The sequence below is a fragment of the Streptomyces sp. NPDC047085 genome, from assembly GCF_040643735.1.
Classification (GTDB): domain Bacteria; phylum Actinomycetota; class Actinomycetes; order Streptomycetales; family Streptomycetaceae; genus Streptomyces.
Genome location: NZ_JBEYUW010000001.1, coordinates 1,234,698 through 1,290,743, shown reverse-complemented (window position 1 = coordinate 1,290,743; position 56,046 = coordinate 1,234,698). Strand labels below are relative to the sequence as shown.

At 72.4% G+C, this 56,046-nt stretch carries 52 protein-coding genes, 1 pseudogene and 1 riboswitch (1 of these 54 cut by a window edge); of the genes and pseudogenes, 28 read left to right on the top strand and 25 right to left on the bottom strand.

The window, feature by feature from the left end; translation table 11 throughout:
* The first annotated feature begins 176 nt into the window (after nt 1-176).
* The gene (locus ABZ865_RS05635; RefSeq protein ID WP_361224209.1) at nt 177-2,015 is read left to right on the top strand and encodes a streptophobe family protein; all 1,839 of its coding nucleotides are present in this window, start codon (nt 177-179) and stop codon (nt 2,013-2,015) included.
* Nucleotides 2,016-2,321: 306 nt separating this feature from the next.
* Nucleotides 2,322-3,530 carry a phosphoserine phosphatase SerB gene (gene serB, locus ABZ865_RS05630; protein WP_361224206.1) on the top strand — a complete coding sequence of 403 codons (1,209 nt, stop codon included), beginning with the start codon at nt 2,322-2,324 and terminating at the stop codon, nt 3,528-3,530.
* Between the two features lie 78 nt (nt 3,531-3,608).
* Here serB and ABZ865_RS05625 read toward each other — a convergent pair whose 3' ends face one another.
* The 3 genes from ABZ865_RS05625 to ABZ865_RS05615 all read right to left on the bottom strand — a co-directional run bounded on the left by ABZ865_RS05625 (nt 3,609) and on the right by ABZ865_RS05615 (nt 6,170).
* Nucleotides 3,609-4,127 (bottom strand): histidine phosphatase family protein, encoded by a 519-nt coding sequence (locus ABZ865_RS05625; protein WP_361224203.1) that lies wholly within the window; start codon nt 4,125-4,127, stop codon nt 3,609-3,611.
* A gap of 79 nt (nt 4,128-4,206) precedes the next feature.
* On the bottom strand, nt 4,207-4,413 hold the full coding sequence (locus tag ABZ865_RS05620; protein WP_361224200.1) for a hypothetical protein: 207 nt from the start codon (nt 4,411-4,413) through the stop codon (nt 4,207-4,209).
* Between the two features lie 233 nt (nt 4,414-4,646).
* Complete coding sequence (locus ABZ865_RS05615) at nt 4,647-6,170, bottom strand: CynX/NimT family MFS transporter (protein ID WP_361224197.1); 1,524 nt, start codon at nt 6,168-6,170, stop codon at nt 4,647-4,649.
* Between the two features lie 70 nt (nt 6,171-6,240).
* On the opposite strand from ABZ865_RS05615, the gene ABZ865_RS05610 reads away from it, so the two are divergent.
* Entirely contained in the window at nt 6,241-6,933 is a 693-nt protein-coding gene (locus ABZ865_RS05610) for a FadR/GntR family transcriptional regulator (RefSeq protein WP_361224194.1), read from the top strand.
* Here ABZ865_RS05610 and ABZ865_RS05605 read toward each other — a convergent pair.
* From ABZ865_RS05605 to fabG, 3 genes are all read right to left on the bottom strand, one after another.
* Nucleotides 6,911-7,261: a hypothetical protein gene (locus tag ABZ865_RS05605; RefSeq protein WP_361224191.1), complete on the bottom strand. Its 351-nt coding sequence runs from the start codon at nt 7,259-7,261 to the stop codon at nt 6,911-6,913. The genes ABZ865_RS05610 and ABZ865_RS05605 overlap by 23 nt on opposite strands.
* Before the next feature lie 190 nt (nt 7,262-7,451).
* Complete coding sequence (gene fabI, locus ABZ865_RS05600; protein ID WP_361224188.1) at nt 7,452-8,219, bottom strand: enoyl-ACP reductase FabI; 768 nt, start codon at nt 8,217-8,219, stop codon at nt 7,452-7,454.
* A gap of 5 nt (nt 8,220-8,224) precedes the next feature.
* Nucleotides 8,225-8,929 carry a 3-oxoacyl-[acyl-carrier-protein] reductase gene (gene fabG / locus ABZ865_RS05595; protein WP_361224185.1) on the bottom strand — a complete coding sequence of 235 codons (705 nt, stop codon included), beginning with the start codon at nt 8,927-8,929 and terminating at the stop codon, nt 8,225-8,227.
* Between the two features lie 248 nt (nt 8,930-9,177).
* Here fabG and ABZ865_RS05590 point away from each other — a divergent pair, with 248 nt between their 5' ends.
* The 3 genes from ABZ865_RS05590 to tyrS are packed head-to-tail and all read left to right on the top strand — an operon-like array spanning nt 9,178 to nt 13,417.
* A complete protein-coding gene (locus ABZ865_RS05590) occupies nt 9,178-10,701 on the top strand; it encodes a TldD/PmbA family protein (RefSeq protein WP_361224182.1) in 1,524 nt (507 codons plus the stop codon).
* The gene (locus tag ABZ865_RS05585; protein WP_361224179.1) at nt 10,698-12,092 is read left to right on the top strand and encodes a metallopeptidase TldD-related protein; all 1,395 of its coding nucleotides are present in this window, start codon (nt 10,698-10,700) and stop codon (nt 12,090-12,092) included. Before ABZ865_RS05590 ends, ABZ865_RS05585 begins: the two co-directional genes overlap by 4 nt.
* 56 nt (nt 12,093-12,148) lie before the next feature.
* Nucleotides 12,149-13,417: a tyrosine--tRNA ligase gene (gene tyrS / locus ABZ865_RS05580; protein ID WP_361224176.1), complete on the top strand. Its 1,269-nt coding sequence runs from the start codon at nt 12,149-12,151 to the stop codon at nt 13,415-13,417.
* Between the two features lie 54 nt (nt 13,418-13,471).
* On the opposite strand, the gene ABZ865_RS05575 is transcribed toward tyrS, so the two are convergent.
* On the bottom strand, nt 13,472-13,750 hold the full coding sequence (locus ABZ865_RS05575; protein ID WP_361224173.1) for a GlsB/YeaQ/YmgE family stress response membrane protein: 279 nt from the start codon (nt 13,748-13,750) through the stop codon (nt 13,472-13,474).
* A gap of 244 nt (nt 13,751-13,994) precedes the next feature.
* On the opposite strand from ABZ865_RS05575, the gene ABZ865_RS05570 reads away from it, so the two are divergent.
* Together ABZ865_RS05570 and ABZ865_RS05565 are read left to right on the top strand one after the other, a co-directional pair.
* The gene (locus tag ABZ865_RS05570; RefSeq protein WP_361224170.1) at nt 13,995-14,354 is read left to right on the top strand and encodes a DUF3099 domain-containing protein; all 360 of its coding nucleotides are present in this window, start codon (nt 13,995-13,997) and stop codon (nt 14,352-14,354) included.
* A 226-nt stretch (nt 14,355-14,580) separates the two neighbouring features.
* Nucleotides 14,581-14,796, top strand: coding sequence for a hypothetical protein (locus tag ABZ865_RS05565; RefSeq protein WP_361224167.1), 216 nt, complete (start codon nt 14,581-14,583; stop codon nt 14,794-14,796).
* Between the two features lie 45 nt (nt 14,797-14,841).
* Here the strand turns inward: ABZ865_RS05565 and moaA are convergent, their stop codons facing one another.
* The 3 genes from moaA to ABZ865_RS05550 all read right to left on the bottom strand — a co-directional run bounded on the left by moaA (nt 14,842) and on the right by ABZ865_RS05550 (nt 17,972).
* Nucleotides 14,842-15,831 (bottom strand): GTP 3',8-cyclase MoaA, encoded by a 990-nt coding sequence (gene moaA / locus ABZ865_RS05560; protein WP_361224165.1) that lies wholly within the window; start codon nt 15,829-15,831, stop codon nt 14,842-14,844.
* A gap of 162 nt (nt 15,832-15,993) precedes the next feature.
* On the bottom strand, nt 15,994-17,619 hold the full coding sequence (locus ABZ865_RS05555) for a cation acetate symporter (RefSeq protein ID WP_361224162.1): 1,626 nt from the start codon (nt 17,617-17,619) through the stop codon (nt 15,994-15,996).
* Nucleotides 17,616-17,972, bottom strand: coding sequence for a DUF485 domain-containing protein (locus ABZ865_RS05550; RefSeq protein WP_361224159.1), 357 nt, complete (start codon nt 17,970-17,972; stop codon nt 17,616-17,618). The genes ABZ865_RS05555 and ABZ865_RS05550 overlap by 4 nt, the downstream gene beginning before the upstream one ends.
* Nucleotides 17,973-18,256: 284 nt before the next feature.
* Between ABZ865_RS05550 and ABZ865_RS05545 the strand changes: the two genes are divergently transcribed.
* The 3 genes from ABZ865_RS05545 to ABZ865_RS05535 all read left to right on the top strand — a co-directional run bounded on the left by ABZ865_RS05545 (nt 18,257) and on the right by ABZ865_RS05535 (nt 22,844).
* Entirely contained in the window at nt 18,257-19,780 is a 1,524-nt protein-coding gene (locus tag ABZ865_RS05545) for a S8 family serine peptidase (protein ID WP_361224156.1), read from the top strand.
* 100 nt (nt 19,781-19,880) lie between these two features.
* The gene (locus tag ABZ865_RS05540; protein WP_361224154.1) at nt 19,881-21,419 is read left to right on the top strand and encodes a S8 family serine peptidase; all 1,539 of its coding nucleotides are present in this window, start codon (nt 19,881-19,883) and stop codon (nt 21,417-21,419) included.
* A 48-nt stretch (nt 21,420-21,467) separates the two neighbouring features.
* Nucleotides 21,468-22,844 (top strand): CoA transferase, encoded by a 1,377-nt coding sequence (locus ABZ865_RS05535; protein ID WP_361224151.1) that lies wholly within the window; start codon nt 21,468-21,470, stop codon nt 22,842-22,844.
* A gap of 4 nt (nt 22,845-22,848) precedes the next feature.
* Here the strand turns inward: ABZ865_RS05535 and ABZ865_RS05530 are convergent, their stop codons facing one another.
* From ABZ865_RS05530 to ABZ865_RS05520, 3 genes are all read right to left on the bottom strand, one after another.
* The gene (locus ABZ865_RS05530; protein WP_361224148.1) at nt 22,849-23,895 is read right to left on the bottom strand and encodes a zinc-dependent alcohol dehydrogenase family protein; all 1,047 of its coding nucleotides are present in this window, start codon (nt 23,893-23,895) and stop codon (nt 22,849-22,851) included.
* A 39-nt stretch (nt 23,896-23,934) separates the two neighbouring features.
* Nucleotides 23,935-24,834, bottom strand: a complete 900-nt coding sequence (locus tag ABZ865_RS05525; RefSeq protein WP_361224145.1) for a sterol desaturase family protein — start codon at nt 24,832-24,834, stop codon at nt 23,935-23,937.
* A 94-nt stretch (nt 24,835-24,928) separates the two neighbouring features.
* Nucleotides 24,929-25,639 carry a VIT family protein gene (locus ABZ865_RS05520; RefSeq protein ID WP_361224142.1) on the bottom strand — a complete coding sequence of 237 codons (711 nt, stop codon included), beginning with the start codon at nt 25,637-25,639 and terminating at the stop codon, nt 24,929-24,931.
* A 407-nt stretch (nt 25,640-26,046) separates the two neighbouring features.
* Between ABZ865_RS05520 and ABZ865_RS05515 the strand changes: the two genes are divergently transcribed.
* From ABZ865_RS05515 to ABZ865_RS05495, 5 genes are all read left to right on the top strand, one after another.
* Complete coding sequence (locus tag ABZ865_RS05515; protein WP_361224139.1) at nt 26,047-27,033, top strand: DEDDh family exonuclease; 987 nt, start codon at nt 26,047-26,049, stop codon at nt 27,031-27,033.
* Nucleotides 27,034-27,135: 102 nt separating this feature from the next.
* Complete coding sequence (locus tag ABZ865_RS05510; RefSeq protein WP_361224136.1) at nt 27,136-27,369, top strand: hypothetical protein; 234 nt, start codon at nt 27,136-27,138, stop codon at nt 27,367-27,369.
* 49 nt (nt 27,370-27,418) lie between these two features.
* Nucleotides 27,419-28,216 (top strand): SURF1 family protein, encoded by a 798-nt coding sequence (locus tag ABZ865_RS05505; protein ID WP_361224133.1) that lies wholly within the window; start codon nt 27,419-27,421, stop codon nt 28,214-28,216.
* Between the two features lie 110 nt (nt 28,217-28,326).
* Entirely contained in the window at nt 28,327-30,123 is a 1,797-nt protein-coding gene (locus ABZ865_RS05500; RefSeq protein ID WP_361224131.1) for a glycoside hydrolase family 15 protein, read from the top strand.
* Between the two features lie 5 nt (nt 30,124-30,128).
* The gene (locus ABZ865_RS05495) at nt 30,129-30,884 is read left to right on the top strand and encodes an SDR family oxidoreductase (RefSeq protein ID WP_361224128.1); all 756 of its coding nucleotides are present in this window, start codon (nt 30,129-30,131) and stop codon (nt 30,882-30,884) included.
* 42 nt (nt 30,885-30,926) lie between these two features.
* Here ABZ865_RS05495 and amaP read toward each other — a convergent pair whose 3' ends face one another.
* The 5 genes from amaP to ABZ865_RS05470 form a co-directional block, all read right to left on the bottom strand.
* The gene (gene amaP, locus ABZ865_RS05490) at nt 30,927-31,508 is read right to left on the bottom strand and encodes an alkaline shock response membrane anchor protein AmaP (protein ID WP_361224125.1); all 582 of its coding nucleotides are present in this window, start codon (nt 31,506-31,508) and stop codon (nt 30,927-30,929) included.
* Nucleotides 31,509-31,513: 5 nt separating this feature from the next.
* Nucleotides 31,514-32,152: a DUF6286 domain-containing protein gene (locus tag ABZ865_RS05485; RefSeq protein WP_361224122.1), complete on the bottom strand. Its 639-nt coding sequence runs from the start codon at nt 32,150-32,152 to the stop codon at nt 31,514-31,516.
* The gene (locus ABZ865_RS05480) at nt 32,149-32,523 is read right to left on the bottom strand and encodes a hypothetical protein (protein ID WP_361224119.1); all 375 of its coding nucleotides are present in this window, start codon (nt 32,521-32,523) and stop codon (nt 32,149-32,151) included. The genes ABZ865_RS05485 and ABZ865_RS05480 overlap by 4 nt, the downstream gene beginning before the upstream one ends.
* A gap of 5 nt (nt 32,524-32,528) precedes the next feature.
* Nucleotides 32,529-32,723, bottom strand: a complete 195-nt coding sequence (locus tag ABZ865_RS05475; RefSeq protein ID WP_361224116.1) for a hypothetical protein — start codon at nt 32,721-32,723, stop codon at nt 32,529-32,531.
* 68 nt (nt 32,724-32,791) lie between these two features.
* Nucleotides 32,792-33,265: an Asp23/Gls24 family envelope stress response protein gene (locus tag ABZ865_RS05470; protein ID WP_361224113.1), complete on the bottom strand. Its 474-nt coding sequence runs from the start codon at nt 33,263-33,265 to the stop codon at nt 32,792-32,794.
* Between the two features lie 86 nt (nt 33,266-33,351).
* Here ABZ865_RS05470 and ABZ865_RS05465 point away from each other — a divergent pair, with 86 nt between their 5' ends.
* Nucleotides 33,352-34,110: a nucleopolyhedrovirus P10 family protein gene (locus tag ABZ865_RS05465; protein ID WP_361224110.1), complete on the top strand. Its 759-nt coding sequence runs from the start codon at nt 33,352-33,354 to the stop codon at nt 34,108-34,110.
* Between the two features lie 78 nt (nt 34,111-34,188).
* Here the strand turns inward: ABZ865_RS05465 and ABZ865_RS05460 are convergent, their stop codons facing one another.
* The 4 genes from ABZ865_RS05460 to ABZ865_RS05445 all read right to left on the bottom strand — a co-directional run bounded on the left by ABZ865_RS05460 (nt 34,189) and on the right by ABZ865_RS05445 (nt 37,826).
* On the bottom strand, nt 34,189-34,992 hold the full coding sequence (locus ABZ865_RS05460; protein WP_361224107.1) for an enoyl-CoA hydratase/isomerase family protein: 804 nt from the start codon (nt 34,990-34,992) through the stop codon (nt 34,189-34,191).
* Between the two features lie 137 nt (nt 34,993-35,129).
* Entirely contained in the window at nt 35,130-35,351 is a 222-nt protein-coding gene (locus tag ABZ865_RS05455) for a helix-turn-helix domain-containing protein (protein WP_004002281.1), read from the bottom strand.
* A gap of 335 nt (nt 35,352-35,686) precedes the next feature.
* On the bottom strand, nt 35,687-37,285 hold the full coding sequence (locus tag ABZ865_RS05450; RefSeq protein ID WP_361224105.1) for an ABC-F family ATP-binding cassette domain-containing protein: 1,599 nt from the start codon (nt 37,283-37,285) through the stop codon (nt 35,687-35,689).
* A 91-nt stretch (nt 37,286-37,376) separates the two neighbouring features.
* Nucleotides 37,377-37,826 carry a hypothetical protein gene (locus tag ABZ865_RS05445; RefSeq protein WP_361224102.1) on the bottom strand — a complete coding sequence of 150 codons (450 nt, stop codon included), beginning with the start codon at nt 37,824-37,826 and terminating at the stop codon, nt 37,377-37,379.
* A gap of 995 nt (nt 37,827-38,821) precedes the next feature.
* Between ABZ865_RS05445 and ABZ865_RS05440 the strand changes: the two are divergent.
* Both ABZ865_RS05440 and ABZ865_RS05435 read left to right on the top strand, forming a co-directional pair.
* Nucleotides 38,822-39,593, top strand: a pseudogene (locus ABZ865_RS05440) (neutral zinc metallopeptidase).
* 89 nt (nt 39,594-39,682) lie between these two features.
* Nucleotides 39,683-40,093, top strand: coding sequence for a VOC family protein (locus ABZ865_RS05435; RefSeq protein WP_361224099.1), 411 nt, complete (start codon nt 39,683-39,685; stop codon nt 40,091-40,093).
* A gap of 25 nt (nt 40,094-40,118) precedes the next feature.
* On the opposite strand, the gene ABZ865_RS05430 is transcribed toward ABZ865_RS05435, so the two are convergent.
* The 3 genes from ABZ865_RS05430 to ABZ865_RS05420 all read right to left on the bottom strand — a co-directional run bounded on the left by ABZ865_RS05430 (nt 40,119) and on the right by ABZ865_RS05420 (nt 44,027).
* Entirely contained in the window at nt 40,119-41,546 is a 1,428-nt protein-coding gene (locus tag ABZ865_RS05430; RefSeq protein WP_361224096.1) for a hypothetical protein, read from the bottom strand.
* Nucleotides 41,547-41,742: 196 nt separating this feature from the next.
* The gene (locus ABZ865_RS05425) at nt 41,743-42,870 is read right to left on the bottom strand and encodes an alpha/beta fold hydrolase (RefSeq protein WP_361224093.1); all 1,128 of its coding nucleotides are present in this window, start codon (nt 42,868-42,870) and stop codon (nt 41,743-41,745) included.
* 488 nt (nt 42,871-43,358) lie between these two features.
* Complete coding sequence (locus ABZ865_RS05420; protein ID WP_361224090.1) at nt 43,359-44,027, bottom strand: class II aldolase/adducin family protein; 669 nt, start codon at nt 44,025-44,027, stop codon at nt 43,359-43,361.
* A 176-nt stretch (nt 44,028-44,203) separates the two neighbouring features.
* On the opposite strand from ABZ865_RS05420, the gene ABZ865_RS05415 reads away from it, so the two are divergent.
* From ABZ865_RS05415 to ABZ865_RS05375, 9 genes are all read left to right on the top strand, one after another.
* A complete protein-coding gene (locus ABZ865_RS05415) occupies nt 44,204-44,962 on the top strand; it encodes a lysozyme (RefSeq protein WP_361224087.1) in 759 nt (252 codons plus the stop codon).
* Nucleotides 44,963-45,106: 144 nt separating this feature from the next.
* On the top strand, nt 45,107-46,366 hold the full coding sequence (locus ABZ865_RS05410; RefSeq protein WP_361224085.1) for an inorganic phosphate transporter: 1,260 nt from the start codon (nt 45,107-45,109) through the stop codon (nt 46,364-46,366).
* Nucleotides 46,367-46,400: 34 nt separating this feature from the next.
* Nucleotides 46,401-46,628 carry a hypothetical protein gene (locus ABZ865_RS05405; RefSeq protein ID WP_361224082.1) on the top strand — a complete coding sequence of 76 codons (228 nt, stop codon included), beginning with the start codon at nt 46,401-46,403 and terminating at the stop codon, nt 46,626-46,628.
* Between the two features lie 135 nt (nt 46,629-46,763).
* A riboswitch (cobalamin riboswitch) is annotated at nt 46,764-46,905 on the top strand.
* 99 nt (nt 46,906-47,004) lie between these two features.
* The gene (locus ABZ865_RS05400; protein ID WP_361224079.1) at nt 47,005-47,967 is read left to right on the top strand and encodes a cobalamin biosynthesis protein; all 963 of its coding nucleotides are present in this window, start codon (nt 47,005-47,007) and stop codon (nt 47,965-47,967) included.
* Nucleotides 47,964-49,472, top strand: a complete 1,509-nt coding sequence (locus tag ABZ865_RS05395) for a cobyric acid synthase (protein WP_361224076.1) — start codon at nt 47,964-47,966, stop codon at nt 49,470-49,472. Before ABZ865_RS05400 ends, ABZ865_RS05395 begins: the two co-directional genes overlap by 4 nt.
* Nucleotides 49,469-53,119 carry a cobaltochelatase subunit CobN gene (cobN, locus tag ABZ865_RS05390; protein ID WP_361224072.1) on the top strand — a complete coding sequence of 1,217 codons (3,651 nt, stop codon included), beginning with the start codon at nt 49,469-49,471 and terminating at the stop codon, nt 53,117-53,119. The genes ABZ865_RS05395 and cobN overlap by 4 nt, the downstream gene beginning before the upstream one ends.
* Nucleotides 53,116-55,113, top strand: coding sequence for a putative cobaltochelatase (locus tag ABZ865_RS05385; protein ID WP_361224069.1), 1,998 nt, complete (start codon nt 53,116-53,118; stop codon nt 55,111-55,113). The genes cobN and ABZ865_RS05385 overlap by 4 nt, the downstream gene beginning before the upstream one ends.
* On the top strand, nt 55,113-55,712 hold the full coding sequence (cobO, locus tag ABZ865_RS05380) for a cob(I)yrinic acid a,c-diamide adenosyltransferase (RefSeq protein WP_361224065.1): 600 nt from the start codon (nt 55,113-55,115) through the stop codon (nt 55,710-55,712). The genes ABZ865_RS05385 and cobO overlap by 1 nt, the downstream gene beginning before the upstream one ends.
* Nucleotides 55,706-56,046, top strand: the beginning of a protein-coding gene (locus tag ABZ865_RS05375) for a cobyrinate a,c-diamide synthase (RefSeq protein WP_361224061.1). 1,009 nt of this gene lie beyond the right edge of the window; the window shows 341 of its 1,350 coding nt (coding positions 1-341); the start codon lies at nt 55,706-55,708; the stop codon falls past the right edge of the window. Before cobO ends, ABZ865_RS05375 begins: the two co-directional genes overlap by 7 nt.

Here is a 56,046-nt window from a genome sequence, read left to right as displayed (position 1 = left end):
ATCGTGGGGAACTATTTCAGGCTCGGCCCCGTGACCGAAAGTCGGGCCTTGTGAGGAGCGCCCGCGCGCGCTTCAACTCGCCCCGTTGACGGGGTTGAAACCGGGCCGGAGAGTGGTAATCCCCCGCGAGGGGGACGACAGCGGCCCGGTGCCGCGGCGCGGATCGGGGGGCGGCCATGAGATCTGCCACGGGTGTCGAGAGCACACGGCACGGCACATCGCTGCCGTGGGGGGACGTTTTGTTGTCGGCGGTCGCCGCCGTCAGTTGGGCGCTGATCGGGATGGCGGGCACGGCCGCGCTCGGTCTGCATCTGCTGGGGGCGGACGCGGCGGGCTCACTGGGCCCCATGACAGCGGCTGTTGTGGCTCTCGGGGCGGGTGGTTCGGTCTCGCCCTCGGGGGATGTGTCCGCCTTCGGGCTGAAGGGTGCCGAGGCGCACACCGCCATCGAGATCACGCCACTGGGCGTGAGCCTGGTCGGCGCCCTGCTGTTGTCGTGGTTCTTCCTACGGTCCTTGCGCGCGGCCGGAGTTGAGATCGCGCCCGCCGAACTCCTCGCGCGCGCGGGCTCGGTGGTCGTGCTGTTCGTGGCGATGCTGGGCGGACTGGCGTGGGCCGGGCACGACGTCATCACGATCGACGGCGGCTCGCTCGGCCTGGACAAGCTGCCCGGCGGGGGCGGCAAGGGCGGTGGCGGCCTCAAGATCCCCGGCATCGGCGACCTCGGGGACATCGGTGGCATCGGCGGGCTGCTGCCGGACCGGATCGGCGATCTGATCGACGCCAAGGCGGCGGTCGGCTTCACCGTGGACACCGCGTCCACCCTCCTCGGCGGCCTCGGCTGGTCCGCCGGAGTCCTGCTGATCGCGCTGCTCGCCTCCCGCCGCACCCCCCTGCCGCGCGGCTGGGACGCCGTGCACCGGGTGGTGCGGCCGGCCGTCTCGGCGCTGGTCACCGTCTTCCTGGTGACCGTCGCGGCCGGGCTCGCGGCGGCGGCGTACGCGGCGATCGGCGACGACCATCCCGGACGGGTCGCCGGTGCGGCCCTGCTCGGCACGCCGAACGGGGTGTGGCTCGGCATCCCGCTCGGCCTGTTCGTCCCCTGGGACGGCAAGGCCACCGGCGCGCTCGGCGCCCTGCTGCCCGACCCGCTCGACCGGTTCCTCGGCACCGGCTCCGGCCGGCCGGTCACCCTGACCCGGCTGGCCGACCTGGACGGGCGGGTGTGGCTGCTGGCGGTGGCGGCGGCGCTGACGATGCTGCTGGCCGGGGTGCTCACGGCGGTACGGACACCGGTCACCGGATCCGCCGGCGCCCTGGGCTTCGCCGGCCGCTGCGCCCTGCGGCTCGGTGTCGCGACGGCACTGGCGCTGCCCTTACTCGCCTGGCTGACGGACGTCTCGGTGGACGCCTCGCTGTCCGTGCTGGGCTTCGACGCCTTCGGCGCGGGCATCGAGCTGCACGGCCACCTCGGCATGGCCCTGCTGCTGGGGGCCGTGTGGGGCGCGGCCGCCGGGGCGGCGGGCGCGCTGCTCGCCCGGGCGACCGGGGCCGCGGGATCCCGGGTGGTGGGGCCGGGACGGGGCGCGGTGCCGGTGGGGGCGGCGGCGCGGGAGGGCGCGGGCGAGTCGTCCGGGTACTGGGACGAGGCCGGCCGTTCCGGGCAGGGCCATGGAGGTGCACGCGGTGGTGGGGATGGGCGCGGCGATGGGGGTGGGCCGTACGTGCCGAGCAGGCCGTACCGGCCGCCGAACCCCGACACGAACCCCTATCTCCGGGTGCCGGACGAGCTGCGCGAGGACCAGGAACCGGAGGACGCGCGGCCGCCCTCGGCCAGGGACGACGTGTACGGCGCCCCGACCATCGCCCGGCCCCTGGACTCCCCGCCGCCGTCGCCCCGGGGGCGCCCCGGCGAGCGCCCGCGTGAGCGCAAGCCGAACGCGTCGGACGAGGGTCCACCGCCGCCGCCCCCGCCACTGCCACCGCATCCGCCGGGAGGGCGGCCGAGGCGGTGAGGCCCGCGGCGGCACAAGCTGCGGGACGGCGGCACAGGCCGTAGGGCCTCTTGCGGTACCGGCCATGAGGGCGCTGCGGTCATCAGGGGGCGGGGGTGTTCCCGCGGCCCGGGAAGCGGGGGGCTGCACGTCAGGGCCGTCGCCGTGGCACAGTCGGGGTAAGCCGGGTCGTACGGTAGGTGTCGGCCGATGCGGCCGTCGCCGCGCGGCAAGATCCCCGACACCGGACGGACACGCATTGTTCCGTGTCCGTCAGGCGGACCTCCCGGGCGCAAGGCACTGGGTGCCGGATACGGTGGTGACACCATGAGCGCTTCGCAGACCTCCGAGGTCCCCACTCTCCTCGTCAAGATCTTCGGCAAGGACAGGCCGGGCATCACGGCCGGCCTCTTCGACACCCTTGCCGCCTACATGGTCGACGTGGTCGACATCGAGCAGGTCGTCACCCGGGGCCGTCTGGTGCTGTGCGTGCTGGTCACGCAGCCGCCGACCGCCCTGGAGGGCGACCTCAGGGCCACGGTGCACAGCTGGGCCGAGTCGATGAAGATGCAGGCGGAGATCATCTCGGGTCACGGCGACAACCGCCCGCGTGGTCATGGCCGCTCCCTGGTGACCGTCCTCGGACACCCGCTGACCGCCGAGTCGACGGCCGCCGTCGCCGACCGGATCACGAAGACCGGCGGCAACATCGACCGTATTTTCCGTCTCGCCAAATACCCCGTGACCGCGGTGGAGTTCGCCATCTCCGGTGTGGAGACCGAGCCGCTGCGCACGGCCCTGGTGTCCGACGCGGCGGCACTGGGTGTCGACGTCGCCGTGGTTTCCGCCGGTCTGCACCGGCGTGCCCAGCGGCTGGTGGTCATGGACGTGGACTCCACTCTCATCCAGGACGAGGTCATCGAGCTGTTCGCGGCCCACGCCGGCTGCGAGGACGAGGTCGCCGGGGTGACGGCGGCGGCGATGCGCGGGGAGCTGGACTTCGAGCAGTCGCTGCACGCGCGCGTGGCGCTGCTGAAGGGGCTGGACGCGTCGGTGGTGGAGAAGGTGCGCGACGAGGTCCGGCTGACGCCGGGCGCACGCACCCTGATCCGCACCCTGAAGCGGCTCGGCTACCAGGTCGGTGTCGTCTCCGGTGGTTTCACCCAGGTGACGGACGATCTGAAGGAGCGGCTGGGGCTGGACTTCGCGCAGGCCAACACGCTGGAGATCGTCGACGGGAAGCTGACCGGCCGGGTCACCGGGGAGATCGTGGACCGGGCGGGCAAGGCGCGGCTGCTGCGCCGGTTCGCCGCGGAGGCCGGGGTGCCGCTGTCGCAGACGGTGGCGATCGGCGACGGCGCCAACGACCTGGACATGCTGAACGCGGCCGGGCTCGGTGTCGCGTTCAACGCCAAGCCGATGGTCCGCGAGGCGGCGCACACGGCGGTGAACTTCCCCTTCCTGGACACGGTCCTCTACCTGCTGGGCATCACCCGCGAAGAGGTCGAGGCGGCGGACACGCACGACGAGGGCTGAGCCGCCCCGGACGGGTGCGCCACCTGCGCGGAGGGCCCGGCACCGCTACGGTGCCGGGCCCTCCTGCCGTGTGCGTGCTCACTCGGAGGGTGCCCAGTACTCCGTCAGTGTGGCCGTCTCCGGTTCCAGGGCCTTCCAGCTGCCGTCGAAGGACAGCAGTGCGAAGCTCGCGGCGGGGAAGCCGCGGCGGTGCATCCGCTCGCGGGCGTCGCCCTCGGAGGCGCCGGACAGGATCTCGGCCAGTCCGTGCAGGCCCGGGTTGTGACCGATGAGGATGACGTTCCGCACGTCGTCCGGGGTCTCGTTGAGCAAGGCGATCAGCTCGCCGGGCGAGGCCTCGTACACCCGCTCCTCGTAGTGGGTCTTCGGCCGGTGCGCGAGTTCGTGGACGGCGAGCTTCCAGGTCTCGCGGGTCCGGACGGCGGTGGAGCACAGGGCCAGGTCGAAGGTGATACCGGTGTCGGCGAGCTTGCGGCCGGCGACCGCGGCGTCCATGCGGCCTCGCTCCGCGAGCGGGCGTTCATGGTCGGACACCTGGGGCCAGTCGGCTTTCGCATGCCGGAAGAGGGCGATCTTGCGGGGTTCTGCGGCGCTCATGGGACCCAGCTTCGCATGAAACATGCCACCCGGCGCAGGGAGTTGACATGCGGATTCACCGTGAGAGGTGGCATCCGGGTCAGCGCGCGAGGAGCTGCTGCAGGCGCTCGAAGAGATGTGTGACCGCCGGATCGCCGCTCGCCGCGTGGGCATCCGACGGGTTCAGTATCAGGACGAGGAGGGAGATGAAGGCGAGCGCGGGCAGAGCGAGCGCCCACCAGGGGAGCCGGATGTCGACGCCGCCCGTGGTCGCCGGGTGGGGCCGGGTGTGCGCGCGGGCCGGCATGGTCGCCTCCGTGGGTCCTCGAGTGGGGTGTGGCCGTCCGCCACGACCACACTTCGAAGGTACGGACTGCGAGGCCGCCAACCCATCCGGAGATCCACCCACTTGACCCTGACCCTGACCCCCTAGGGGATGGTGGGGACAACCCCACCCCGGGTGGGGACAACCCCACCGTCACGACGCCGGGCGGCCCGGATCGGGGCGACGCGAACGGCGTCAGGGCGAGGCGAACCGCGTCAGGGCGAGGCGATCGTCGCGACGATGGCGATGATCACGAAGATGGCGAGGAACGAGCCGAAGACGATCAGCATCTTCTTCTGGCCGTTCTGCGGGTTCGGGTCGAGCACAGGCTGCATGCGCCCAGTCTCGCACCCTTCGTCCGGGACGGTTCGTGCGGGTCCGGCCCGATGGGCCGCCCAGCGGGCCGCCTCGTCCTCGACCGTGCGGTCGCGGCCCGCCAGGAAGCCGACGGCCATCTGCGGCAGCATCAGGCCGGCCATGAGGGCGATCGGCAGTCCCCAGCCGCCGCTCTGCTGGTAGAGCACACCGACCAGCAGCGGGCCGGGGATGGAGATCAGATAGCCGGTGCTCTGCGCGAACGCGGACAGCTGGACGACGCCCGGACCGGTCCTGGCACGCATGCCGACCATCGTCAGGGCCAGCGGGAAGGCGCAGTTGGAGACGCCGAGCAGCACGGCCCAGACCCAGGCGCCGGCGGCGGGCGCGAAGTACAGGCCGGCGTATCCGGCGAGGCCGCAGGCGCCCAGGGCCAGCACGATCGGCCCCTGGTGCGGCAGCCGGGTGGCGAGCCGCGGGATGACGAAGGCCAGCGGCACGCCCATCACCATGGTGACGGCGAGCAGCACGCCCGCGGTGCTCGCCGGGACGCCGGAGTCGCGGAAGATCTGCGCCATCCAGCCCATCGTGATGTAGGCGGCGGTGGCCTGGAGGCCGAAGAAGACGGCGAGCGCCCAGGCGGTGCGGCTCCGGGTGATCCGCAGCGGGGCCTGCCGGTCCTCCGCCGTGCGCGCGGGCTGTGCGGGCTGCGCGGGCTCCCGGCCGGGTGCGCTGCCCCGGTCGCGCACGAGCGGCAGCCAGGGCAGTACGGCGGCGGCCGAGAGCCCCGCCCACACGGCGAGCCCTGTCTGCCAACTGCCGCCCAGGGCGTCCGTCATGGGCACCGTGACGGCCGCGGCGAGGGAGGTGCCGAGGGCGAGGGCCATCGAGTACAGGCCGGTCATGGAGCCCACGCGGTCCGGGAACCAGCGCTTGACGATGACCGGCATCAGCACGTTGCTGACGGCGATGCCCATGAGGGCGAGGGCGCTGGCGGCCAGGAATCCGGCGGTGCCGCCGACGTAGGGCCGTATCAGCAGGCCGGCGGTGATGGCGGCCATGCCGGCACACACCACGGCGGCGGGACCGAAGCGGCGGGCCAGACGGGGTGCGGTGACGCCGAAGACGGCGAAGCAGAGCGGGGGCACGGAGGTGAGCAGCCCGGCCACGCTGCCGCTCATGCCGAGTCCGTCGCGGACCTCCTCCAGGAGCGCGCCGAGGCTGGTGATGGCCGGGCGGAGGTTCAGCGCGGTCAGCACGATGCCGACGACGACCAGCCGGGTCGCCCACGCGCGCGTGGGGGGCGTGTGCCGGGTGCCCGCCGTGGTGGTCGTACCGGGTTCGGCCGACCGCACCGACACGGAAGACCTCTCCGTCCGGGCGTCCGCGGTCCTGGTTTCCTCACTAGCCATGCCGTCCATCATAGAATCATAGGATGATTGGTTGTCCATCCCCGGAGCGCCGCCGCCCGGCCCCCTCGTGCGAAGGTGTGCCATGCCTCTGAGCCACCCGCGTCGTTCTGCGCTGTCCGAGCAGGTCATCGCCGAGTTGCGCAATCAGATCACCTCGGGCGAGTGGCCGGTCGGCGCACGGATCCCGACCGAGCCGGAGCTGGTGGAGCAGCTCGGCGTCGCCCGCAACACGGTCCGCGAGGCGGTCCGGGCGCTCGCGCACAACGGCCTGCTGGACATCCGCCAGGGTTCCGGCACCTATGTGGTGGCGACGAGCGAGCTGGCCGGTGTGATGCACCGCAGGTTCTCCGGAGCCGACCCCCGGCACATCGCCGAGCTGCGCTCCACGCTGGAGTCGGCGGCGGCGAAGCTGGCCGCCGAGCGGCGCACCGAGAAGGACCTCAAGCAGCTGGACGCGCTGCTGGCGCGGCGCGAGGAGGCCTGGGAGACCGGGGACGCGGAGGCCTTCGTGACGGCCGACGCGACCTTCCACCTGGCCGTGGTGTCCGCCTCCCACAACGACGTCATGACGGCGATGTACGCCGACCTGGGCGAGGTGCTGCGGGACTGGCTGCGCGCGGACGTGGGCGCCGAGCTGACGCCGGAGACGCACATGGACCACACCCGGCTGGTGGACGCGATCCGCGCGGGCGACGCCCAGGCGGCGGCCACGGAGGCCGCGAGCTATCCGTTCCTGTGCCGTCCGGGCCGGCTCAGTGCCCCTTCTGGTGGCTGATCCAGACCGAGCCGACCTCCTTCCAGCAGCGGCCGGTCAGCCGTACGGTCATGGCGGGCCCGGTGTCCACGGGGGCGCTGTCGGTGTCGATGTCCCACCAGCGGGCGCACTCGATGTGCAGGCGTACCCGGTCGGTGTCCACGTAGGGGTTGTGGCAGTAGGCCACCACATGGGAGCCGTTCACGGACGTACGGCACGCGGCGCCGAACAGCTTCGGCGCGGGTGGCTTGCCGGCGCGCACGCGCGCGTGCGGCGACGCGTCGCACGGCAGGGACAGGACGAGGGCGACGGCCACGGTCACCGGGGCCAGGCTGCGGGACAGGCGCACAAGGGGACCTCCTGGGCCGGGCTGCGGAGGGATGCGCGAGGTGAACGCTGCATCCAGGGTGCGCCGCCCGGACGGTGGCGGCCCGGCCGGTGGGCCGAACGGGTGAAGTTGCGCGCGCCCTGTACGCGCTGAGGCCCGCATCCCTTCCGGGGGCGGGCCTCAGTCGTCGTGCGAGCCTCAGCGGCAGTGGTCAGGCGCCGATAGCGTGCAGACCGCCGTCCACGTGGACGATCTCGCCGGTGGTCTTCGGGAACCAGTCGCTCAGCAGGGCGACCACACCGCGGCCGGCCGGCTCCGGGTCCTTCAGGTCCCACTCCAGCGGGGAGCGGGTGTCCCACACGGAGGCCAGCTCGGCGAAGCCGGGGATGGACTTGGCGGCCATGGAGCCGATCGGGCCCGCGGAGATGAGGTTGCAGCGGATGTTCTGCTTGCCCAGGTCGCGCGCCATGTAGCGGTTGGTGGCCTCCAGGGCGGCCTTGGCCGGGCCCATCCAGTCGTACTGCGGCCAGGCGAACTGCGCGTCGAAGGTGAGGCCGACGACCGAGCCGCCGTTCTGCATCAGCGGCAGGCAGGCCATGGTCAGCGCCTTCAGGGAGAACGCCGAGACGTGCATGGCGGTGGAGACCGACTCGAACGGCGTGTTGAGGAAGTTGCCGCCGAGCGCGTCCTGCGGGGCGAAGCCGATGGAGTGGACGATGCCGTCGAGGCCGCCCAGCTCCTCGCCGACGACGTCGGCCAGGCGGGCCAGGTGCTCCTCGTTGGTGACGTCGAGCTCGATGACCTTGGTCGGCTTCGGCAGCTTCTTGGCGATGCGCTCCGTCAGCGTGGGCCGCGGGAACGCGGTCAGGATGATCTCGGCGCCCTGCTCCTGGGCGAGCTTCGCGACGTGGAAGGCGATGGAGGACTCCATCAGCACACCCGTGATCAGGATGCGCTTGCCCTCGAGGATTCCGCTCATGGTGATCAGTGACCCATTCCCAGTCCGCCGTCAACGGGGATGACGGCTCCAGTGATGTACGAGGCGTCGTCCGAGGCGAGGAACCGCACCGTCGCGGCGATCTCCTCCGGCTGCGCGTAACGGCCGAGCGGCACCTGCGACACGATGCCGGCGCGCTGCTCGTCGCTGAGCACCTTGGTCATGTCGGTGTCGACGAAGCCGGGCGCGACGACGTTGAAGGTGATGTTGCGCGAGCCCAGCTCACGGGCGAGGGAGCGCGCGAAGCCGACCAGGGCGGCCTTGGAGGCGGCGTAGTTCGCCTGCCCCGCCGAGCCGAGCAGGCCGACCACGGAGGAGATCAGGACGACGCGGCCCTTCCTGGCGCGCAGCATGCCGCGGTTGGCGCGCTTGACGACGCGGAAGGTGCCGGTGAGGTTGGTGTCGATGACCGAGGTGAAGTCCTCCTCGGACATGCGCATCAGGAGCTGGTCCTTGGTCACGCCGGCGTTGGCGATCAGGACCTCGACCGGACCGTGCTGGTCCTCGATCTCCTTGTAGGCCTGCTCCACCTGCTCAGGGTCGGTGATGTCGCACTTGACGGCGAGGAAGCCGGCCGGCGGCTCACCCGAACGGTATGTGATCGCGACCTTGTCGCCTGCGTCGGCGAAAGCGCGGGCGATGGCGAGGCCGATGCCCCGGTTGCCTCCGGTGACGAGAACCGAGCGGCTCAACGGATCACCCTTTCGTTAGCGGTCTGATGCGTTCCGACAACCCGCCCGAACACCTCGATGACAGGCGGCTTCATCGAAAACCTATCGGTAGCGCCGCTTCCGTGGGCAAGCGGGCACCGACAGTGGCTCGAGTGTGTCCCTGTCGGATCCCTACAGAAAGGCGCCATGCCGGACCGAAACCTGTGGTCGGCGGGCCCGCTCCCGCGACATGATCGGACCCGACAGGCGACGACAGCAGGGAGACCTCCGTGCCTCATACCATCGACGAAGCCTTCACGGCGCTTCCGCTCAGGGCCCTCGCCGACGCCGCGCTCGCGCGCGCGCGTGCGCTGGGGGCCGAGCATGCGGACTTCCGGTTCGAGCGGGTGCGCAGCGCGTCCTGGCGGCTGCGGGACGCCAAGCCCGCCGGTTCGTCCGACACCACCGACCTCGGGTACGCGGTCCGGGTCGTGCACGGCGGTACGTGGGGCTTCGCGTCCGGCGTGGACCTGACCCTGGACGCGGCCGCCAAGGTCGCCTCGCAGGCGGTGGCGATGGCGAAGCTCTCCGCACAGATCATCAAGGCCGCCGGGTCGGACGAGCGGGTGGAGCTGGCCGGTGAGCCGGTGCACGCGGAGCGGACGTGGGTCTCGTCGTACGAGATCGACCCGTTCTCGGTGCCCGACGAGGAGAAGGTCGCGCTGCTCACGGACTGGAGCTCGCGGCTGCTGGCGGCGACGGGCGTGAACCACGTGGACGCCTCGCTGCTCACCGTGCACGAGAACAAGTTCTACGCCGATACGGCCGGGACCGTGACGACCCAGCAGCGCGTACGGCTGCACCCGCAGCTGACGGCCGTGTCGGTGGACGAGTCCAGCGGCGAGTTCGACTCGATGCGGACCATCGCGCCGCCGGTCGGCCGGGGCTGGGAGTACCTGACCGGGACCGGCTGGGACTGGGACGCCGAGCTGGAGCAGATCCCGGAGCTGCTGGCCGAGAAGATGCGGGCGCCGAGCGTGGAGGCGGGCCTGTACGACCTGGTGGTCGACCCGTCCAACCTGTGGCTGACCATCCACGAGTCCATCGGGCACGCGACGGAGCTGGACCGGGCACTCGGGTACGAGGCCGCCTACGCCGGCACCTCCTTCGCCACCTTCGACCAGCTGGGCAAGCTGAAGTACGGCTCCGAGCTGATGAACGTCACCGGTGACCGCACCGCCGAGCACGGCCTCGCGACCATCGGGTACGACGACGAGGGCGTCGAGGCGCAGTCCTGGGACCTGGTGAAGGACGGCACGCTCGTCGGCTACCAGCTGGACCGCAGGATCGCGAAGCTGACCGGATTCGACCGGTCCAACGGGTGCGCGTACGCCGACTCCCCCGGACATGTGCCAGTGCAGCGCATGGCCAACGTGTCCCTGCAGCCGGACCCCGCCGGACTGTCCACCGAGGACCTGATCGGGGGCGTCGACCGGGGCATCTACGTGGTCGGCGACCGGTCCTGGTCGATCGACATGCAGCGGTACAACTTCCAGTTCACGGGACAGCGGTTCTTCAAGATCGAGAACGGCCGGATCACCGGGCAGCTGAAGGACGTCGCCTACCAGGCCACGACCACCGACTTCTGGGGCTCCATGGCGGCCGTGGGCGGTCCGGGGACCTACGTCCTGGGCGGCGCCTTCAACTGCGGCAAGGCCCAGCCGGGCCAGGTCGCCGCCGTGTCTCACGGCTGCCCCTCCGCTCTCTTCAAGGGCGTCAACATTCTCAACACCACGCAGGAGGCCGGTCGATGAGCGCCCGTACCAACAAGCCGCACGAGGTCGTCGAGCAGGCCCTCGCGCTGTCCCGGGCCGACGGCTGTGTCGTCATCGCCGACGAGCACTCGACCGCCAACCTGCGCTGGGCGGGCAACGCGCTCACCACGAACGGCGTGACCCGCGGTCGTACCCTCACGGTGATCGCGACCGTGGACGGCCAGGAGGGCACCGCCTCCGGTGTCGTGTCGCGGTCGGCGGTGACGGCGGAGGAGCTGGAGCCGCTGGTGCGGGCCGCCGAGGCGGCCGCGCGGGGCGCCGGGCCCGCCGAGGACGCTCAGCCGCTGGTCGGCGGGGTCCCGGAGTCCCCCGACTTCGCGGACGCACCCGCCGAGACCTCCTCCGCGGTGTTCGCGGACTTCGCCCCGGCGCTCGGCGAGGCGTTCGCACGCGCGCGTGCGGGCGGCCGGGAGCTGTACGGCTTCGCCAACCACGAGATGGTCTCGACGTACGTGGGCACGTCCACCGGGCTGCGCCTGAGGCACGACCAGCCCACCGGCACGCTGGAGCTCAACGCCAAGTCCCCGGACCGCACCCGCTCGGCCTGGGCCGGCCGGTCCACGCGGGACTTCAAGGACGTCGACCCGGGGGCGCTGGACGCCGAACTGGCCGTACGGCTCGGCTGGGCCGAGCGGCGCGTGGACCTGCCCGCCGGCCGCTACGAGACGCTGCTGCCGCCGCCCGCGGTCGCAGACCTGCTGATCTACCAGCTGTGGTCGGCCTCGGGCCGGGACGCGGCCGAGGGCCGGACGGTGTTCTCCAAGCCGGGCGGCGGCACCCGCGTCGGCGACCGGCTGAGCGAGCTGCCGCTGACCCTGCGCAGCGACCCGAACGAGCCGGGGCTGGAGTGCCCGCCCTTCGTGGTCGCCCACTCCTCCGGCGGCGACCTGTCCGTGTTCGACAACGGGCTGCCGACGCACGCCACCGAGTGGGTGAGCGAGGGCGAACTGAAGCACCTGACCACCACCCGGCACAGCGCGGCCCTGACCGGGCTGCCGGTCGCCCCGGCGCTCGGGAACCTGATCCTGGACGGCGGCCAGGACCGGTCCCTGGAGGAAATGGTCGCGGACACCGAGCGCGGGCTGCTGCTGACCTGCCTGTGGTACATCCGCGAGGTCGACCCGGCGACACTGCTGCTCACGGGCCTCACCCGGGACGGCGTCTACCTCGTGGAGAACGGCGAGGTGACCGGGGCGGTGAACAACTTCCGGTTCAACGAGTCGCCGGTGGACCTGCTGGGCCGGGCCACGGAGGCGGGCCGTACGGAGAAGACGCTGCCGCGCGAGTGGAGCGACTGGTTCACCCGGGCCGCGATGCCGGCGCTGCGGATCCCCGATTTCAATATGAGCTCTGTCAGTCAGGGCGTATAACCTCGTAGTCGGCTGTCACCCGACCGCCCGAAGATCATCAAGGAGACACGAGAACCGTGACGGACATCGTCGACGAGCTGAAGTGGCGTGGGCTGTTCGCCCTGTCCACCGATGAGGACGCTTTGCGGAAGGCGCTCGCGGACGGTCCCGTCACGTTCTATTGCGGCTTCGACCCGACGGCGCCCTCGTTGCACGTGGGGCACCTGGTGCAGGTGCTCACCGTGCGCCGGCTCCAGCAGGCCGGACACCGGCCGCTGGCGCTGGTCGGCGGCGCCACGGGCCTGATCGGTGACCCGCGCCCGACGGCGGAGCGCACGCTGAACGACCCGGAGACGGTGGCCGGCTGGGTGGGCAAGCTGCGCAGCCAGATCGAGCCGTTCCTGTCCTTCGAGGGCGAGAACGCGGCCGTCATGGTGAACAACCTCGACTGGACCGCGGGCCTCTCCGCGATCGAGTTCCTGCGGGACATCGGCAAGCACTTCCGCGTCAACAAGATGCTGACGAAGGACTCCGTGGCCCGCCGCCTCGAGTCCGACCAGGGCATCAGCTACACCGAGTTCAGCTACCAGATCCTGCAGGGCATGGACTTCCTGCAGCTGTACCGGCGGTACGGCTGCACGCTCCAGCAGGGCGGCAGCGACCAGTGGGGCAACCTCACGGCCGGCCTCGACCTGATCCACCGGCTGGAGCCGGACGCCGAGGCGCACGCGCTGGCCACCCCGCTGATGACGAAGGCGGACGGCACCAAGTTCGGCAAGACCGAGGGCGGCGCCGTCTGGCTCGACCCGGAGATGACGACGCCGTACGCGTTCTACCAGTTCTGGCTGAATGTGGACGACCGGGACATCTCCACGTACATGCGCATCCTGTCCTTCAAGTCCCGCGAGGAGCTGGAGGCGCTGGAGCAGCAGACCGAGGAGCGTCCGCAGGCGCGGGCCGCGCAGCGCGCGCTGGCCGAGGAGCTGACGACGCTGGTGCACGGGGCCGAGCAGACGGCCGCCGTGATCGCCGCGTCCAAGGCGCTGTTCGGCCAGGGCGAGCTGGCGGAGCTGGACGAGCGGACGCTGGCGGCGGCGCTGTCCGAGGTGCCGCACATCCAGGTCGCCGAGCTGGGTCCGGTGGTCGACCTGTTCGCCGAGGTCGGGCTGGTCGCCAGCAAGTCGGCCGCACGGCGGACCGTGAAGGAGGGCGGGGCCTACGTGAACAACGTCAAGGTCGCCGCCGAGGACGCGGTGCCTTCGGCCGAGGACCTGATTCACGGCCGGTGGCTGGTGCTGCGGCGGGGCAAGAAGAACCTGGCGGCTGTCGAGGTCAAGGGCGCCTGAGACAGGGCGAAGGGCGGCTCCCCGCGCTGGGGGCCGCCCTTCGCCGTTCCGTTGTCACGCCTGCTGTTTGCGCTTGCCCAGCGTCGCCATGTAGAGAGCGTCCACGGCGGCCACGATGATGATCGCGGCGACGAGTTGGAAGGCGTGCCGGCTCCAGTCGATACCACGGGTCGAGGCCACACCCAGCGCGCGGGCGATCGCGTTGCCCACGATGGCGCCGAGGATGCCGCCAATGGTCGTCAGCCACAGGGGGCTGTGCTGCTTGCCCGGGATCACCGCCTTGGCGATGAGCCCCAGCACGAATCCCACGATGATCGCCCACAACCAGCCCATGGCTGCCTCCTCGTACGGCTCGACGTGAGCATTACGGCCAGTCTCTGGCGATCCACCGTTCGGCGCATGCCGGGCGCCCCCGTCCGTGCCCCCACCGGCGGCGTTCGCGCAGGCAGGAGGCGACCCCGGTCTCGTCGGCGGCAGGGGCGCGGCGTACCGTGGGAGGTGTTCCGGCCCGGTTCCCCGCCAGGTCGGACAAGGGTGCGGGCCGGGGAGTGTCCGATGGTGCGGATGGTGGATTGTGATGCGGAAGCAGCACGGCGGAAGCGTCCAGGTGTTCCGGATCACCGGCGCCCGGGCCGGGCTCGCCGAGGACGTACGGGGCCGGCAGCGGCGGTACGTCATCTCGATGACGATCCGCACCATCTCGGTGATTCTGGCCGCGTCGCTGTGGAACGTGGAGCGGTACGTCGCCATCGTGGCGCTGGTGCTCGGAGGGCTGCTTCCCTATGTCGCCGTGGTGATCGCGAACGCCGGCCGGGAGCGGCCGCCCTCTCTTCCGTCGACCTTCGTCATGACGCCCACGAGGCCCATGATCGCGCCGCCGCGCGATGAGGAGGCACCAGGGGAGTCCGTGTCGGAGGAGCGGTCCGACCGGGGCTGACGACGGCGAGGGGCGGGGAAGCGGAAGACGACATCCCGCCAACCTCAAGAAAACCTCAGATCAATCATGCAGTTCCGGTGCCAGGCGACGGGCTCCCCGTGACATACTGCGTACGCGCTCCGCATCCCCCGTCGGAGCGACGGACCGACGCCGGGCAGCTCCCCCCGTGGCTGCTCGGCGTCGCCTTGTTTACGGGGCTCTGCGAGACGGAACCAGTGACGAACCTGTGAGTGACGCGCCGATCTGTTCTGCCAAGGGGTGCCGTGCCGACGCCGTGTGGGTGCTCGCGTGGAACAACCCGAAGATTCACACGCCGGAGCGGCGGAAGACGTGGCTCGCCTGCGAGGAGCACCGCGAGCATCTTTCGCAGTTCCTCGGGGTCCGGGGGTTCTTGAAGGACGTGGTCAGGTTCGAGGACTGGGAAGCACCCGCGGAGTCCTAGGGCCTCGACCGGCCGATACGCCGATACACCGATACATCGAGCCGCCTAGCCGCCGATCGCCGACATGGGGCGGTCCGGCTGGACGAAGGACGGGTCGTCCAGGCCCGCTCCCGCCTTCTTGCCCCACATGGCCACGCGCCAGATGCGGGCGATCTCCTCGTCGGGGGCGCCGGAGCGCAGGGCCGCGCGGAGGTCGGTCTCCTCGGTCGCGAAGAGACAGGTGCGTATCTGGCCGTCGGCCGTGAGGCGGGTGCGGTCGCAGGCGGCGCAGAAGGGGCGGGTGACCGAGGCGATCACGCCGACCCGCTGCGGGCCTCCGTTCACCAGCCAGCGCTCCGCGGGTGCCGAGCCGCGCTCCTCCGCGCCCTCGGGGGTGAGGTCGAAGCGGGTGCGCAGCGAGGCCAGGATGTCCCCGGCGGTGACCATGCCCTCGCGCTTCCAGCCGTGCTGGGCGTCCAGGGGCATCTGCTCGATGAAGCGCAGTTCGTACGCGTGCTCCAGGGCCCAGGCGAGCAGGTCGGGGGCCTCGTCGGCGTTCAGGCCCGGCATCAGGACCGTGTTGACCTTGACCGGGGTGAGGTCCGCGTCGCGGGCGGCCTGGAGGCCTTCGAGGACGTCCTTGTGGCGGTCGCGGCGGGTGAGGGCCTTGAAGACGTCCGGGCGCAGGGTGTCCAGGGAGACGTTGACCCGGTCCAGGCCCGCCGCCTTCAAGGCGGCTGCGGTGCGCTTGAGGCCGATGCCGTTCGTGGTGAGCGACATCTGGGGGCGCGGGGCGAGAGCGGCGACGCGCTCGACGATGCCGACCAGGCCGGGGCGCAGCAGGGGCTCGCCGCCGGTGAAGCGGACCTCCTCGATGCCGAGCAGGCGGACCGCGATGTCGATCAGGCGGACGATCTCGTCGTCGGTGAGCAGGTCGGGCTTGGCCAGCCACTGCAGGCCTTCCTCGGGCATGCAGTACGTGCAGCGCAGATTGCACCGGTCGGTCAGCGAGACCCTCAGGTCGGTGGCCACTCGGCCGTAGGTGTCGATGAGCACGCGGGCCCCCTCCCTCGATCCTCAGTGCGGAGCGCTTGACTCCCATCACCTGCGAGCCTACGCGAGACCACTGACAACGACAGCCGCCGGATCTTACGAGTTGCGACGCGGCCGCGTCGTAGGACCGTACGATCCCCGACGACGCGGCCGCCCGTACGAACCTCAGTGCGCTCCGGTGCCGGTCAGGGACCGCACCTCCAGCTCCGCGTACTTGCCGGCGTCCGGGACCTCCTTGGACAGCAGGGTGCCGACGACGCCCAGCAGGAAGCCGACCGGGATCGAGATGATGCCGGGGTTCTCCAGCGGGAACCAGTGGAAGTCGACGTCCGGGAACATCGAGGTGGGCTTGCCGGACACCACCGGCGAGAACAGCACCAGGCCGACCGCGGTGACCAGGCCGCCGTAGATCGACCACAGGGCGCCCGAGGTGGTGAACCGCTTCCAGAACAGGCTGTACAGGATGGTCGGCAGGTTCGCGGAGGCGGCGACCGCGAAGGCGAGGGCGACGAGGCCGGCCACGTTCAGGTCGCGGGAGAGGGCGCCGAGGACGATCGAGACGGCGCCGATGCCGACGGTCGCGTAGCGGGCCGCGTTGATCTCCTCCTTCTCGGTGGCCTGCCCCTTCCTGATGACGTTGGCGTAGATGTCGTGGGCGAAGGAGGAGGACGAGGCCAGGGTCAGGCCCGCGACGACGGCGAGGATCGTGGCGAAGGCGACCGCGGAGATGGTGGCGAGCAGGATCGCGCCCCAGTTGGAGTCGACTCCGCCGAGGTGGAGGGCGAGCAGGGGTGCGGCGGTGTTGCCCGCCTTGTTGGAGCCGATGATCTCGTCCGGTTTGATCAGCGCGGCCGCGCCGAAGCCGAGGGCGAGGGTCATCAGGTAGAAGGCGCCGATCAGGCCGATCGCCCAGATCACGGACTTGCGGGCGGCCTTGGCGGTCGGGACGGTGTAGAAGCGGATGAGGATGTGCGGCAGGCCCGCGGTGCCGAGGACCAGGGCGATGCCGAGGGAGATGAAGTCCAGCTTGGTGGTGCCGGTGGCGCCGTACTTCAGGCCGGGCTCCAGGAACGCCGAGCCCTTGCCGCTGTTGTCGGCGGCCTTGCCGAGCAGGTCCGAGATGTTGAAGTGGAACTTCAGCAGCACCAGGAAGGTGAGCAGCAGGGCGCCGAGGATGAGCAGCACCGCCTTGACCATCTGGACCCAGGTGGTGCCCTTCATGCCGCCGATGGTGACGTACACGATCATCAGGACGCCGACCAGGGCGACGATGCCGATCTTGCCGCCGTCGCTGGTGATGCCCAGCAGCAGGGAGACCAGGACGCCGGCGCCGGCCATCTGGGCCAGCAGGTAGAAGATCGAGACGACGATCGTGGAGGTGCCCGCGGCCGTGCGGACCGGCCGCTGGCGCATCCGGTAGGCCAGCACGTCGCCCATGGTGTAGCGGCCGGAGTTGCGCAGCGGCTCGGCGACCAGGAGCAGGGCGACGAGCCAGGCGACCAGGAAGCCGATGGAGTACAGGAAGCCGTCGTAGCCGAAGAGGGCGATGGCGCCGGCGATGCCGAGGAAGGACGCGGCGGACATGTAGTCGCCGGAGACGGCGAGGCCGTTCTGGAAGCCGGTGAACTGGCGGCCGCCGGCGTAGAAGTCGGCGGCGTCCTTGGTCTGGCGGCCCGCCCAGACGGTGATGACGAGGGTCGCGGCGACGAACACCGCGAACAGGGTGATGATCAGCGGCCGGTGCTCGGTCGCCTCGCCGGCGGCCAGCAGGGTGTGCGGTGCGGGGCTCATGCGCCGCCCTCCATCCGGGACTTGATGGCCTCGGCCTTGGGGTCGAGCCTGGCGGCGGCGTGCCGCGCGTACCACCAGGCGATGAGGAACGTGGTGAGGAACTGGGCGAGGCCCAGGACGAGGGCCACGTTGATGTTTCCGGCCACCTTGGTGCCCATGAACCCGTCCGCGTAGTTGGAGAGCAGGACGTACAGCAGGTACCAGGCGATGAAGGCGACCGTCAGGGGGAAGGCGAAGGAGCGGTAGGCGCGGCGCAGTTCACCGAACTCCGCGCTCTGCTCTACCTCGGTGAACTCCTCGGTGGAGGGAAGGTGGGCCTGGGGTTTCGCGGGGGGCGGTGTCTCGGTTGCCACGGAGTCTCCTCGCGTCACGGACATGCGCTTCTGACCTCACAGGGACGGGAAACACGTGACCTGGAGTCACCCTTCGACTCCGGTCCGTGATTGCGCTGGGGGGCACGATCCTTGTGGCCCCTCCTTCCACGGTCACGGCGCCACGCGCGGAGTGGTTCAAGTCGGCCGGACTCTTTCGGAGATCAGGTTGTGGAGATAGCTTTCGACCTGCACACCCGTCATGTACCTGCCCGAGCACCACCCGTGTCTCGGGCGGTTTCGTATCCGGATGATGTGGAGATCCCATGGCTCATCTGCCTTCCAGACGCCGGCTCGCACTCGCCGTGCCGGTCGTGCTGTCGCTGACCGCCTCGCTCGGCTTCCTGCCCGCGGCGGCCTCGGCAGCTCCGGCGGTCACGGCGGAGCGGGCGACGGACGGCCCCGGCCTCGCGTATGTGGTCAACACCGGCACGGACCACCACACGATCGAGTCGGTGCGGCAGGCCATCACGCGCAACGACGGCACCGTCGTCGCCAGTTACGACAAGATCGGTGTGATCGTCGCCCACTCCGCGAACCCCGACTTCGGCCGGCAGATGCGGGCCGTGCGGGGCGTGGACTCGGCGGGCGCGACGCGGACCGCTCCGCTGACCGCGGCGGGCACCACGGACGAGGGCGCGGTGCAGGTCCTGTCGAAGGCGGAGGCCGCGAAGGTCGCCGCGGGCGCGACGGCGGGCGAGGAGCCCCTCGAGGCCGACCAGTGGGATCTGCGCGCGATAGGCGCCGACAAGGCCGCCACGATCAACCCGGGCAGCAGGAACGTGACGGTCGGCGTGATCGACACCGGCGTCGACGACACCCACCCGGACATAGCCCCGAACTTCTCCGCCTCGCAGAGCGCCAACTGCGTGAGCGGCAAGGCGGACACGACGTACGGCGCCTGGCGGCCGGTGGACGCCGACCACTACCACGGCACGCATGTGGCGGGCGAGATAGCCGCGGCCCGCAACGGCATAGGCGTGGCGGGTGTGGCTCCCGGGGTGAAGGTCGCCAGCATCACCGTGGCCCAGCCGGACGCGGGCGCGCTGTTCTATCCCGAGAGCGTGGTCTGCGCCTTCGTCTTCGCCGCCGACCACGGCATCGAGATCACCAACAACAGCTACTACGTCGACCCGTGGCTGTACAACTGCATGGACGACCCCGATCAACGTGCCATCGTTGACGCGGTCAACAGGGCCCAGCTGTACGCACAGCACAAGGGCACGCTCAACGTGGCCTCGGCCGGCAACTCCAACCACGACCTCGACGCGGACTCGATCGTGGACACCTCCAGCCCGGACGACTCGACGGCCGTGAACCGGACGATCGACCCGCACGAGTGCTTCGACGTGCCGACCCAGCTGCCCGGTGTGGTCACCGTGAGCGCGGTGGGCGTCAAGGGCACCAAGTCGTACTACTCCAGCTACGGCCAGGGCGTCGTCGACGTGGCGGGACCGGGCGGCGACAAGTACCAGATCCCGGACACGCCGTCGAAGAACGGCCGCATCCTGTCCACGCTGCCGAACAACCGGTACGGCTTCCTCCAGGGCACGTCCATGGCGTCCCCGCACGTGGCCGCCGTCGCCGCGCTACTGAAGTCGGTCCACCCGAACGCCACCCCGGCCGCGCTGCAGGCCCTCCTGAAGGCCCAGGCGGACAACCCGGGCTGCCCGAGCGAGCCCTACGACGGGAACGGCGACGGTGTCGTGGACGCGACCTGCGTCGGCGGCGAGCGCGTCAACGGCTTCTACGGCTTCGGTGTCGTCGACGCGCTGCGCGCGGTCAAGTGACCGGCGCCGACACGGCTTCCCCGCGCCGACACGACTTCCCGCACGGCACGACTTCCCCGCAGGCACGCTCGTGCCGCGAACGAACTGGAGAGACAGACACATGACAGCGCCCCAGCCGCGCTACCGCCGCGCCCTGGTGATCCCGGTCGGGATGGCCATGGCCACGGCCCTCGCGTTCCTGCCCAACGTCACGGCCTCCGCGGCCGACGGCACCTCCGCCGCCGTCACCGGCACCGCCGCCACCGACGGGCCCTCGCTCAGCTATGTCGTCAACGTCCCGCCCGGGCACGGGGTCTCGGCGCACGTGAAGAAGGCCATCGCCGAGGCCGGCGGGTCGGTGGTGATCGCGTACGACCGCATCGGCGTGATCGTCGTCCACTCCTCGAACCCGGACTTCGCCAAGGAGATCCGCACGGTCCACGGGGTCGACTCGGCCGGTGCCACGCGCCACACGCCGCTGCCCGCCCAGTCCACCACCGACGTCGGCACACCGAAGGTGCTCAGCGCCGCCGAGGTCGCCGCGGCCGACGCGCAGGCGACCGCCGGGCAGGACCCGCTGGAGCCGCTCCAGTGGGACCTGCCGGCCATCAACGCGGACAAGGCGCACGAGAAGACGCTGGGCAGCCGGGACGTCACGGTCGCCGTCATCGACACGGGCGTCGACGACACCCACCCGGACATCGCGCCCAACTTCGACCGTGCGGCGTCCGCCAACTGCGTGTCGGGCAAGCCGGACACGACGGACGGCGCCTGGCGGCCGAGCGCGGCGGAGAGCCCGCACGGCACGCACGTGGCCGGCGAGATCGCGGCCGCGAAGAACGGCGTGGGCGTCACGGGTGTGGCGCCGGGCGTCCGGGTGGCCGGCATCAAGGTCGCCAACCCGGACGGCTACTTCTACACGGAGGCCGTGGTCTGCGGCTTCATGTGGGCGGCCGAGCACCACGTGGACGTGACCAACAACAGCTATTACACCGACCCGTGGTACTTCAACTGCGCCGACGACCCGGACCAGAAGGCGCTCGTCGACGCCATCACCCGGGCCTCGCGGTACGCGGAGAAGAAGGGCACGGTCAACGTCGCGGCGGCGGGCAACGAGAACTACGACCTCGCGTCCGACTCGATCACCGACCCGGTCTCGCCGAACGACGGCACCCCCTCGGACCGCGTCGTCGACCCGCACAAGTGCTTCGACATACCGACCCAGCTGCCCGGCGTGGTCACCGTGGCCGCGACCGGCGCGAAGGGCCTGAAGTCGTCGTTCTCCAACTACGGCCTCGGCGTCGTCGACATCGCCGCTCCCGGCGGCGACTCGACGGCCTACCAGAGGCCGCAGCCCCCGGCGACCAGCGGCCTGATCCTGGGCCCGCTGCCGGGCGGCAGGTGGGGCTACATGGCGGGCACGTCGATGGCGACACCGCACGTCGTCGGCGTCGCCGCGTTGATCAAGTCGACGCATCCGCACGCGCCCGCCGCACTGGTGAAGGCGCTGCTGTACGCGGAGGCCAACCCCACGCCCTGCACGGACCCGTACGACATCAACGGTGACGGCAAGGTCGACGCGGTGTGCGAGGGGTCGAAGAACTACAACGGCTTCTACGGCTGGGGCACGGCGGACGCACTGGCTGCGGTGACCAAGTAGGGACCTCACCTCAATATATTGATTCAGTCAATACTGCATAGTGCAGTCATGACTGACATCAAGTTCGCATGGTCCGCCCTGGGCGGCGACCCGGCCCTTGCCGAAGGTGTCACCACCGTGGAGCGGGAGGGCGCGCTTACGGCGCGCCTTCCCGTGCGGCAGCTGGCGCGTGCGTGCGTCGGCGCGTGCGCGCTGGCCGCGGCCGAGCTGGGGGCGCGACGGGGCGGGCTCGCCGAGGTGCCGGGGGTCGTGGTGGACGACGGCGCGGTGGCGGCCGCCTTCCACAGTGAGCGGCTGCTGCGGGTCGACGGGCGGCAACCGGTCGCGTTCGCGCCGCTGTCCCGGTTCTGGCGGACGGCCGACGGCTGGGTGCGCACCCACGCCAACTACCCGCACCACCGGGCCCGGTTGCTCGACGCGCTGGGACTGACGGAGGGCGCCTCCGTGGCGGAGGCGGCCGACCGGCTCGCCGAACTCCCCGCGCTGGAGGCGGAGGAGACGGTGTACGGCGCCGGCGGCCTCGCCGTGGCCCTGCGCACCCCGAAGGAGTGGGCGGCGCACGAGCAGGCCGCCGAGGTGGCCGCCCGGCCCCTGGTCGAGCGTGAACGGCTGGACTCGGCACACACGCGCGTGCTCCCGCCGCTCGATACGGCCACCGCTCCCCTGCTGCCCGCCGCCGGGCTCCGCGTCCTCGACCTGACCCGGGTTCTGGCGGGCCCGGTCGCCACGCGCACGCTCGCCCTGCTGGGCGCGGACGTCCTGCGCCTGGACGCCCCGCACCTGCCCGAACTCCCCGACCAGCACGCCGACACGGGCTTCGGCAAGCGGTCGGCGACCCTCGGCCTCGCCGCCGACCGGGACACCTTCGAGGAGCTGCTGGCCTCGGCGGACGTCGTGGTCACCGGCTACCGGCCCGGCGCCCTGGACCGGTTCGGGCTGTCCCCCGAGGCACTGGCCGAACGGCGTCCGGGTCTGATCGTGGCGCAGGTGTCGGCGTGGGGCGCGTACGGGCCCTGGGGCGGGCGGCGCGGCTTCGACAGCCTGGTGCAGGTCGCGACCGGCATCGCGGTGACCGAGGGTTCGGCCGAGGAGCCCGGCGCGCTGCCCGCGCAGGCCCTCGACCACGGCACCGGCTATCTGCTGGCGGCGGCCGTGCTGCGGGCGGTGACCGAGCGGTCGTACGACGGGCACGGCCGGAGCGTGCGGCTGGCGCTCGCCCGGACCGCGCGCTGGCTGACGGACGGGATCCGGCCGGCCCCGGGCAGGGGCGCCGCGTACGAGGGGCCGGACGCCTGGCTGGCCGAGACGGAGAGCCGCCTCGGCCGGCTGCGGCACGCCCTGCCGCCGGTGTCCTTCACGGGCGGCCCCACGGACTGGGCGCGCCCGCCGGTGCCGTGGGGCTCGGACGCGCCCGCCTGGACGTGAGGGCTCAGTCGTTGGTGACGAGCACCTTGAGGGCGGTGCGCTCGTCCATCGCCTTGTAGCCGTCCGGTACGCCCTCGATGCCGACGGTCAGGTCGAACACGGGCGAGGGGTCGATCGTGCCGTCGAGGACGTCGGGCAGGAGGTCGGGGATGTAGGCGCGGACCGGGGCGACACCGCCGCGCAGGGCGATGTTCCGGTCGAACATGACGCCGAGGTCCAGGCCGGTGCCGCTGCCGTGCGGGACGCCGACGAAGCCGATCGCGCCGCCGTCGCGGGTGATGTTCACGGCCGTCCGCATGGACTGCTCGGTGCCGACCGCCTCGACCACGGCGTGCGCGCCCTGGCCGCGGGTGAGCGCGCGGACCGCCTCGACCGCCGCGTCCCCGCGCTCGGCGACCACGTCGGTGGCGCCGAAGCGGCGCGCGATGTCGGTGCGGACCTCGTGCCGGCCGAGCGCGATGATCCGCTCGGCGCCGAGCCGCTTGGCGGCCAGCACCGCGCACAGGCCGACCGCGCCGTCCCCGACGACGGCGACCGTGGCGCCCGGGCGGGCGCCCGCGCCGAGGGCGGCGTGGTGGCCGGTGCCGAGGACGTCGGAGAGGGTCAGGAGGGCGGACAGCAGGTGGTCGTCGGAGGCCGCTTCCTTGGGCAGCTGGACCAGGGTGCCGTCGGCGAACGGCACGCGCACGGCCTCGCCCTGGCCGCCGTCGTAGCCGACGGAACCCCAGAAGCCGCCGTGCTCGCAGGAGGTCGTCAGGCCCTCGCGGCAGTAGTCGCAGACGCCGTCGGACCACATGAAGGGCGCGACCACGAGGTCACCGCGCCGCACCGTGCTCACCTCGGAGCCGGTCTCCTCGACGACGCCGAGGAACTCGTGCCCGATGCGCTGCCCAGGCTGCCGGGCCGCCTCGCCGCGGTAGGCCCACAGGTCGCTGCCGCAGATGCAGGCGCGCAGCACGCGCACGACCGCGTCGGTGGGCAGCTGCACCACGGGCTCGGGCACGTCCTCCACGCGCATGTCGTACGGGGCGTGGATGGTGGTGGCGCGCATGGCGAGGATCCTTCTCGTGCGGAGGGGCGTGCGGTGCGCTCAGGGGGTGGTCGAGCGCACTTCACGGTACGCCGCCGCCTCCCCGGCCCGCTCGGCGAGGGTGGCCCGGTCCGACGGCTGCCAGCCCGGCCCCCGGAACACCCGCCCCGCGCGCTCGCGCCAGCCGGAGGCCGCCTTGAGGTCCCGCGCGATGGACATGTACTCGTGCGTGGCCACCTTGACCGGGTTGAACGTGTTGATGTTCTTGGTCAATCCGTAGACGGGCCGCTCCACCTCGGGCGCGAAGGTGCCGAAGAGGCGGTCCCAGACGATGAGGATCCCGCCGTAGTTCCGGTCGAGGTAGCCGCCCTGGGAAGCGTGGTGCACGCGGTGATGGGACGGGGTGTTGAACACGGACTCGAACCACCGGGGCATCCTGTCGATCCGCTCGGTGTGGATCCAGAACTGGTACACGAGGCTGACCGAGGAACAGAAGGCCAGCGCGGCCGGGTGCACGCCCAGGGCGACGAGCGGGACGTAGAAGGGCCAGGACGTCAGCGACGTCCAGGGCTGGCGCAGCGCCGTGGTGAGGTTGAACTTCCTGCTGGAGTGGTGGACGACATGACAGGCCCACAGGAGGCGGATCACGTGGTGACCGCGGTGGGACCAGTAGTAGAAGAAGTCCTGCGCGAGCAGCATCAGCGCCACCGTCCACCACAGGACGGGCACGCGCAGCGGGGTGAGCGCGTAGACCCCTGTGTAGATCGCGACGATGGGGATCTTCCACAGCGCGTCGAAGAAGAGGCTGCCGAGCCCCATGGACAGGCTCGTCGCGGCGTCCTTCGCCTCGTACCCGGCCGCCTCCTCGTCGGGATGGAGGCGGACGCTGATCATCTCGACGACGGTCAGCAGGATGAAGGCCGGAATCGACCAGACCACGGCGTCGGGGAGGTTCGGCATGCGTGCACCGTAGAGCCGCCGGCCCGCCACGAACAGAGGTTGTTACCGATAAGTACGGCCGCGTGACCGCTCGGCCGGGCCGTGCGGCCGCCGCCTACACGCCCGCGGCTCCCAGCAGGCTGCCCGCCGCGTACGTCACGGCCATCGCGAGCGCGCCGCCCACCATGTTCCGCAGCACCGCCGGCCTCGGGTTCGCCGCCCCCAGCCGGGCGCTGCTCCAGCCGGTGAGCACCAGCGCGGCCAGCACGGAGACCACGGTCACCAGGAGCCGCCAGGCGGCCGGTGGCAGCACGATGGCCAGCAGGGGCAGCAGCGCGCCCGCGGTGAAGGCCAGGAAGCTCGCCCAGGCCGCGTGCCAGGGGTTGGTCAGCTCGTCCGGGTCGATGCCCAGTTCCACACGCGCGTGGGCCTTCAGCGCGTCCCGCGCGGTGAGTTGCTCGGCGGCCTCCCGGGCCACCTTCCGGGACAGGCCGCGCGCCTCCAACATGTCGGTCAGCTCGACCAGTTCGGCCTCCGGCTGCTCCTTCAGCTCCTGTCTCTCCACGGCCAGCGCGGCCATCTCGGAGTCGCGCTGGGTGGAGACGGAGACGTACTCGCCCGCCGCCATGGACATCGACCCGGCGAGCAGCCCGGCGAGGCCGGCGGTGAGCAGGGCGCCCCGGTCCTCGGTCGCGCCCGCGACACCGACCACGATGCCGGCGGTGGAGACGATGCCGTCGTTCGCTCCCAGCACGGCCGCCCGCAGCCAGTTCAGCCGCGAGCCGAGCGCGCCTCCATGGGCCTCGTCCTGCGTTGGTTCCGTCACACGACGGAGGATCGCACCCCGACGGCCACCACACCCGCAACGACCCCCGGCACACCCGCAGCGGCCCCGGCAGCCACCGCGCGCGTGCCGCCCCCTCCCGGTGCCGCTACGCGCCCCCGGGCTGCCCACCGCACGTGCCGCCCCGGCGGTCGCCACACAGGCGCCGCCACTCCAACAGTCACTCCGGCAGTCACCACCCGCGCGCCCCCCGACGGCCACCACACGCGCGCCACCCACCCCTTGCGCCCACCCCGCCGACACCGCGTGAACTCGGTCCGCCGCCGGACCAGTTCGCGGCAGCGCCGCACGCACGCGCGTGCGATGTCCGAGCGGGAGGGCGGGCACGGGGAGGCGGGCCGGGCCCTGCGGGACGGTGCTGTCAGTCGCGGCCCGTATCCTCAGTGACCATGCTCGAAGACCGTGCGACCGCAGTGTCCTCCCCCACCCAGTGGCCGGCCGCGTATCCGAAGGGATACGCGGTCGTTGACGTGGAGACCACCGGCCTGGCCCGGGACGACCGGATCATCTCGGCGGCCGTCTACCGGCTGGACGCACGCGGCGAGGTCGAGGACCACTGGTACACGCTGGTCAACCCGGAGCGCGATCCGGGACCCGTGTGGATACACGGTCTGACGAGCGACGTACTCGAAGGCGCGCCGCTCTTCGGTGACATCGCGGAGGAGTTCGCGGCCCGCCTGGACGGCCGGGTGCTGGTCGCGCACAACGCGGTCTTCGACTGGCAGATGATCGCCCGGGAGTACGCGCGCGCCCGGCGCGAGGCGCCCGTACGGCAGCGGCTGTGCACCATCGCGCTCTCCAAGGAGCTGGCGCTGCCGCTGCCCAACTTCAAGCTGGAGTCGCTCGCGGCGCACTTCGGGGTCGTACAGCAGCGGGCGCACCACGCGCTGGACGACGCGCGCGTGCTCGCCGAGGCGTTCCGGCCCAGTCTGCGGGCTGCCGCCGCGGGCGGCGTGCGGCTGCCGCTGCTGGAGTGCCGGCCGCTGACGGAGTGGTCGGACACGCCGCGGATCGGGCGGCAGGCGAGCGGGGGCTACGGCGGCTACCGGCCCTCCAGTTGGCGCCCGTCCCGCAAGCGGCCCGCCTGCCCGTACCCCAACCCGGGCCGTTACGAAGACGGCAAACGCCTCAAACAGGGCATGCGGGTGGCGTTCTCCGGGGACACCTCCACCGAGCGGGAGCTGCTGGAGGACCGGGCGACCGAGGCCGGGCTGCACGTGGCGACGAGCCTGTCCCGGCTGACCAGCCTGCTGGTCACCAACGACCCCGACTCGGGCACCTCGAAGGTGGTCAAGGCCCGCCAGTTCGGCACGCCGGTCGTCGACGAGGCCGCGTTCGGACAGCTGCTGAGGGACGTCGAGCCGGCCGACGAGTGACCGGCCGGACCGCCGGCGAGTGACCGTACGGATGGGTGATTCGCGGCGACTCGCCCGGTTCTGGTCAGCCCCGAACCCCGGCGACGGCTCACCCTGTGGCCCATGGCGAAATGCGAAGTTTGCGGCAATGACTACGGGATGACCTTCGAGGTCCACGCACAGGGCGCGGTGCACGTGTTCGACTGCTTCTCCTGCGCGATCCACCGCATGGCCCCGATCTGCGAGCACTGCAAGGTCTCGATCATCGGCCAGGGCGTGGAGGCCGACGGCGCCTTCTACTGCGGCGCCCACTGCGCCCGCGCCGAGGGGAAGGTGGGGATCGTCGACCGAGTGTGACCCCGTACCCGCCCGATCGCACCCCACGACCGAGTTGTACCGTCGTGGGGTGCACCGCTACCGCTTCCTGCTGACCCGCCAGTGGGTGATCCTCACCCTCTTCGCGATCGCGCTGATCCCCACCATGATCAGGCTCGGCTTCTGGCAGCAGCACCGGTACGAGGAGCGCACCGCCCGCAACGACCTGGTCTCCTCCGCGCTGCACGCCGAGCCCGTCCCGGTCGAGCGGCTCACCTCCCCCGGGCACGCCGTGACCCACACCGAGAAGTACCGGACCGTCACCGCGACCGGCACCTTCGACACCTCCCGGGAAGTCGTGGTCCGGCGCCGGACCAACGCCGACGACGAGGTCGGCTTCCACGTCCTGACCCCGTTCGTCCTGACGGACGGCAAGGTGCTACTGGTCAACCGCGGCTGGATCCCCGCGAACGGCGTCCAGACCGCCTTCCCCAAGATCCCCGCACCGCCCGCCGGCCGGACCACCATCACCGGGCGGCTGAAGGCCGACGAAACCACCGCCGCGAGCGGCATCAAGAACGTCAAGGGCCTGCCGGACCGCCAGATCATGCTGATCAGCAGTGCGGAGGAGGCCCGGCGGCTCGGCGCGCAGGTCCTCGGCGGCTACGTCGAGCAGACCGCGCCGGAGCCCAAGGGCGACCTGCCGCAGCAGATCTCCAGCCCCGGCAGCGAGGACGCACCGCTGAACTACGCGTACATGATCCAGTGGTGGCTGTTCGCCGCGGCCGTCCCGGTGGGCTGGTGGTTCCTGGTCCGGCGCGAGATACGGGACCGCGAGGAGGCCGCGGCCGAGGAGAAGCCGGAGGAGACGGAACCGGCCGCCGTGTGACGACAGTCATGTGAAGTCGAAGTGACGACAGTCATGTGAGTCGAAGGCCGGCGTCACTCCCCCGGCGCATCCCCTGGTTGGCCCTCCGGCCTGGCGGGAACCCGCATCCCGTGAACGCGCGCATCGAGGACTACGCCCTCATCGGGGACGAACAGACCGCGGCCCTGGTCGGCAAGGACGGCTCGATCGACTGGCTGTGCCTGCCCCGCTTCGACTCCGGTGCCTGCTTCGCCAAACTCCTGGGCGGCGAGGACAACGGCCACTGGAGGATCGCCCCCGCCGGAGCGGACACCTGCACGCGCCGCGCCTACCGGCCCGACACCCTCGTCCTCGACACCGAGTGGGACACCGCCGACGGCACGGTCCGCGTGACCGACCTGATGCCGCAGCGCGACCGCGCCCCCGACGTCGTACGCATCGTGGAGGGTGTCAGCGGGCGCGTCACCGTGCGGAGCACGCTCCGGCTGCGCTTCGACTACGGCTCGATCGTGCCGTGGATGCGCCGCTCCGACGGTCACCGGGTGGCCGTCGCCGGCCCGGACTCGGTGTGGCTGCGCAGCGAGCCGCCCGTGCGGATCTGGGGCGAGGACTTCAGCACCCGGTCGGAGTTCACCGTCTCCGAGGGCGAGCGGGTCGCGTTCGTGCTCACCTGGCACCCCTCGCACGAACCGCGCCCCAAGCTCGTCAACCCGTTCAAGGCGCTGGAGACCAGTGTCCGGGACTGGCGGCGCTGGGCGGCCCGCTGCCGCTACAACGGGCCGTACCGGGACGCCGTCGTACGCTCCCTGATCACGCTCAAGGCCCTCACCTACGCCCCCACGGGCGGGATCGTCGCGGCGGCGACCACCTCGCTGCCCGAGGAACTGGGCGGCGTGCGCAACTGGGACTACCGCTTCTGCTGGCTGCGCGACTCCACCCTCACCCTCGGCGCCCTGCTGGCGGCGGGCTACCACGGGGAGGCGGAGGCCTGGCGCGACTGGCTGCTGCGCGCGGTCGCGGGCGACCCGGCGGACCTGCAGATCATGTACGGCCTGGCGGGCGAGCGCCGGCTGCCGGAGTTCGAGCTGCCCTGGCTGCCCGGCTTCGGCGAGTCCGCGCCCGTACGCGTCGGCAACGGCGCCGTCGACCAGCTTCAGCTGGACGTGTACGGCGAGGTCCTGGACTCGCTGTATCTGGCCCGCGAATCGGGCCTGAGCACCAAGCCGCACATGTGGTCGCTGCAGTGCGCGCTCCTGAACTTCCTGAAGACGGCGTGGCGGCAGCCCGACGAGGGCCTGTGGGAGGTGCGCGGCGGCCGGCGCCAGTTCGTGCACTCGAAGGTGATGGTGTGGGTTGCCGCCGACCGTGCCGTACGGACGCTGGAGCGGTATCCGCATCTGAAGGGCGATCCGGACGACTGGCGGGCGATGCGCGCCGAGGTGCACCGGGAGGTGTGCGAGAAGGGGTACGACCCCCGGCGCAGGACCTTCACGCAGTACTACGGCTCGCGCGAGCTGGACGCCTCCCTGCTGCTGATTCCGCGCGTCGGCTTCCTGCCGCCCGACGATCCGCGGGTGATCGGCACGGTCGACGCGATCCGCGAGGACCTGGGGCACGGCGGCTTCGTACGCCGTTACGACACCGACGCGGTCGGCGTCGACGGCATGCCGGGCGGTGAGGGCGCCTTCCTCGCCTGCTCGTTCTGGCTCGCGGACGCCCTGCATCTGACGGGCCGCACCAAGGAGGCCCGGGCGCTGTTCGAGCGGCTGCTGGACCTGGCCAACGACGTGGGGCTGCTGTCGGAGGAGTACGACCCGGAGCTGGGCCGCCAGCTGGGCAACTATCCCCAGGCGTTCAGCCACATCGCGCTGGTGAACACCGCCCTCACCCTGTTCGGCGACGAGGAGGGCGTGCTCGGGGCAGGATAGGGGCCATGGATCTTGGACTGAAGGACCGGGTGTACGTCGTCACCGGCGGCACGCGCGGGCTGGGCAACGCCGCCGCGCGGGAGCTGCTCGCCGACGGGGCGAAGGTGGTCATCACCGGCCGTGACGAGAAGCGGGTGGCCGAGGCGGCCGCCGAACTGGGCGAGAACGCGGTGGGCGTGGCCGTCGACAACGCGGAGGCAGGGGCGCCCGAGCGGCTGATCGCGGCCGCCCGGGAGCACTTCGGCGGCTTCGACGGCATCCTCGTCAGCGTCGGCGGGCCGGCGCCCGGTTTCGTCGCCGACAACACGGACGAGCAGTGGCGGGGCGCGTTCGAGTCCGTGTTCCTGGGCGCGGTGCGGCTCGCGCGGGCCGCGGCGGCCGAGTTGGAGGCGGGCGGTGTCATCGGGTTCGTGCTGTCCGGGTCGGTGCACGAGCCGATTCCGGGGCTGACGATCTCCAACGGGCTGCGGCCCGGGCTCGCCGGGTTCGCCAAGTCCCTGGCGGACGAGCTGGGGCCGCGCGGGATCCGGGTGCTGGGGCTGCTGCCGTCCCGCATCGACACGGACCGCGTGCGCGAGCTGGACGGGATGTCCGCGGATCCCGAGGCCACCCGGGCGGCGAACGAGTCCCGGATTCCGTTGCGGCGGTACGGGGCGCCGGAGGAGTTCGGGCGGGTCGCCGCCTTCCTGCTGTCTCCGGCGGCTTCCTATCTGACGGGGATCATGGTGCCGGTGGACGGGGGGATGCGGCACGGGTTCTGAGCCTGGGGGCGGTCAAGGCCGCTCGAGAGCCTTCAACGGTGCTCAAGTCACCCTTTCCGCACGGTGCCTGACCTCCCGCAGGCGTACGTCCGCAGGCAGTGAGGGCAGGTTCGCCGACTCCCTCGCGTGGGTCAGGGCCTGGGCCGTGAAGTCGGCCAGGGCCGTCGCCGGGTCGACGTGGGGCTCCAGTTGGAGCCAGGCGCGTACCGCGGGGGTCGTACGGCGGCCCGTCAGCAGGAGTTCGGTGTGGGCCACGCCCTGCTGCCGGGCCGTGTCCATGGCCATGACCGACTCCAGGGCGCGGCCCCGCAGCAGGGCGGTGTCGCCGTCGCCGGTGTCGACCCGGACCTCGGCCAGGCGGCGCGGGCGCAGCGTCGCGGTCAGCCACCACAGGGCGAGCAGGACCAGGACGGCCAGGGCCGCGATGACCGTGGGCCACCACCAGCCGGCGTCCCGCCAGTGGGTGCGCTCGGCCCTGCTGAGCAGGACGTCGTGCGGGCCGGAGTGGGGCCACCAGTGGGGCGGCCGCGCGCCCAGGCCCACGGCCAGCACCGAGCCGCCGAGGGCGAGCAGCAGCAGGCCGACGAGGGCGAGCAGGACACGGTTGACGGCACCTCCGCGCATCGCGCTCACCCCTTCCGTCCGGGCCGCCGGACGTGCACCGCGAGCGCGGGCGGGTGGTCCAGCCCGAGCCCACGGACCGCTTCGGTGAGGACGGTGTCCACGTCGGCGCGTACGTCGTCCAGGTCGCGGAAGTGCGAGAGCACGTGGACGTCGGCCCGCCTCCGGCGCATCCGCACCCGTACCGTGCGGACGCCGGAGATCTCCATGGCCCGGTCGCGCAGCATCAGGGCGGCGGCCTCGCGCCGCAGTCCGGCGCGCACGTCGGGGTGCGGGCGCCGCATGGGCAGCAGCCGGCGCAGCCCGGGGGTGACGGCGAGGAGGACCAGCCAGAGGCCGAGGGCGGCGGCGACGCCCGCGCCGGCCAGCACCCAGGTGTCGTCCAGGGGCCGCTCGGCGAGCTGCCGGGCCAGCACCCGGCGCCAGCGCATCGCGGGACGGTGGGCGCGTACGGCGGCGATGTCGTACAGGAGGACGCCCGCGCCGGCCAGCAGAAGCAGGGCGACCAGGGCGGCGGGGACCCTGCGCGGCGACCAGAAGCGGCCGCTGCCTTCGGGCAGCGGGACCGGTGGGGCGTCGGAGGGCTTCTCGGTGTCGAGGACGGGCAGTGGCTGGGTGGTGGTGCCGGATGGCCGGGGCTCGCTCATCGCGTCCTCCCGTCGGGCGCTCCGGGTGCCGGCGTCAGGTGCAGCCGTTCGACGTGAACGGTGACCTCCGGCACTTCCATGCTCACCAAAGCGCCTACCCGCTCCACCACTTGGCGACGCACGGCGGCGCAGCGGGCGCCGATGTCGGCGGGGTAGCCGAGTTCGAGAAGGACGCGGACGCGTGCCGTGTCGTGCCGGACGACGACCGTGGCGTGCGGAGGCGCGGCGTCCGGGTGCAGCGGGGCGAGTGCCTCGCGTACGGCCTGGGCGGCGATCTTCGCGACGACCCGGTCGGCGATCCGCAGTGCGCCGCGCTCGCCCGCCGACACGAGGGCCGGGGGCTGTCGTTCCGTGCCGGTGTCCGCGCTCACGGCGCTCACCGCCGCCGGTCGCGCCGGGTGTCACGGGTGCGGAAGAAGTCGCCCAGCTCCAGGTCGCCCTCCAGGAACCGGCCGACGACGAAGCCGACGGCCCCCAGCGCCGCCACCAGCAGGAAGGCTCCGAACCCGCCGAAGTATCCGGCGAATGCCAGCGCCATTCCGGCGATCATGCCGACCACGGCCATGCTCATGCAGCGCTCCTCTGCTCGTCAGGCGTGCGTGCTGTGCCGGTTGCCGTCGCCCCTCGGTCTCGCTCGTCTCACTGGATCCGGGGCGGTTCGGGCTCCTCTTCCTCCTCGTCGGGGAGTTTGACGTCGCTCACCGCGATGTTGACCTCGACGACCTCGAGTCCGGTCATGCGTTCCACGGCGGCGATGACGTTCTCCCGTACCGCGCGGGCGACGTCACCGATGGACACGCCGTAGTCCACGACGATCTCCAGGTCGAGCGCCGTCTGCACCTCGCCGACCTCGGCCTTCACCCCCCGGGTCACCGACTTCGCGCCGCCGGGCACCCGGTCGCGCACGGCTCCGAAGGTGCGGGCCAGGCCACTGCCCATGGCGTGGACACCGACCACGTCCCGGGCGGCCATCCCGGCGATCTTCTCCACCACGCCGTCGGCGATGGTGGTCCGCCCACGGGTCGCCGGGTCCCCGCCGCCGCGCCGGGTGGCCTTGCGGGTCGTCACCTGTGCTTCGTTGTCGCCGTCTGGGGTCGTCGTCATCTCGGTCATCGCCGTACGTCCCTTTCGGTCGTCGTCCTGCGACCACCGTATGCAAGCTTGCCGGTTTCCGCCCTTGTATGCGGCAGGCTGGAGGAATGACGTCGGACCGGTGGGCGAGGGAAGTCAGGCAACAGCTGGGTCTGGGCAGGCTGCTGCCGCTCGGCGGCCCGCGGGACGGGGCGTGGATCGCGGAGGGGGCGGCGCGGGCGGTCCTGGGGGACGCGGTGGCGCGGGAGGTGCCGGATGTGCGGCTGGGTTCGCTGCGGATCGCGCTCGCCGATCCGGAGGAGGCGCACGAGCCCGTCGTACCGCCGCCGCCGAGCGGACTGCCGCCGGGCGCGCTGCGGGTGACGGCGGACTTCGCGGCCACCGCGGCCGAGCCGCTGCCGGCGACGGCGTCGCGGCTGCGCGCGGCCCTGGCGGCGGCCGCGACGCAGCGCCTCGGTCTCACGGTCTCGGAGGTGGATCTCCGCGTGACGGCTCTGCTGGAGGAGGCGGAGGAAGGGGAGGCGGACGGGCAGCCCACGGCGGTACGGACACCACAGCCGCCGACGGCCCGGGCGGCCGCGGACCCCGACGAGTCCCTCGCGGCCACGGCCGCGCTCTCCGTGCCCGGGGTGACCCGGCTGACCGGTTCGCTGGGCGGCCTGGGCCGGGCGGTGCACGTCGAGCGGCGCGCGCAGGGAGACGAGGGGGCGAAGGGGGCCTCCCTGCCGCGCCGGCACGTGCGCGTGGAGCTGGCGACGGACACGGACCACCGGGCCGTCGAGGTGGCCCGGCAAGTCCGCGCGGCCGTCCGGGACGCGCTGGACGACCACCCGACGGTGGCGGTACTGGTCACGGCCGTGGGGTGACCGGCCTCGTCACAGACGCGAGTTCACCGACCCCGGCGGCTCGGCTTCAGCGACCCGGGCAGCTCAAGACCGCGTGGCTCATTCGCCCAGGCCGGCCAGGTCCCGCAGTCGCCGGGCCTGGGACGCCCGCTCGGCCGCGCGCTGCTCCTCGTACGTCCGGCCGGCGGCACCCTGCAGCAGCGCCTTGGTCTCCACGACCGCGTCCCGGGGCGCGGCCAGCATCGCGGCGGCCAAGTCGCGTACGGCGCCGTCGAGTTCACCGGTGGGCACCGCGAGGTTGGCCAGCCCGGAGGCGACCGCCTCAGCGGCCTGGACGAAGCGCCCGGTCACGCACATCTCGAGCGCGCGGGCGTACCCCACGAGGCCGACCAGCGGATGCGTGCCGGTCAGGTCGGGGACGAGGCCCAGGCTGGTCTCGCGCATGGCGAACTGCACGTCGTCCGCGACGACGCGCAGGTCGCAGGCGAGTGCCAGCTGGAAGCCGGCACCGATGGCGTACCCCTGGACGGCGGCGATGGACACGATGTCGCTGCGTCGCCACCAGGTAAAGCCCTCCTGGAACTCGGCGATCGCCGCGTCGAGCCCGGCGTCGTCACGGCGCGCGAGGTCGATGAAGTTCGGCTCGCCCGGAATCCCCTCCGGGGTGAACATCTGTCGGTCCAGCCCGGCGGAGAAGGACTGGCCCTCACCGCGCAGCACGACGACACGGACGGAGCCGGGCAGCATCCGGCCCGCTTCGGCCAGCGCCCGCCACATCGCGGGGCTCTGCGCGTTGCGCTTGGCCGCGTTGGTCAGCGTCACCGTGGCGAGCGCGTCGTCGACGGTGAGCCGTACGCCGTCCTTGTCGAGTACAGGAGCGAGGTCCTGGTCGGGCGAAGCCATGGGACGCCTCCGATGAGTGCGGTCATCACGCATTGCCGTACGGCATGCACGACATGCTAAGTGACTGCACAGTAACCACCCGGCCGATCAGCGAACCGACCGGGTGGCCACCATCGAAGCCGATGGGCCGCCCGGAGTCAGGACGATGCGGCCTTCTTGCCCCGGGTCGCTCCGCCACGCCCACGAAGCGTGACGCCCGACTCGCTGAGCATCCGGTGCACGAAGCCATACGAGCGGCCGGTCTCCTCGGCCAGCGCCCGGATGCTCGCACCGGAGTCGTACTTCTTCTTCAGGTCTGCCGCGAGCTTGTCGCGCGCGGCGCCGGTCACCCGGCTGCCCTTCTTCAGAGTCTCGGCCACCCGTGCCTCCTCATGGGAAGTGCGCTCTGGTCTCCTCATGATCACCCCTCCGGGGCGTGATGGCCACCCATTCGGCAAGGTCCGTGAGACATCGTTGTGACGACAGGAGCACATCCCCACAAGCGGAATTGAAGGTTCCAGAGCGGAGTGTCCGCAGGGCCGAACGGGTGGATCCGCGAAGTGGCAGGTCAGGGACGCGCAACGGCCGATCCCTTGATGGCCAAGGGATCGGCCGCGAGATCGGTGTACGACACACCTCGATACGAGGAGATCTCACACAGATGATGGATCACGGATCGGCCGAATGATCCATACGCAGTGGATCACTCTTTCGATCAAGCGAGGGCGACGAGATCCGCGTAGTCGGAGCCCCACAGGTCCTCGACGCCGTCCGGCAGCAGGATGATCCGCTCCGGCTGGAGCGCCTCGACGGCGCCCTCGTCGTGGGTGACGAGAACGACCGCTCCCTTGTAGGTGCGCAGCGCGCCGAGGATCTCCTCGCGGCTGGCGGGGTCGAGGTTGTTGGTCGGCTCGTCCAGGAGCAGGACGTTGGCGGAGGAGACGACCAGCGTGGCGAGGGCCAGGCGGGTCTTCTCACCACCGGAGAGCACACCGGCCGGCTTGTCGACGTCGTCTCCGGAGAACAGGAACGAGCCGAGCACCTTGCGGACCTCGACCAGGTCCATGTCGGGGGCGGCCGAGCGCATGTTCTCCAGCACCGTGCGGTCCGGGTCGAGGGTCTCGTGCTCCTGGGCGTAGTAGCCGAGCTTGAGGCCGTGACCGGGGACGACCTGGCCGGTGTCGGGCTTCTCGACCCCGCCGAGCAGGCGCAGCAGGGTCGTCTTGCCGGCGCCGTTGAGGCCGAGGATGACGACCCGGGAGCCCTTGTCGATGGCCAGGTCGACGTCGGTGAAGATCTCCAGGGAGCCGTACGACTTCGACAGGCCCTCGGCCATCAGCGGGGTCTTGCCGCAGGGCGAGGGCTCCGGGAAGCGGAGCTTGGCGACCTTGTCGGACATCCGGACCTCTTCGAGGCCGGAGAGCAGCTTCTCGGCGCGGCGGGCCATGTTCTGCGCGGCGACCGTCTTGGTGGCCTTGGCGCGCATCTTGTCGGCCTGCGCGTTGAGCGCGGCGGCCTTCTTCTCTGCGTTGGCGCGCTCGCGCTTGCGGCGCTTCTCGTCGGCCTCGCGCTGCTGCTGGTAGAGCTTCCAGCCCATGTTGTAGACGTCGATCTGGGCGCGGTTGGCGTCCAGGTAGAACACCTTGTTGACGACCGTCTCGACCAGGTCGACGTCGTGGGAGATCACGATGAAGCCGCCGCGGTACGTCTTCAGGTAGTCGCGCAGCCAGACGATCGAGTCGGCGTCGAGGTGGTTCGTCGGCTCGTCGAGCAGCAGCGTGTCGGCGTCCGAGAACAGGATGCGGGCCAGCTCGACACGGCGGCGCTGACCGCCGGAGAGCGTGTGCAGCGGCTGACCGAGCACGCGGTCGGGCAGGTTGAGCGCGGCGGCGATGGTGGCCGCCTCGGCCTCGGCGGCGTACCCGCCCTTGGTGAGGAACTCCGTCTCCTGGCGCTCGTACTGCTTGAGGGCCTTCTCGCGGGTGGCGCCCAGACCGTTGGCGATGCGCTGCTCGTTCTCGCGCATCTTGCGGATCAGCACGTCGAGCCCGCGCGCGGAGAGGATGCGGTCGCGGGCGAGGACGTCGAGGTCGCCGGTGCGGGGGTCCTGCGGGAGGTAGCCGACCTCACCGGAGCGGGCGATCTGGCCGGCGGCCGGGATGCCCTCGCCGGCCAGGCACTTGGTGAGGGTGGTCTTGCCCGCGCCGTTGCGGCCGACGAGGCCGATGCGGTCGCCCTTGGCGACACGGAACGTGGCGTTCTCGATGAGGATGCGCGCACCGGCGCGCAGCTCGATACCGGAGGCGGAGATCAAGGGTCAGACTCCAGGGCGTACAGGAGGGGCGGTGGGCGGCTGAGGACGTTCCCGCCGTCTAATGCGCGAGGAGAATGGCCATGGGCCAATTCTAACGGGGCCGTGCAAGCGGTTTTTCTACGTGCGCCTGTTCGGACCGGCCGACGGGGCCGTCGTTGCCCAGCGGGGTGCGGTCCGGGGTGATCCGGCCCAGGTCGTCCAGGGCCACGACCTGCCCGGTCCAGGCGCCGCCGGCACAGGGCTGGGCGAGCAGCAGGGCCGTGGTGTGGCGTACGGCACGTTCGGGAGCGAAGACGCAGTCCTGGCGGGCCGGCAGCACCCAGCGCAGGTCACCGTCGCCGGTCCGGTACGCGGTGACGCGGTGCGGGGTGACGACGGCGAGGATGCCCTTGCCGAGGGGGCGCAGCACGCCGGTGCCGCCCCGCTCGGCGAGCCAGCCGGCCGCGTCGGGCAGCGCGCGGTGCCAGCGCACGGAGCCGCCGTCGGTGCCGGTGACGAGACCGTCGTCCCACAGCGTGATCGCCCGCCCGCGCGCGGGCACCACCGCGAGCGCCCGCCGCCCCTCGCGCGCGTACCGCCAGCGCAGCGCCCCGGTGCGGGGATCGTGGGCCTCGACCGCGGCGCCCCGAAGGCGTGGCGAGCCGTCGTCCGGACGCGGCGGGCCGTCGTCGGCGTGCGGCTCGACGCCCGGTGCCTGCCGGCCGGTGGTGAGGCGGTCGCCGTAGGGGGCGGGGCGGAGGTGGTGGGCGGCACCGAGGAGGCAGAGGGCGAGGAGAGCGACGGTGGCTGCTGCGGGGCGGATGCGGGAGGGGTGGGGGTGGGGGTGGGGGTGCGGGTTCGGGTTCGGGTTCGGGTGCGGGTGCGGGTGGGGGTGAGAGCGGGAGTGGGCGTGGGGTGGGGTGTGCGGAGGGTGCGGGGTGGGGGGTGTGGCGGGGTTCGGTGCCGGTGCGGGGGCCGGGGTGTCGGGTCGCGGTGCGGGACGGGAAGTGTCCGGTCGCGGTGCGGGACCAGAGGTGTCCGGTCGCGGTGCGGGGCCGGAGGTGTCCGGTCGCGGTGCGGGACCAGAGGTGTCCGGTCGCGGTGCGGGGCCGGAGGTGTCCGGTCGCGGTGGGGGGCCGGAGGTGTCCGGTGACTGTGTGGGGGCCGGGGTTCGGGTGGGGGCGTCCTCGGCGGCGGCTTGGTTCCGGTCGGCGTGGGCTCGACCGGAGTGGGGCCGTCCGGCGTTGGGTTGGCCGGCGTGGGGCCGACTGGCGTGAGGCTGGCCGGCAGGGGGCTGACCGGGCTGGGTCCGGGGTGCCGGGCCATGTGGTGGTGCGGTCACCGTCCCCCCTTCGGTCACGACGGCCACAGGACGGACGCACGAGCGTAGCCAGGGGCGGGAGGTGCGGCCGGGAACGGCGCGGGGACACGGCCCGGGAAGGGGCGGGGCGTACGCCGTTCGGGCGTTCGTCCCCGCCTCCGGGGAGGTGGCTCGGGCAACGATGCGCCAGGCTGCGAACCAGGAGCGCGGCGACGCGGGCGGAAGGCGGGGGGCGTGTGCAGTTCGACGACGACGCGAATCTGGACACCTCCGAGGTGCAGGATGTGCGCGGCCGCCGGATCCCGGGCGGCCGGGCGACCGTCGGTGGTGGCGTCGTCGGGCTGATCGGCCTGCTGCTGGCCCTCTTCCTGGGCGTCGGCCCGGACCAGCTCGGCCTGTCCTCCGGTGACTCGCCCGGACCCGCCGCTTCCTCCCTGGCCCAGGTCCAGCAGACCTGCCGCACCGGGCGGGACGCGAACACCAGGGACGACCGGCTGCGGCCTGGCGACGTCGGCGGTCGGGCCGTTCTACTGCCCCGCGGACCGGAAGATCTATCTGGACCTGGGGTTCTTCGGCGACCTGCGGACGAAGTTCGGGGCGAGCGGCGGGGCGTTCGCGCAGGCGTACGTCGTGGCGCACGAGTACGGCCATCACGTGCAGGACCTGATGGGCACGCTCGGCCGCACCCAGGACGGGCTGACCGGCGCGAACAGCAACTCCGTGCGGACGGAGCTGCAGGCGGACTGCTACGCCGGGGTGTGGGCGCACCACGCGACGACGACGCCGGACGAGTCGACGGGACGCCCGCTGATCACCAGCCTCACGGCGGCGGACGTCCAGGACGGTCTGGACGCGGCGGCGGCCGTGGGCGACGACCGGATCCAGGAGCGGTTCCAGGGGCGGGTGACGCCGGAGACCTGGACGCACGGGTCGGCGCTGCAGCGGCAGCAGTGGTTCCAGCAGGGGTTCCGGACCGGGGACCCGGCCCGCTGCGACACGTTCCGCTGAGGCGTTGTCAGTGGCGGCTGCCAGACTCGGAAGCATCACGGACGAGACTGCGAAGCACCACGGAACCGACGCACGAAGGAGTGATCGGCATGGCGGGCACGGGCGGACGGCCGAGCATCTACCCGACGCTGCTGTACGCGGACGCGAAGGCGGCGATCAGGCAGCTCACGGAGGCCTTCGGCTTCACCGAGCTGTCGCTGTACGAGACCGAGGACGGCACGGTGATGCACGCCGAGCTGGTCCAGGGCAACGGCGCGGTGATGGTCGGTTCCAAGGGCCGCGGGGGCCTCTTCGACACGGCGATGAAGGACGCGGGCCCCGCGGGGGTGTACGTCGTCGTGGACGACGTCGACGCCCACCACCAGCGGGCCCTGGAGCACGGCGCGGAGATCCTGATGCCCCCGACGGACCAGGACTACGGCGCGCGGGACTACCTGGCCCGGGACGCCGAGGGCAACATCTGGAGCTTCGGGACGTACGCCCCCGAGATCGGCGGCTGAGCGGCCCGCTCCCGGCGCCGGGAGGTCATCCCCCGGTGTGCACCTGGAAGGCGGCCCGGCGCACGGCCTTGGCGAGGGCGGGGTCGGGGTGCGCGGCGGCGAGCGCGACCAGGACCTGCACGGTGCGCGGGTGGCCCACGGCACGCACCTCGTCGAGCAGCGTGGGGACGGTGGGCTGCACCGCGGCCTCCAAGTGCCGCACCAGCATCTCCGTCTCGCCGTGGTCGGCGACGGCGGCGGCGGTGTCGACCCACAGCCAGGTGGCCTCCTCGCGGGTGAGGACCTCGTGGGCGTCCTCCGCGTCGACGCCGTCGTGCTCGGCGAGCCACAGCAGGGCGTACGGCCTGAGGGCCGGCTCGTCGAGGACCGCGCGGACGTCGGGCTCGGCGGGGGCGCCGACCACGCGCAGCGCCTCGAAGGCGAGGCCGCGCAGCAGGGCGTCCTCGCCGCGGGCGGCGTGGATGAGTTCACCGACGGCGCTGCCGACGGTGCGGGCGGCGAGCCAGGCCCGGTATTCGGCGCGGGCGGCGTTGGGGCGGAGCTGGGCGCAGCCGCGGAGCATGTCCTCGGCGGACTGCTCGATGTTGCCGGCGGGGCTCTGCGCGGCCACGCAGATCTGCTCCAGCTTGACCCAGACCGCCCAGCTGCCGAGCGGGGTGAGGGTGACGTCGCCGTCGCCGCGGGTGAGGGCGCCGACGGAGGCGAGGGCGTGGACGGCCCAGTCGAGGAGGGGGGCGAGCGGGGCGTCGTCGGCGGGCGCGGGCTCCGCCGGGCGCAGCTGCTCGGCCAGGCCGGCGGAGCCGGCGGCCCCGGAGGCGTAGGAGATCTCGCAGCGCTCGGTGCGGAGTTCGGTGACCCGCTGCTGGAGCAGGTCGAGCAGCTGCTCGACCGGGACGGGACCGGCGGACAGCTGGAGGAAGGAGAGCACCTGGGGCATGGCCGAGACGACCTCGGCGACGGTGGCGGGCTCGTGGTCCTCGGGTTCCGGGGAGGCGAGGGACCAGGCGTCGAAGAGGGCGACCCAGCCGCGCAGCACGGCGCTGTCGTCGCGGTCCCAGGCGCGCAGGCGCCAGCCGGGGCGCGCGCTGTCCCCGTGCACCTCGACGAGTCCGGCGAGTCGGGCGGTGTCCCAGTCGGCCCGGACCTGGGCGGCGGTCAGGCCGAGGTCGGCGGCGGCACGTTCGGCGGTCGCGTCGGAGAGGGTGGCCTTGCCGTCGGCGGTGGCGGCGCCGCTCCCGGGGCCGAGGGCGGCGTCGGCCCAGCGGGCGACGCGGACCGCGCCGGCCAGGCCGGTGCGCGCCATTCTGGCCAGTTCGGAGGGGGCCGGGGTGCCCTCCGGGGGCCGCGGGGCGGGGCGGCGTGGGCGCCGCTGGTTCACAGCTCTGGGGGCGGCGGCCAGGGGTCGCGGTCGGACGAGTCGAAGCCTGGAGTCGCGCGGGATACGGGACGTCACGGGTGCAGTCTTCCGGTTGACGGTCCGAAAACCCAAACGGAATGTCACGGGGGGCGACGGGGGTGGCCAATGCACGGGGTGCGGTGATGGGCGAGGAGACGTGATCCGGCCAGTCGTACGGCCCTAAACGGAACTGATGGAACCGGGGCTTCCGACTCGGGGTGGAGGGGCCGGGTCGCGCGCGTCGGGAGATGGCTCACATCAGCGGTATCAGGAAGCGGCGCAGGCGTTCCTCGTACGCCGCCGGGTCCACGTTCCACATCGCCCCGTGCGAGCCCTGCGCGACGGTGTGCAGGGCGACGCGGTCGGGGTGGCGGGCGGCGAGGTGGCGGGAGTACTCCCAGGGGGCCACCAGGTCGTCCGGGCCGTGGAAGATCAGGGTGGGCGCGGGCGGCGGGCCGGGATCGGCGTTGTCGGCGACCTGGTCGGCGGAGAGCCCGGCCCGGCCCTGCGCGGCCCGGACCGCGAGCGGCAGCAGGGGGCCGGGGATGTGGTGGGCGCGGGCCAGGGCGCGCAGCGTGGTCTCCCAGCTGAGCACCGGCGAGTCGAGGACGAGTCCGGCGACGCGCTCGCGCACCGGCGAGTGCTCGGCGGTGCGCAGGGCCATGGTGGCGCCGGTGGACCAGCCGAGGAGGACGACCCGGCGGGCGCCGTAGCGGACGGCGTAGCGGATCGCGGCGTCCACGTCGCGCCACTCGGTCTCGCCGAGGTGCCCGAGGCCGTCGGGCGGGCGCGGGGCGCCGGGGTCGCCGCGGTAGGCGAGGGCGAGGACGGGGAGGCGGCGCTCGTGCAGGAAGCGCATGACGTTCATGGCCTGCTCGCGGGTCGCGCCCAGGCCGTGGACCGCGATCACCCAGGTGTTCCGATGGCCCGGCACGAACCAGGCGGGCAGGGTGCCCAGTTCGCCGGGCACGTCGAGGTCGGTGTGGTCGAGGCCGAGGGCGGTGCCGGGGTTGCCGACGTACACGTTCGGGGTGAGCCACACCGCGTCGCCGGAGCCGAGGGTGCCGTGCGTGACGCGTTCGAGGCGGCGTACGACGGTGTCGGCGCTGTGCTCGGCCGACGCCAGCACGGCGCCGACGACCGCGTGGGAGCCGTTGCCGGCGAGGCCGTAGGTGCCGGGGCGCAGGGAGGCCAGGTCGCGGGTGAGGGTGATCCGGCCGGCCGCCGTCGCGTGCACGGTGAGCCGGGGCTCGGTGGGCAGGGGCCGGCCCGCGGGCGCCTTCAGCGCGGCATCACTGGCGAGCCGTCCGGCGGCCACGGAGGCCGCGCCGGCGGCCAGCACGGCGGTGAGTGCGGCGGCGGTCGCTTTGGCGGTGCGCACCCGTCCAGTGTCGTGGGGGTCGGCGAGGGCGGCCAGTGGAGCGAGGCACCTCCGGCGGTTCGGCGGTACGACACCTCCGACCGTTCGGCGGTACGACACCCAAGGCGGTGCGGGCCGGTTCGGCACCGCCGGACACGCACATCGTGGCTGACCGCCGCCGCGGCGGAGCACAAAGCTCTGCACCGGATGCCATCCGCACCGCACGGCGGGGAGGGGCACCTCGACACACGATCGAGGTCACCCCCGCCGGCCGTACCCCTTCGGGTCGTGGCTGACCGCCGCCCCGGCGGAGCACGACGCTCTGCGCCAGGAGGCCGTCCGTGTGGCACGGCGGGGATGGGTTCCCAGTCGCACGGTCGGGGTCACCCCCGCCCGCCGTACCCCCTTCAGGTCGTGGCTGACCGCCGCCCCGGCGGAGCACGACGCTCTCCACCGGGAGGCCGTCCGGGTCGCACGGCGGGGAGGGGTACCCCGTCGCAGGGTCGGGGTCACCCCTGTTGGCCGTAACCCTTCAGGCGGTCGGTGACCTCGGAGAGCTGGGGGTCGGTGAGGAGGGAGGGGGTGAGGCCGGGGATCGAGGAGGCCGTCAGCCAGAGCCGGCACATCCACTCCAGTTGGGCGGTGCGGTCGTAGGCCTGGTCGAGGGTGGTGCCGTAGGTGATGGTGCCGTGGTTCTGGAGGAGGCAGCCGGAGCGGTCGGTGAGGGCGCCCAGCATGTTCTCGGCCAGTTCGTCGGTGCCGTAGGTCGCGTAGGGGGCGACCCGGACGCGGCCGCCGAGGGCGCAGCTCATGTAGTGGATCGCGGGCAGCTCGGTCACAAGGGTGGAGACGGCCGTGGCGTGCACGGCATGGGTGTGGACGACGGCGCGGGCGTCCGTGGTGCGGTAGACGGCGAGGTGCATGGGCAGCTCGCTGGTCGGCACCAGCGTGCCGAGCACCTGTCGGCCGGTGAGGTCGACGCCTGTGATGTCGTCCGGGGTCAGCCGGTCGTAAGGCACGCCCGAGGGCGTGACCAGCACGGTGTCCCCGATCCGCGCCGAGACGTTGCCGGAGGTGCCGACGACCAGCCCGTCGGCAACCGTCCGCCGCGCCGTCGCGACCAGTTCCTCCCAGAGCCGTGCCTCTTCCCCGCCCGCCGTGCGCCGCTGTTCAGCCATGCGGCGATCCTGCCAGCCCGGCGCGTGGCGCACGGCGCGTCAGAGCGCAACAGATGCGCCGCCAAACGGGTGCATATAGCCGCGAAACATACGAAAAACGCCACCCGTTCCGTGATCACCGGCGTTGAATGATCCTCCTGCTCGCCGGACCCGTTTCGCCGCCACCGGAGGGACGCATGGCCAGTGATCACCCCTCTCTTTCCCGCCGCCGCGCGGGCGTCCTCGCGGCAGCCACCGCGGCACTCGCCCTCGCGGGCACCCAGACCGCGTCCGCCAGCGCGTCGGCGCCCGGGGCGGAACTGCCCCGCGGGCACGACGTGTCGTCCCATCAGAAGCACGTCGACTGGCCGGACGCCCGGTCGAGCGGCGCACGGTTCGTCTACGTCAAGGCGACCGAGTCCACGGCCTACCGCAACCCCTACTTCGCCCGGCAGTACGACGGCGCACGCCGGGCGGGGCTGATCCGGGGCGCGTACCACTTCGCCCGGCCGGACAAGTCCTCGGGCGCCCGGCAGGCCGCCTACTTCGTGCGGCACGGCGGCGACTGGCGGCCGGACGGACGCACGCTGCCGCCCGCGCTCGACATCGAGTACAACCCGTACGACCCGCACGACCCGTGCTACGGGCTGAGCCAGGAGGACATGGTCGACTGGATCCAGTCGTTCAGCGACGAGATCGAGGCGGAGACGGGCCGGCGCCCGGTGATCTACACCACCGCCCACTGGTGGAGCACCTGCACCGGCGACAGCCACGCGTTCGCCCGGAACCACCCCCTGTGGATCGCCAGCCACGGCGCGCCGGACCCGGGGTCGCTGCCGGGCGGCTGGTGGCACTGGACCTTCTGGCAGTACGGGACCAGGGGTGGCCTGCCGGGTGACCAGAATCTCTTCAACGGGCCCCAGAGCCGGCTGCGAGCCCTCGCGAGCGGCCGTTAGCCAAGGGGCGCCTGGGGCGCCGGGGCCCAAGCGGAACCAGGAGCCTCCATTCCCGACACCACCAGGTCTGTCTCAGTTCACCTTCCGTTCACCCAGGTTGCCTACGGTCCAACAGCCAATGACCTCGAACGATTGCCTGGGTAAATGGAAAACTTCTCGCTGATCCTCGCGATTGTGGTGGTAACCGCACTCGCGTTCGATTTCACGAACGGTTTTCACGACACCGCCAACGCGATGGCCACGACCATCTCGACCGGTGCGCTCAAGCCCAAGGTCGCGGTGGCCATGTCCGCCGCCCTCAACCTTGTAGGCGCTTTTCTCTCCGTGGAGGTCGCCAACACGATCTCCAAGGGTCTCGTCGATGAGAACGGCATCCGTCCCGAGGTCATCTTCGCCGCCCTCACCGGCGCGATCCTCTGGAACCTGATGACGTGGCTGGTAGGACTCCCCTCCAGCTCCTCGCACGCCCTGATGGGCGGCCTGGTCGGTGCCACCGTCGCCTCCGCGGGCTTCGGCGCCGTCCACGGTGACGTGCTGGTCACCAAGGTCCTGCTCCCGGCGGTCGCCGCCCCGATCGTGGCCGGTGTCGCGGCGATGCTCGCCACCCGCTTCTCCTACGGCATCGGCAAGAACGCCGACGGCGAGGCCACCCGCAAGGGCTACCGCGCCGGCCAGATCGCCTCCGCGGGCCTGGTCTCGCTCGCCCACGGCACCAACGACGCGCAGAAGACGATGGGCATCATCACCCTCGCGCTGATCGCGGGCGGTGCCATCGCCCCCGGTTCCAACCCTCCCACCTGGGTGATCCTCTCCGCGGGCCTGGCCATCGCGCTCGGCACCTACATCGGCGGCTGGCGCATCATCCGCACCATGGGCAAGGGCCTGACCGACCTGGAGCCGCAGCAGGGCTTCGCCGCGCAGACCAGCGCCGCCACGGCCATCCTGGCCTCCTCCCACCTCGGCTTCTCCCTCTCCACGACCCACGTCGTCTCCGGCTCGGTCATGGGTGCGGGCCTGGGCCGCAAGGGCGGTGTGGTCCGCTGGTCCACCGCGACCCGGATGTTCATCGCCTGGGGGCTGACCCTCCCGGCCGCCGCGCTGGTCGGCGCGGGCGCCGAGTCCGTCACCGACCTCGGTGACTGGGGCACCGCCGTCGTCGCCGTCTTCCTGGTCGCCGCCAGCGCCGCGATCTGGAAGTTCTCCCGCCGCGAGGTCGTCGACCACAGCAACGTCAACGACGTCGACGCCACTGAGCCGGCCGGCGTGGTGACCACCGCCATCGCCGCGGTGACCCCGCCCCCGGTGGGCACGGTCCCCGAGGACCTGACGGCCACGATCCCGGCTCCGGCCGCCGACGCCTCCGCCAACGCCGCCCCGGCCACCCCGCCGGCCGCCGCGGTCTGACCCCGAGCACACCCCGGTTACCGAAGGAAGCATCATGAAGATCGACTGGGCGGCTCTCGGCTCCGTCTTCGGCGTCAGCCTGGCGTTCACCGTCGGCCTGGTGGCCCTGTTCACCCTCGGCGTGAACGGCCTGTCCCGCAAGGAGAAGGCCGCGGCGCAGGGCGACTCCGCCGCCCTGGCCGTGACCGGCGCCTACGTCTGCTTCGCGGCCTGCGCTGCGGCAGTGGCGTACGGCATCTACCTGATCATGAACAAGGCCTGATCACGAGCAAGGTCTGACCGACCGTCCGAAAGGCTCCTCCCCGGTGTGCTCCGGGGAGGAGCCTTTCGTCTGTCCGCGGCCCCCTGGTGTGGGACTCAGCACACTCTCCCCGCGCAGGTCAACGGCAAGTTGACGGCCCTTCCGGGAGCGTGGTGGACTGCCCAGGCCATGTACGGCGGCAGGAGAGGAAGCCGGTGCGAATCCGGCGCGGTCCCGCCACTGTCACCGGGGAAGAAACCCCGGGAGCCAGGAACTCTCACCGCCGGTCTCGTCGAACCAGGGCGTGGACACCCTGAGTGAGGACATATCGCCATGCTCGGCTGCCGATCGAGAACCCGCACCAGGACTGCCCCCCTTCCCACGGCCGGCTGAGCCGATGGGTGCCGATCGCTCGTACGCGTACGGCGCCGCCGCCGGCCTCCTGGGCGACCTGCTCCTCGGCGATCCGCGCCGCGGGCATCCCGTCGCCGTGTTCGGTCGTGCGGCCGGTGCCGTGGAGGGCGCGTTGTGGCACGACCACCGCGGCTGGGGTGCGCTGCACACCGCCGTGTGCGCCGGAGGCGCCGTCGCTCTGGGTGCCGTGGCCGAGCGCGCCGTACGCCGCTCTCCCGCCGCCCGCGTCGCGCTGACCGCTGCCGCCACCTGGTCCGTCGTCGGCGGCACCTCGCTGGCCCGGGAGGCCCGGATCATCGGACGCGCCCTGGAGGCCGGGGATCTGACGGCCGCCCGGGCACGGCTGCCGCACCTGTGCGGCCGGGATCCAGGGGCCCTCGACGCCGACGGGATCGCCCGGGCGGTCGTCGAGTCGGTCGCCGAGAACACCTCCGACGCCGTCGTGGGCGCGCTGGTGTGGGGCGCGGTCGGCGGGGTGCCGGGGCTGGTCGGGTTCCGGGCCGTCAACACCCTCGACGCGATGGTGGGCCACAAGTCCCCCCGCCTGCGCCGCTTCGGCTGGGCCTCCGCCCGCCTGGACGACGTCGCCGGCTGGCCGGGCGCCCGGCTCACCGCCGTGCTCGCCACGCTCGCCGGACCCGACCCTCGCGGCGCCCTACGGGCGTGGCGGGCGGACGCGGCCAATCATCCGAGCCCCAACGCCGGGCCCGTCGAAGCCTCGTTCGCGGGCGCCCTCGGCGTGCGGCTGGGCGGGACGCTGTCCTACGGCGGGCGCGTCGAACACCGGCCCGTGCTCAACGGGGACGCCGGACGGGCCGTCCGGGTCACCGACATCGACCGGGCCGTACGGCTCTCCCGCCGCGTCGGCCTGCTCGCGCTCGGCACCACGGTCGCCGCGCGCCTCCTGGTCCAGAGCGCCAAGAGCCTGAAGGGACGTGGCAAGTGAACGGTGGTCTCCTCGTCGCCGGCACCACCTCCGACGCCGGCAAGAGCGTCGTGACGGCCGGGATCTGCCGCTGGCTGGTCCGCCAGGGCGTCAAGGTGGCGCCGTTCAAGGCGCAGAACATGTCCCTCAACTCGTTCGTGACGAGGGAGGGCGCGGAGATAGGGCGGGCGCAGGCCATGCAGGCCCAGGCCTGTCGCGTCGAGCCGACCGCGCTCATGAACCCCGTGCTGCTCAAGCCCGGCGGCGAGCAGAGCAGCCAGGTGGTGCTGCTGGGCAAGCCGGTGGGCGAGCTGAGCGCACGCGGGTATCACGGGGGGCGCCAGCAGAAGCTCCTCGGCACGGTGTTGGACTGCCTGGCCGAGTTGCGGGGCACGTATGACGCGGTGATCTGTGAGGGGGCCGGTTCGCCCGCCGAGATCAATCTGCGGCGCACCGACATCGTCAACATGGGGATCGCGCGGAACGCGCGCCTTCCCGTCCTCGTCGTCGGCGACATCGACCGCGGCGGCGTCTTCGCCTCCTTCTTCGGCACCGTCGCCCTGCTCTCGCCCGAGGACCAGGAACTGGTCGCCGGGTTCCTGGTCAACAAGTTCCGCGGGGACGCCAGCCTGCTGGAACCCGGCCTGGACATGCTGCACGGGCTCACCGGACGGCACACCTACGGCGTGCTCCCGTTCCGGCACGGCCTCGGCATCGACGAGGAGGACGGACTCCGGGTCTCGCTGCGCGGCACCGTCCGCGAGTCGACGGTGACTCCCCCGGTCGGCGAGGACGTCCTGCGCGTCGCCGTCTGCGCGATCCCGCTCATGTCCAACTTCACCGACGTGGACGCGCTGGCCGCCGAACCGGGCGTCGTGGTGCGGTTCGTGGACCGGCCCGAGGAGCTGGCGGACGCCGACCTCGTGGTGATCCCGGGGACTCGGGGGACGGTCAAGGCTCTCGCGTGGCTGCGGGAGCGGGGGCTGGCGGACGCCCTCGCCGCACGGGCCGCGGAAGGGCGCCCCATTCTCGGCGTCTGCGGTGGCTTCCAGATCCTCGGCGAGCACATCGAGGACGAGGTCGAGTCGCGCGCCGGCGCCGTCCCCGGGCTCGGCCTGCTGCCCGTGCGGGTGCGATTCGCCCGCGAGAAGACCCTCACCCGGCCGGCCGGGGAAGCCCTCGGAGAGCGGGTCGAGGGGTACGAGATCCACCACGGGGTCGCCTCCGTAGCGGGCGGCGAACCCTTCTTGGACGGCTGCCGGGTCGGCCACACCTGGGGCACGCACTGGCACGGTTCGCTGGAGTCGGACGGCTTCCGGCGGGCTTTCCTGCGCGAGGTGGCGGCCGCCGCGGGCCGCCGCTTCGTGCCCGCCCCGGACACCTCGTTCGCCGCGCTGCGCGAGGAGCAGCTCGACCGGCTCGGCGACCTGATCGAACAGCACGCGGACACGGACGCGCTCTGGCGGCTCATCGAGTCGGGCGCGCCGCAAGGACTGCCTTTCATTCCACCGGGAGCGCCCGCATGAGCACAGTGTTGTTGTTGTCGACCGCCGACACCGATCTCCTGGCGGCCCGGGCGTCCGGCGCCGGCTACCGCATCGGCAACCCGACCCGCGTCGACGTCACCGGCGAGCTGCCGGGCCTGATCGAGGGCGCCGACATCGCGGTCGTACGGCTGCTGGGCGGCAAGCGCGCCTGGGAGGACGGGCTGGCCGCGCTGAAGGCGTCCGGGATCCCGACCGTGCTGCTGGGCGGCGAGACCGTGCCGGACGCCGAGCTGATGGCCGAGTCGTCGGTGCCGGCGGGCGTCGTGGCGGAGGCGCTGACGTACCTCGTCGAGGGCGGCCCGGCGAACCTGCTGGAGCTGTCCCGGTTCCTGTCGGACACCGTGCTGCTGACCGGCGAGGGGTTCGAAGGGCCGCGCAGGATGCCCGAGTTCGGGGTGCACGGCGCGTACGAGATCCGTGACGGCCGGCCGACCGTGGGCGTGCTCTTCTACCGGGCGCACGAACTGAGCGGCAACACCGCCTTCGTGGACACCCTGTGCGCGGCGATCGAGGCGCGCGGCGCCAACGCCCTTCCCGTGTACTGCGGTTCGCTGCGCGGCGCGGACGCCGGGCTGTACGAGCTGCTGGGGACGGCGGACGCGCTGATCGCCACCGTGCTCGCGGCCGGCGGCACCCATGCCTCGGAGGCCTCGGCGGGCGGCGACGAGGAGTCCTGGGACATCGGCGCCCTCGCCGACCTGAACATCCCCGTGCTGCAGGGCCTCTGCCTCACCTCCTCGCGGACGGCCTGGGACGAGTCCGACGCCGCGCTCTCCCCCATGGACGCGGCGATGCAGGTCGCGATCCCGGAGTTCGACGGCCGGCTGATCACCGTGCCGTTCTCCTTCAAGGAGCAGGGCCCGGACGACGTGCCGGTGTACGTCGCCGACCCCGAGCGGGCCGGACGCGTCGCCGGGATCGCGGTGCGGCACGCACGGCTCAGGCACAAGCCGAACGCCGACAAGAAGCTCGCGCTGGTCTTCACCGCCTACCCGACCAAGCACTCCCGCGTCGGCAACGCGGTCGGCCTCGACACGCCCGCGTCGGCCGTGCGCGTCCTGGACGCCCTCAAGCAGGCCGGCTACGGCGTCACGGCATACCCGGACAACGGCGACGAGTTGATCCACCGGCTCATCGAGGCCGGCGGCCACGACGTCGAGTGGCTCACGGAGGACCAGCTGGCGGCCGCGCCCGCGCGCGTGCCGCTCGCCGACTACCAGGCGTGGTTCGAGAAGCTCGACCCCGAACTGCGGGACGCCATGCGGGAGGCGTGGGGTGAGCCGCCGGGGTCGCTGTACGTCGACGGCGACGACATCGTGCTGGCCTCCCTCCAGTTCGGGAACGTCGTGGTCATGATCCAGCCGCCGCGCGGCTTCGGCGAGAACCCGATCGCGATCTACCACGACCCCGACATGCCGCCCTCGCACCACTACATGGCGGCGTACCGGTGGCTGGAAAACTCGTTCGGCGCGGACGCGATCGTGCACATGGGCAAGCACGGCACGATGGAGTGGCTGCCCGGCAAGGGACTCGGTCTCAGCAGGGGCTGCGCACCGGACGCGGTCCTCGGCGACCTGCCGCTGATCTACCCGTTCATCGTCAACGACCCCGGCGAGGGCACCCAGGCCAAGCGACGCGGGCACGCCACGGTCGTCGACCACCTGGTCCCGCCGATGGCGCGGGCCGACACCTACGGCGACCTGGCCAAGCTGGAGCAGCTGCTGGACGAGTACGCGCTCGTCTCCGACCTGGACCCGACGAAGGCCCCGGCCGTGCGCGCGCAGATCTGGACGCTGGTCAAGGCGGCCGAGCTCCACCACGACCTGCATGTGGACGAGCAGCCGGACGACGACGACTTCGACGAGTTCGTCATGCACATCGACGGCTATCTGTGCGAGATCAAGGACGTGCAGATCCGCGACGGCCTGCACATCCTCGGCGGAGCTCCGGTCGCCGAGCCCCGCGTGAACCTCGTCCTCGCCGTGCTGCGCGCCTCCCAGGTGTGGGGCGGGCAGGCGAACGCGCTGCCGGGGCTGCGGGCCTCGCTGGCGGCGCACTTCGGGCTCGTGGAGAAGGAGCTGCTGGCCGAGCCGGGCGCGCCGGTGAAGGTGCCGGTGGAGCTGACGGACCTGGTGGAGGGTCCGGCACGTACGGCGTCCGACGCGATCGACCTGCTGGAGCAGCTGTGCCGGCGGCTCGCGGAGGGCATGGAGGCCCGTGACTGGGCGGCCGCCGAGAGCGCGCCGCTGGTCCGCGAGGTCCTGGGCACCGAACTCCCTGACGCGGTCGCGGTGCTGGAGTTCGCCTGCACCGAGGTGGTCCCCCGGCTCGCCCGCACGACCGACGAGATCGGGCACATCCTGCGCGCGCTGGACGGCGGTTACGTCCCGGCGGGCCCCTCGGGCTCCCCGACCCGCGGTCTGGTCAACGTGCTGCCGACCGGCCGCAACTTCTACTCCGTCGACCCCAAGGCCATTCCGTCCAGGCTGAGCTGGGAGGTCGGCCAGTCGCTCGCCGACTCGCTGGTCCAGCGGTACCTCCAGGACACGGGTGAATACCCGAAGTCGGTCGGCCTCACGGTCTGGGGCACGTCCGCCATGCGCACCCAGGGCGACGACATCGCCGAGATCCTGGCGCTGCTGGGCTGCCGCCCGGTGTGGGACGACGCCTCGCGCCGGGTGACGGGGTTCGAGGTGATTCCCCTGACGGAGCTGGGCCGGCCGCGCATCGACGTCACGGTCCGGATCTCCGGGTTTTTCCGGGACGCGTTCCCGCATGTGGTCGGGCTGATCGACGACGCGGTACGGGCGGTCGCCGAGCTGGCCGAACCGGCCGAATCCAACTACGTGCGGGCGCACGTGGACGAGGACGCGGCCGAGCACGGTGACCGCCGACGCGCCACGGCCCGTATCTTCGGCTCGAAGCCGGGGGCGTACGGCGCCGGTCTGCTGCCGCTGATCGACGCCCGCAACTGGCGCTCCGACGCCGACCTGGCCGAGGTGTACGCGGTATGGGGCGGTTACGCGTACGGGCGCGGGCTCGACGGGCGGGCGGCACGCGGGGACATGGAGACCGCGTTCAAGCGGATCGCGGTGGCGGCGAAGAACGTCGACACCCGTGAGCACGACCTGGTCGACGCCGACGACTACTTCCAGTACCACGGCGGCATGGTCGCGATGGTCCGGCACCTGACCGGCGCCAACCCCGAGGCGTACGTGGGCGACAGCGCCGTACCGGACCAGGTGAAGACCCGCACGCTGGGCGAGGAGACCCACCGGGTCTTCCGGGCGCGCGTGGTCAACCCCCGCTGGATGGCGGCCATGCGCCGGCACGGCTACAAGGGCGCCTTCGAGATGGCGGCGACCGTCGACTACCTGTTCGGGTACGACGCCACGGCCGGCGTCGTGGACGACTGGATGTACGAGAAGCTCAGCGCGGAGTACGTCTTCGACCCGGAGAACCGGGACTTCATGAAGCAGTCCAACCCCTGGGCGCTGCGCGGCATCACCGAACGGCTGCTTGAGGCGGCGGACCGAGGGCTGTGGGCGGAGCCGGACGCGGACACGCTGGAGCGGCTGCGCGCCACCTACCTGGAGCTGGAAGGCGACTTGGAGGGCGACCAGTGACCACCCCCTTTCCCTTTACGGCCGTCGTCGGCCAGGACGACCTGCGGCTCGCGCTGCTGCTGAACGCCGTGTCCCCGGCGGTGGGCGGTGTGCTGGTGCGCGGCGAGAAGGGCACGGCCAAGTCGACGGCGGTGCGGGCGCTTTCCGCGCTGATGCCCGAGCTGGACGTGGTGGCCGGATGCCGGTTCTCCTGTGACCCCGGCTCCCCCGACCCCGCCTGCCCGGACGGGCCGCACGAGCCGGGGGCCTTCGAGACCCGGCCGGCGCGCATGGTGGAGCTGCCCGTCGGGGCGTCCGAGGACCGGCTGGTCGGTGCCCTGGACATCGAGCGGGCGCTCGCGGAGGGCGTGAAGGCCTTCGAACCGGGCCTGCTGGCCGACGCGCACCGCGGGATCCTGTACGTCGACGAGGTGAACCTGCTCCATGACCACCTGGTCGACCTGCTGCTGGACGCGGCGGCGATGGGCGCCTCCTACGTCGAGCGCGAGGGCGTGTCCGTGCGGCACGCGGCCCGCTTCCTGCTCGTCGGCACGATGAACCCGGAGGAGGGCGAGCTACGGCCGCAGCTCCTCGACCGGTTCGGGCTGACCGTGGAGGTCGCGGCCTCGCGGGAGCCGGATCAGCGGGTGGAGGTCGTGCGGCGCAGGCTGGCGTACGACGACGATCCGTCCGGCTTCGCCGCGCGGTGGGCCGGCGAGGAGGCCGCCGTACGGCAACGGATCGTGGCGGCGCGGGAGTTGCTGCCGCAGGTGCGGCTGGGCGACGGCGCGCTGCGGCAGATCGCGGCGACCTGTGCCGCCTTCGAGGTGGACGGCATGCGGGCCGACATCGTGATGGCGCGTACGGCGACCGCGCTGGCCGCGTGGGCCGGGCGGACCGATGTCCTCGCGGAGGACGTCCGGCAGGCCGCGCTGCTGGCGTTGCCGCACCGGCGGCGGCGGAATCCGTTCGACGCGCCGGGGCTCGACGAGGACAAGCTGGACGAGACGCTGGAGCAGTTCTCCGGAGAAGGCGACGACGATCCGGACCCCGACGGGCCCGGTGGCGGCGGTGGGCAGCCGGCGCCCGACAGCGGTCCTCAGGGCGACGGTGGGAGCGCCGCGCGGCCCGAGGCCGGTGAGGGCGGGCAGCCGCAGGCGTCCGGTGCGCAGGAGCAGTCGGCCGTACGGGCCGCCGAGCCGTTCCGCACCAAGGTGCTGAGCGTGCCCGGCATCGGTGAGGGTGCCGCCGGAAGGCGCTCGCGGGCGCGTACCGAGCATGGGCGGACCACCGGGGCCCGGCGGCCGCGAGGGACGTTGACCAAGCTGCATCTCGCCGCGACCGTGCAGGCCGCCGCCCCGCACCAGCGGGCGCGGGGGCGGTCCGGGCCGGGGCTGGTGATCCGGCGGGACGATCTGCGGCAGGCGACCCGCGAGGGGCGCGAGGGGAATCTCGTGCTGTTCGTGGTCGACGCGTCCGGGTCGATGGCGGCGCGGCAGCGGATGAGTGCCGTGAAGGGTGCCGTGCTGTCGCTGCTGCTGGACGCGTACCAGCGGCGGGACAAGGTGGGGCTGGTGACGTTCCGGGGCGCGGCGGCCGAGGTCGCGCTGCCGCCGACCTCGTCGGTGGACGCGGCGGCGGCCCGGCTGGAGTCGCTGCCGACGGGTGGCCGTACGCCGCTCGCGGCCGGGCTGCTCAAGGCGCACGAGGTGCTGCGGGTGGAGCGGCTGCGGGATCCGGCGCGGCGGGCGCTGCTGGTCGTGGTGACGGACGGACGGGCCACCGGTGGCCCGGAGCCGGTCGCGCTGGCCGGGCGTGCGGCGCGGTTGTTCGCGGCCGAGGGGGTCGCCTCCGTGGTCGTGGACTGCGAGTCGGGGCCGGTGCGGCTCGGGCTCGCGGGGCAGCTCGCGGGTGAGCTGGGCGGTACGGCGGTGACGCTGGACGAGCTGCGGGCGGACTCGATCGCCGGGCTGGTGCGGGACGTGCAGGGCAACGGCAACAGGAGGGCCGCGTAATGCCGCAGGGACAGCCGAGTGTGGTTCCGGACGACGGTCTGACGACCCGGCAGCGGCGCAACCGCCCGCTGGTCGTCGTCCACACGGGCGTCGGCAAGGGCAAGTCCACCGCCGCGTTCGGTCTCGCGCTGCGCGCCTGGAACCAGGGGTGGCCGATCGGGGTGTTCCAGTTCGTCAAGTCGGCGAAGTGGAAGGTCGGCGAGGAGCGGGCGCTGCGCGTGCTCGGCGACTCCGGCGAGGGCGGGAGCGTCGCCTGGCACAAGATGGGCGAGGGCTGGTCCTGGGTCCAGCGGGACGCCCAGATGGACAACGAGGAGAAGGCCCGGGAGGGCTGGGAGCAGGTCAAGCGGGACCTGGCGGCCGAGACGTACCGGCTGTACGTGCTGGACGAGTTCGCGTACCCGATGCACTGGGGGTGGGTGGACACGGACGAGGTCGTGGAGGTGCTGCGGAACCGGCCGGGGACCCAGCATGTGGTGATCACCGGGCGGAACGCGCCGGAGAAGCTGGTGGACTTCGCCGACCTCGTCACCGACATGTCCAAGGTCAAGCACCCCATGGACGTGGGGCAGAAGGGCCAGAGGGGCATCGAGTGGTGACGTCCGTTCCCCGGCTGGTCGTCGCCGCGCCGTCGTCCGGCAGCGGCAAGACCACCGTCGCCACGGGGCTGATGGCCGCGTTCGCCGCGCGGGGGCTCGCCGTGTCCCCGCACAAGGTCGGGCCGGACTACATCGACCCCGGGTATCACGCGCTCGCCACCGGTCGGGTGGGGCGGAACCTGGACGCGTACCTGTGCGGGCCGGAGCTGGTCGCTCCGTTGTTCCTGCACGGGGCGCGGGGGTGCGATCTCGCGGTCGTCGAGGGCGTGATGGGGCTGTACGACGGGGCGGCGGGCGAGGGGGAACTCGCGTCCACGGCTCATGTCGCCAAATT

Coding starts and splice junctions, on each gene's coding strand:
- ABZ865_RS05635 (WP_361224209.1), top strand. CDS start 177: ATGAGATCTGCCACGGGTGTCGAGAGCACACGGCACGGCACATCGCTG.
- serB (WP_361224206.1), top strand. CDS start 2,322: ATGAGCGCTTCGCAGACCTCCGAGGTCCCCACTCTCCTCGTCAAGATC.
- ABZ865_RS05625 (WP_361224203.1), bottom strand. CDS start 4,127: ATGAGCGCCGCAGAACCCCGCAAGATCGCCCTCTTCCGGCATGCGAAA.
- ABZ865_RS05620 (WP_361224200.1), bottom strand. CDS start 4,413: ATGCCGGCCCGCGCGCACACCCGGCCCCACCCGGCGACCACGGGCGGC.
- ABZ865_RS05615 (WP_361224197.1), bottom strand. CDS start 6,170: ATGATGGACGGCATGGCTAGTGAGGAAACCAGGACCGCGGACGCCCGG.
- ABZ865_RS05610 (WP_361224194.1), top strand. CDS start 6,241: ATGCCTCTGAGCCACCCGCGTCGTTCTGCGCTGTCCGAGCAGGTCATC.
- fabI (WP_361224188.1), bottom strand. CDS start 8,219: ATGAGCGGAATCCTCGAGGGCAAGCGCATCCTGATCACGGGTGTGCTG.
- ABZ865_RS05585 (WP_361224179.1), top strand. CDS start 10,698: ATGAGCGCCCGTACCAACAAGCCGCACGAGGTCGTCGAGCAGGCCCTC.
- ABZ865_RS05575 (WP_361224173.1), bottom strand. CDS start 13,750: ATGGGCTGGTTGTGGGCGATCATCGTGGGATTCGTGCTGGGGCTCATC.
- ABZ865_RS05570 (WP_361224170.1), top strand. CDS start 13,995: ATGCGGAAGCAGCACGGCGGAAGCGTCCAGGTGTTCCGGATCACCGGC.
- ABZ865_RS05555 (WP_361224162.1), bottom strand. CDS start 17,619: ATGAGCCCCGCACCGCACACCCTGCTGGCCGCCGGCGAGGCGACCGAG.
- ABZ865_RS05545 (WP_361224156.1), top strand. CDS start 18,257: ATGGCTCATCTGCCTTCCAGACGCCGGCTCGCACTCGCCGTGCCGGTC.
- ABZ865_RS05540 (WP_361224154.1), top strand. CDS start 19,881: ATGACAGCGCCCCAGCCGCGCTACCGCCGCGCCCTGGTGATCCCGGTC.
- ABZ865_RS05535 (WP_361224151.1), top strand. CDS start 21,468: ATGACTGACATCAAGTTCGCATGGTCCGCCCTGGGCGGCGACCCGGCC.
- ABZ865_RS05530 (WP_361224148.1), bottom strand. CDS start 23,895: ATGCGCGCCACCACCATCCACGCCCCGTACGACATGCGCGTGGAGGAC.
- ABZ865_RS05525 (WP_361224145.1), bottom strand. CDS start 24,834: ATGCCGAACCTCCCCGACGCCGTGGTCTGGTCGATTCCGGCCTTCATC.
- ABZ865_RS05515 (WP_361224139.1), top strand. CDS start 26,047: ATGCTCGAAGACCGTGCGACCGCAGTGTCCTCCCCCACCCAGTGGCCG.
- ABZ865_RS05510 (WP_361224136.1), top strand. CDS start 27,136: ATGGCGAAATGCGAAGTTTGCGGCAATGACTACGGGATGACCTTCGAG.
- ABZ865_RS05495 (WP_361224128.1), top strand. CDS start 30,129: ATGGATCTTGGACTGAAGGACCGGGTGTACGTCGTCACCGGCGGCACG.
- amaP (WP_361224125.1), bottom strand. CDS start 31,508: ATGCGCGGAGGTGCCGTCAACCGTGTCCTGCTCGCCCTCGTCGGCCTG.
- ABZ865_RS05485 (WP_361224122.1), bottom strand. CDS start 32,152: ATGAGCGAGCCCCGGCCATCCGGCACCACCACCCAGCCACTGCCCGTC.
- ABZ865_RS05475 (WP_361224116.1), bottom strand. CDS start 32,723: ATGAGCATGGCCGTGGTCGGCATGATCGCCGGAATGGCGCTGGCATTC.
- ABZ865_RS05470 (WP_361224113.1), bottom strand. CDS start 33,265: ATGACCGAGATGACGACGACCCCAGACGGCGACAACGAAGCACAGGTG.
- ABZ865_RS05465 (WP_361224110.1), top strand. CDS start 33,352: ATGACGTCGGACCGGTGGGCGAGGGAAGTCAGGCAACAGCTGGGTCTG.
- ABZ865_RS05460 (WP_361224107.1), bottom strand. CDS start 34,992: ATGGCTTCGCCCGACCAGGACCTCGCTCCTGTACTCGACAAGGACGGC.
- ABZ865_RS05435 (WP_361224099.1), top strand. CDS start 39,683: ATGGCGGGCACGGGCGGACGGCCGAGCATCTACCCGACGCTGCTGTAC.
- ABZ865_RS05420 (WP_361224090.1), bottom strand. CDS start 44,027: ATGGCTGAACAGCGGCGCACGGCGGGCGGGGAAGAGGCACGGCTCTGG.
- ABZ865_RS05415 (WP_361224087.1), top strand. CDS start 44,204: ATGGCCAGTGATCACCCCTCTCTTTCCCGCCGCCGCGCGGGCGTCCTC.
- ABZ865_RS05410 (WP_361224085.1), top strand. CDS start 45,107: ATGGAAAACTTCTCGCTGATCCTCGCGATTGTGGTGGTAACCGCACTC.
- ABZ865_RS05405 (WP_361224082.1), top strand. CDS start 46,401: ATGAAGATCGACTGGGCGGCTCTCGGCTCCGTCTTCGGCGTCAGCCTG.
- ABZ865_RS05400 (WP_361224079.1), top strand. CDS start 47,005: ATGGGTGCCGATCGCTCGTACGCGTACGGCGCCGCCGCCGGCCTCCTG.
- cobN (WP_361224072.1), top strand. CDS start 49,469: ATGAGCACAGTGTTGTTGTTGTCGACCGCCGACACCGATCTCCTGGCG.
- cobO (WP_361224065.1), top strand. CDS start 55,113: ATGCCGCAGGGACAGCCGAGTGTGGTTCCGGACGACGGTCTGACGACC.